The sequence below is a fragment of the Streptomyces sp. 1-11 genome (assembly GCF_007176755.1).
GTDB lineage: Bacteria > Actinomycetota > Actinomycetes > Streptomycetales > Streptomycetaceae > Streptomyces.
The window spans coordinates 1-56099 of the sequence record NZ_BJTV01000020.1 but is presented as its reverse complement, the minus strand read 5'-3'; the positions used below and the strand labels follow the sequence as shown (position 1 = coordinate 56099).

The 56099-nt window shown below is 72.9% G+C and carries 53 protein-coding genes, 1 tRNA gene and 1 pseudogene (1 of these 55 running past the window's edge); 19 read left to right on the top strand and 36 right to left on the bottom strand.

Annotated features, from left to right (window positions below):
- Both TNCT1_RS31425 and TNCT1_RS31420 read left to right on the top strand, forming a co-directional pair.
- On the top strand, positions 1-1327 hold the 3' portion of the coding sequence (locus tag TNCT1_RS31425) for a cellulose binding domain-containing protein (RefSeq protein WP_143638901.1). Its footprint begins 1343 nt before the window's first position; 1327 of the gene's 2670 nt are visible here — the last part of the coding sequence; its start codon lies beyond the left edge, outside the window; the stop codon is at positions 1325-1327.
- A 105-nt stretch (positions 1328-1432) separates the two neighbouring features.
- A complete protein-coding gene (locus TNCT1_RS31420; protein ID WP_143638899.1) occupies positions 1433-2167 on the top strand; it encodes a ferritin-like domain-containing protein in 735 nt (244 codons plus the stop codon).
- 188 nt (positions 2168-2355) lie between these two features.
- On the opposite strand, the gene TNCT1_RS31415 is transcribed toward TNCT1_RS31420, so the two are convergent.
- Together TNCT1_RS31415 and TNCT1_RS31410 are read right to left on the bottom strand one after the other, a co-directional pair.
- Complete coding sequence (locus TNCT1_RS31415) at positions 2356-3105, bottom strand: class I SAM-dependent methyltransferase (RefSeq protein ID WP_143638897.1); 750 nt, start codon at positions 3103-3105, stop codon at positions 2356-2358.
- Positions 3106-3108: 3 nt separating this feature from the next.
- A complete protein-coding gene (locus tag TNCT1_RS31410; RefSeq protein ID WP_143638895.1) occupies positions 3109-3414 on the bottom strand; it encodes a 4a-hydroxytetrahydrobiopterin dehydratase in 306 nt (101 codons plus the stop codon).
- 198 nt (positions 3415-3612) lie between these two features.
- Between TNCT1_RS31410 and TNCT1_RS31405 the strand changes: the two genes are divergently transcribed.
- The 3 genes from TNCT1_RS31405 to TNCT1_RS31395 all read left to right on the top strand — a co-directional run bounded on the left by TNCT1_RS31405 (position 3613) and on the right by TNCT1_RS31395 (position 6519).
- The gene (locus TNCT1_RS31405; protein WP_143638893.1) at positions 3613-4446 is read left to right on the top strand and encodes a helix-turn-helix domain-containing protein; all 834 of its coding nucleotides are present in this window, start codon (positions 3613-3615) and stop codon (positions 4444-4446) included.
- 98 nt (positions 4447-4544) lie between these two features.
- The gene (locus tag TNCT1_RS31400) at positions 4545-5408 is read left to right on the top strand and encodes a helix-turn-helix transcriptional regulator (RefSeq protein WP_143638890.1); all 864 of its coding nucleotides are present in this window, start codon (positions 4545-4547) and stop codon (positions 5406-5408) included.
- Between the two features lie 97 nt (positions 5409-5505).
- Positions 5506-6519, top strand: coding sequence for an AMP-binding protein (locus TNCT1_RS31395; protein WP_143638888.1), 1014 nt, complete (start codon positions 5506-5508; stop codon positions 6517-6519).
- A 109-nt stretch (positions 6520-6628) separates the two neighbouring features.
- Here the strand turns inward: TNCT1_RS31395 and TNCT1_RS31390 are convergent, their stop codons facing one another.
- From TNCT1_RS31390 to TNCT1_RS31355, 9 genes are all read right to left on the bottom strand, one after another.
- The gene (locus TNCT1_RS31390) at positions 6629-8134 is read right to left on the bottom strand and encodes a hypothetical protein (RefSeq protein WP_143638886.1); all 1506 of its coding nucleotides are present in this window, start codon (positions 8132-8134) and stop codon (positions 6629-6631) included.
- A 338-nt stretch (positions 8135-8472) separates the two neighbouring features.
- On the bottom strand, positions 8473-9567 hold the full coding sequence (locus TNCT1_RS31385; protein ID WP_143638883.1) for an NAD(P)/FAD-dependent oxidoreductase: 1095 nt from the start codon (positions 9565-9567) through the stop codon (positions 8473-8475).
- Between the two features lie 118 nt (positions 9568-9685).
- A complete protein-coding gene (locus TNCT1_RS31380) occupies positions 9686-12883 on the bottom strand; it encodes a non-ribosomal peptide synthetase (RefSeq protein ID WP_160160444.1) in 3198 nt (1065 codons plus the stop codon).
- Between the two features lie 82 nt (positions 12884-12965).
- Complete coding sequence (locus TNCT1_RS31375) at positions 12966-14231, bottom strand: cation:proton antiporter (protein WP_143638879.1); 1266 nt, start codon at positions 14229-14231, stop codon at positions 12966-12968.
- A gap of 191 nt (positions 14232-14422) precedes the next feature.
- Entirely contained in the window at positions 14423-14635 is a 213-nt protein-coding gene (locus TNCT1_RS31370) for an MbtH family protein (protein ID WP_143638877.1), read from the bottom strand.
- Positions 14636-14670: 35 nt separating this feature from the next.
- A complete protein-coding gene (locus TNCT1_RS36490) occupies positions 14671-14979 on the bottom strand; it encodes a hypothetical protein (RefSeq protein ID WP_235903005.1) in 309 nt (102 codons plus the stop codon).
- Positions 14946-16178: an FAD-dependent oxidoreductase gene (locus TNCT1_RS31365; protein ID WP_235903003.1), complete on the bottom strand. Its 1233-nt coding sequence runs from the start codon at positions 16176-16178 to the stop codon at positions 14946-14948. The genes TNCT1_RS36490 and TNCT1_RS31365 overlap by 34 nt, the downstream gene beginning before the upstream one ends.
- A gap of 40 nt (positions 16179-16218) precedes the next feature.
- A complete protein-coding gene (locus tag TNCT1_RS31360; RefSeq protein WP_216856692.1) occupies positions 16219-16467 on the bottom strand; it encodes a phosphopantetheine-binding protein in 249 nt (82 codons plus the stop codon).
- A gap of 47 nt (positions 16468-16514) precedes the next feature.
- Complete coding sequence (locus tag TNCT1_RS31355; RefSeq protein WP_143638875.1) at positions 16515-18155, bottom strand: (2,3-dihydroxybenzoyl)adenylate synthase; 1641 nt, start codon at positions 18153-18155, stop codon at positions 16515-16517.
- A gap of 377 nt (positions 18156-18532) precedes the next feature.
- On the opposite strand from TNCT1_RS31355, the gene TNCT1_RS31350 reads away from it, so the two are divergent.
- Entirely contained in the window at positions 18533-19414 is an 882-nt protein-coding gene (locus tag TNCT1_RS31350; protein ID WP_216856691.1) for an isochorismate synthase MenF, read from the top strand.
- Positions 19415-19503: 89 nt separating this feature from the next.
- Here TNCT1_RS31350 and TNCT1_RS31345 read toward each other — a convergent pair whose 3' ends face one another.
- Together TNCT1_RS31345 and TNCT1_RS31340 are read right to left on the bottom strand one after the other, a co-directional pair.
- Positions 19504-20151 (bottom strand): isochorismatase family protein, encoded by a 648-nt coding sequence (locus tag TNCT1_RS31345; protein WP_143638870.1) that lies wholly within the window; start codon positions 20149-20151, stop codon positions 19504-19506.
- Positions 20152-20179: 28 nt separating this feature from the next.
- A complete protein-coding gene (locus tag TNCT1_RS31340) occupies positions 20180-20974 on the bottom strand; it encodes an SDR family oxidoreductase (RefSeq protein ID WP_143638868.1) in 795 nt (264 codons plus the stop codon).
- A 122-nt stretch (positions 20975-21096) separates the two neighbouring features.
- On the opposite strand from TNCT1_RS31340, the gene TNCT1_RS31335 reads away from it, so the two are divergent.
- From TNCT1_RS31335 to TNCT1_RS31320, 5 genes are all read left to right on the top strand, one after another.
- On the top strand, positions 21097-21969 hold the full coding sequence (locus TNCT1_RS31335) for an aspartyl/asparaginyl beta-hydroxylase domain-containing protein (protein WP_143638865.1): 873 nt from the start codon (positions 21097-21099) through the stop codon (positions 21967-21969).
- Positions 21970-22052: 83 nt separating this feature from the next.
- Positions 22053-22124, top strand: a tRNA-OTHER gene (locus TNCT1_RS35655).
- A gap of 104 nt (positions 22125-22228) precedes the next feature.
- Entirely contained in the window at positions 22229-23410 is a 1182-nt protein-coding gene (locus tag TNCT1_RS31330; RefSeq protein ID WP_235903002.1) for an acyltransferase, read from the top strand.
- Positions 23411-23643: 233 nt separating this feature from the next.
- Complete coding sequence (locus TNCT1_RS31325) at positions 23644-25059, top strand: DHA2 family efflux MFS transporter permease subunit (RefSeq protein WP_235903000.1); 1416 nt, start codon at positions 23644-23646, stop codon at positions 25057-25059.
- Positions 25060-25232: 173 nt separating this feature from the next.
- On the top strand, positions 25233-25988 hold the full coding sequence (locus TNCT1_RS31320) for a thioesterase II family protein (protein ID WP_143638858.1): 756 nt from the start codon (positions 25233-25235) through the stop codon (positions 25986-25988).
- Positions 25989-26080: 92 nt separating this feature from the next.
- Here TNCT1_RS31320 and dnaK read toward each other — a convergent pair whose 3' ends face one another.
- From dnaK to TNCT1_RS31300, 4 genes are all read right to left on the bottom strand, one after another.
- Positions 26081-27982 carry a molecular chaperone DnaK gene (gene dnaK, locus TNCT1_RS31315; protein WP_143638855.1) on the bottom strand — a complete coding sequence of 634 codons (1902 nt, stop codon included), beginning with the start codon at positions 27980-27982 and terminating at the stop codon, positions 26081-26083.
- A 178-nt stretch (positions 27983-28160) separates the two neighbouring features.
- Positions 28161-28586, bottom strand: coding sequence for an OsmC family protein (locus TNCT1_RS31310; protein ID WP_143638853.1), 426 nt, complete (start codon positions 28584-28586; stop codon positions 28161-28163).
- A 100-nt stretch (positions 28587-28686) separates the two neighbouring features.
- Positions 28687-30765 carry a phage holin family protein gene (locus TNCT1_RS31305; protein ID WP_143638850.1) on the bottom strand — a complete coding sequence of 693 codons (2079 nt, stop codon included), beginning with the start codon at positions 30763-30765 and terminating at the stop codon, positions 28687-28689.
- Between the two features lie 146 nt (positions 30766-30911).
- Complete coding sequence (locus tag TNCT1_RS31300) at positions 30912-31343, bottom strand: hypothetical protein (RefSeq protein WP_143638848.1); 432 nt, start codon at positions 31341-31343, stop codon at positions 30912-30914.
- An 84-nt stretch (positions 31344-31427) separates the two neighbouring features.
- Between TNCT1_RS31300 and TNCT1_RS31295 the strand changes: the two genes are divergently transcribed.
- Entirely contained in the window at positions 31428-32201 is a 774-nt protein-coding gene (locus TNCT1_RS31295) for an MBL fold metallo-hydrolase (RefSeq protein WP_143639024.1), read from the top strand.
- Positions 32198-32842, top strand: coding sequence for a DedA family protein (locus tag TNCT1_RS31290; RefSeq protein ID WP_373920519.1), 645 nt, complete (start codon positions 32198-32200; stop codon positions 32840-32842). Before TNCT1_RS31295 ends, TNCT1_RS31290 begins: the two co-directional genes overlap by 4 nt.
- Before the next feature lie 49 nt (positions 32843-32891).
- Here TNCT1_RS31290 and TNCT1_RS31285 read toward each other — a convergent pair whose 3' ends face one another.
- The 3 genes from TNCT1_RS31285 to TNCT1_RS36045 form a co-directional block, all read right to left on the bottom strand.
- Positions 32892-33998 (bottom strand): MBL fold metallo-hydrolase, encoded by a 1107-nt coding sequence (locus TNCT1_RS31285; RefSeq protein ID WP_143638846.1) that lies wholly within the window; start codon positions 33996-33998, stop codon positions 32892-32894.
- Positions 33995-35251: an aminotransferase class I/II-fold pyridoxal phosphate-dependent enzyme gene (locus TNCT1_RS31280; RefSeq protein ID WP_143638844.1), complete on the bottom strand. Its 1257-nt coding sequence runs from the start codon at positions 35249-35251 to the stop codon at positions 33995-33997. The genes TNCT1_RS31285 and TNCT1_RS31280 overlap by 4 nt, the downstream gene beginning before the upstream one ends.
- Before the next feature lie 260 nt (positions 35252-35511).
- On the bottom strand, positions 35512-36354 hold the full coding sequence (locus tag TNCT1_RS36045) for a hypothetical protein (RefSeq protein ID WP_216856694.1): 843 nt from the start codon (positions 36352-36354) through the stop codon (positions 35512-35514).
- A 258-nt stretch (positions 36355-36612) separates the two neighbouring features.
- Between TNCT1_RS36045 and TNCT1_RS31270 the strand changes: the two genes are divergently transcribed.
- From TNCT1_RS31270 to TNCT1_RS31260, 3 genes are all read left to right on the top strand, one after another.
- A complete protein-coding gene (locus tag TNCT1_RS31270; protein ID WP_143638842.1) occupies positions 36613-38406 on the top strand; it encodes a thiamine pyrophosphate-requiring protein in 1794 nt (597 codons plus the stop codon).
- Between the two features lie 160 nt (positions 38407-38566).
- A complete protein-coding gene (locus TNCT1_RS31265) occupies positions 38567-38944 on the top strand; it encodes a DUF2795 domain-containing protein (protein ID WP_143638840.1) in 378 nt (125 codons plus the stop codon).
- A gap of 88 nt (positions 38945-39032) precedes the next feature.
- Positions 39033-39575, top strand: coding sequence for a type 1 glutamine amidotransferase domain-containing protein (locus tag TNCT1_RS31260; protein ID WP_143638838.1), 543 nt, complete (start codon positions 39033-39035; stop codon positions 39573-39575).
- Positions 39576-39638: 63 nt separating this feature from the next.
- Here the strand turns inward: TNCT1_RS31260 and TNCT1_RS31255 are convergent.
- From TNCT1_RS31255 to TNCT1_RS31245, 3 genes and pseudogenes are all read right to left on the bottom strand, one after another.
- A pseudogene (locus TNCT1_RS31255) lies at positions 39639-39943 on the bottom strand (DUF6158 family protein).
- Positions 39944-40032: 89 nt separating this feature from the next.
- Complete coding sequence (locus TNCT1_RS31250) at positions 40033-41652, bottom strand: ABC-F family ATP-binding cassette domain-containing protein (protein ID WP_143638834.1); 1620 nt, start codon at positions 41650-41652, stop codon at positions 40033-40035.
- Positions 41653-41694: 42 nt separating this feature from the next.
- Positions 41695-42348: a histidine phosphatase family protein gene (locus TNCT1_RS31245; RefSeq protein ID WP_143638831.1), complete on the bottom strand. Its 654-nt coding sequence runs from the start codon at positions 42346-42348 to the stop codon at positions 41695-41697.
- Between the two features lie 97 nt (positions 42349-42445).
- Between TNCT1_RS31245 and TNCT1_RS31240 the strand changes: the two genes are divergently transcribed.
- Together TNCT1_RS31240 and TNCT1_RS31235 are read left to right on the top strand one after the other, a co-directional pair.
- The gene (locus tag TNCT1_RS31240) at positions 42446-43930 is read left to right on the top strand and encodes a bifunctional phosphatase PAP2/diacylglycerol kinase family protein (protein ID WP_143638830.1); all 1485 of its coding nucleotides are present in this window, start codon (positions 42446-42448) and stop codon (positions 43928-43930) included.
- 154 nt (positions 43931-44084) lie between these two features.
- Positions 44085-44906: a class I SAM-dependent methyltransferase gene (locus tag TNCT1_RS31235; RefSeq protein ID WP_143638829.1), complete on the top strand. Its 822-nt coding sequence runs from the start codon at positions 44085-44087 to the stop codon at positions 44904-44906.
- Positions 44907-44940: 34 nt separating this feature from the next.
- On the opposite strand, the gene TNCT1_RS31230 is transcribed toward TNCT1_RS31235, so the two are convergent.
- The 13 genes from TNCT1_RS31230 to TNCT1_RS31170 all read right to left on the bottom strand — a co-directional run bounded on the left by TNCT1_RS31230 (position 44941) and on the right by TNCT1_RS31170 (position 54763).
- The gene (locus tag TNCT1_RS31230) at positions 44941-45222 is read right to left on the bottom strand and encodes a gas vesicle protein K (RefSeq protein WP_143638827.1); all 282 of its coding nucleotides are present in this window, start codon (positions 45220-45222) and stop codon (positions 44941-44943) included.
- Positions 45219-45407 carry a gas vesicle protein gene (locus TNCT1_RS31225; protein ID WP_143638825.1) on the bottom strand — a complete coding sequence of 63 codons (189 nt, stop codon included), beginning with the start codon at positions 45405-45407 and terminating at the stop codon, positions 45219-45221. Before TNCT1_RS31225 ends, TNCT1_RS31230 begins: the two co-directional genes overlap by 4 nt.
- Complete coding sequence (locus TNCT1_RS31220) at positions 45404-46159, bottom strand: GvpL/GvpF family gas vesicle protein (RefSeq protein ID WP_143638823.1); 756 nt, start codon at positions 46157-46159, stop codon at positions 45404-45406. Before TNCT1_RS31220 ends, TNCT1_RS31225 begins: the two co-directional genes overlap by 4 nt.
- Positions 46156-46506, bottom strand: a complete 351-nt coding sequence (locus TNCT1_RS31215) for a gas vesicle protein (RefSeq protein ID WP_143638820.1) — start codon at positions 46504-46506, stop codon at positions 46156-46158. The genes TNCT1_RS31220 and TNCT1_RS31215 overlap by 4 nt, the downstream gene beginning before the upstream one ends.
- Positions 46503-47741: an SRPBCC family protein gene (locus TNCT1_RS31210; protein WP_143638818.1), complete on the bottom strand. Its 1239-nt coding sequence runs from the start codon at positions 47739-47741 to the stop codon at positions 46503-46505. Before TNCT1_RS31210 ends, TNCT1_RS31215 begins: the two co-directional genes overlap by 4 nt.
- The gene (locus tag TNCT1_RS31205; protein ID WP_143638815.1) at positions 47738-48355 is read right to left on the bottom strand and encodes a DNA primase; all 618 of its coding nucleotides are present in this window, start codon (positions 48353-48355) and stop codon (positions 47738-47740) included. Before TNCT1_RS31205 ends, TNCT1_RS31210 begins: the two co-directional genes overlap by 4 nt.
- Complete coding sequence (locus tag TNCT1_RS31200; RefSeq protein ID WP_143638813.1) at positions 48355-48615, bottom strand: gas vesicle protein GvpG; 261 nt, start codon at positions 48613-48615, stop codon at positions 48355-48357. The genes TNCT1_RS31205 and TNCT1_RS31200 overlap by 1 nt, the downstream gene beginning before the upstream one ends.
- Before the next feature lie 34 nt (positions 48616-48649).
- A complete protein-coding gene (locus TNCT1_RS31195; RefSeq protein WP_143638811.1) occupies positions 48650-49420 on the bottom strand; it encodes a GvpL/GvpF family gas vesicle protein in 771 nt (256 codons plus the stop codon).
- On the bottom strand, positions 49417-49839 hold the full coding sequence (locus TNCT1_RS31190) for a gas vesicle structural protein GvpA (protein ID WP_143638808.1): 423 nt from the start codon (positions 49837-49839) through the stop codon (positions 49417-49419). The genes TNCT1_RS31195 and TNCT1_RS31190 overlap by 4 nt, the downstream gene beginning before the upstream one ends.
- Before the next feature lie 73 nt (positions 49840-49912).
- Positions 49913-50278, bottom strand: coding sequence for a gas vesicle protein (locus TNCT1_RS31185; protein ID WP_143638805.1), 366 nt, complete (start codon positions 50276-50278; stop codon positions 49913-49915).
- Positions 50279-50400: 122 nt separating this feature from the next.
- Positions 50401-51369, bottom strand: coding sequence for a non-homologous end-joining DNA ligase (gene ligD, locus TNCT1_RS31180; RefSeq protein ID WP_143638803.1), 969 nt, complete (start codon positions 51367-51369; stop codon positions 50401-50403).
- Positions 51366-53213, bottom strand: a complete 1848-nt coding sequence (locus TNCT1_RS31175; protein ID WP_143638801.1) for a transketolase — start codon at positions 53211-53213, stop codon at positions 51366-51368. Before TNCT1_RS31175 ends, ligD begins: the two co-directional genes overlap by 4 nt.
- Positions 53210-54763, bottom strand: a complete 1554-nt coding sequence (locus TNCT1_RS31170) for an NAD(P)/FAD-dependent oxidoreductase (RefSeq protein WP_143638798.1) — start codon at positions 54761-54763, stop codon at positions 53210-53212. The genes TNCT1_RS31175 and TNCT1_RS31170 overlap by 4 nt, the downstream gene beginning before the upstream one ends.
- A gap of 197 nt (positions 54764-54960) precedes the next feature.
- Here TNCT1_RS31170 and TNCT1_RS31165 point away from each other — a divergent pair, with 197 nt between their 5' ends.
- Entirely contained in the window at positions 54961-55917 is a 957-nt protein-coding gene (locus TNCT1_RS31165; RefSeq protein WP_143638795.1) for an LLM class F420-dependent oxidoreductase, read from the top strand.
- The last annotated feature ends 182 nt before the right edge of the window (positions 55918-56099 follow it).

The window sequence follows — 56099 nt, the reverse complement described above, 5'->3', positions numbered from 1 at the left end:
CACGGTGAAGCCGATGGTGCGAGGTCTGGAGGAGACGGCGGTCAACGACCTGGCCGCACCGCCCTCCGGCGGCGCCCGGCTCTTCAGCGCGCTCGGCGACATCGGCGGCTTCCGGCACACGGACCTGACCAGGGTGCCGTCGATGATGTACACCTCCCCCACCTTCACCACGACCACCAGCCTGGACTTCGCCGAGACAAACCCGGACACGGTGGTGCGCGTCGGCGACCTGGACTCCGGTCCGCACATCGCCTTCTCCACCGACAACGGGGCCAACTGGTTCGCCGGCACCGACCCCTCGGGCGTGAGCGGCGGCGGAACGGTGGCGGCGGCCGCCGACGGGAGCCGGTTCGTGTGGAGCCCGGGCGGTGCCGGCGTGCAGTACACGACGGGATTCGGGTCTTCCTGGTCGGCGTCGAGCGGCATCCCGGCGGGCGCGGCCGTGGAGTCCGACCGGGCCGACCCGAAGACGTTCTACGGCTTCAAGTCCGGCAGGTTCTACGTGAGCCGGGACGGCGGCGCGACCTTCACCGCCTCCGCCGCGACCGGGCTGCCCGGCGGCGACAGCGTGCGGTTCAAGGCGCTGCCCGGCGCCAAGGGGGACGTGTGGCTGGCGGGCGGGGCGAGCGACGGGGCGTACGGGCTGTGGCACTCCACCGACGGTGGCGCGTCCTTCGCCAAGCTGGCCGGCGTCGACCAGGCCGACACCATCGGCTTCGGCAAGGCGGCGGCCGGGGCGTCGTACCAGACGCTCTACACCAGCGCGCGGATCGGCGGCGTGCGCGGCATCTTCCGCTCCACCGACAAAGGCGCGAGCTGGACCCGGATCAACGACGACGCCCATCAGTGGGGCTGGACAGGTGCGGCGATCACCGGTGACCCGCGGGTGTACGGCCGCGTGTACGTCTCCACCAACGGCAGGGGCGTGATCTACGGCGACACCTCCGACCCCGGGGGCGGAGACGGCGGCGGAGGCGGCGACGGCGGGACGACTCCCCCGCCCGACGGCGCCTGCACGGTCGCCTACCGCGTCACCAACCAGTGGCCGGGCGGCTTCCAGGCGGACGTCACGCTGGCCAACACCGGCCCTTCCTCCTGGAGTGGCTGGTCGCTGGCCTGGTCCTTCGCGGACGGCCAGCGGATCGGCCAGCTGTGGAACGCCGGCTGGACCCAGTCGGGCGCGGCGGTGACCGCGAGGAACGTGGGCTGGAACGGCACGGTGGCGGCGGGCTCCTCGGTGAGCTTCGGGTTCACCGGAAGCTGGTCGGGGAGCAATACCGGGCCGGGGTCGTTCAAGTTGGGCGACCGGAGCTGCACGGTGACCTGACGGGGGCCGGGACCCACGCCCGGGGACGGCGACGCAACGTTTCGCCGCCCCCGGGCGTCGTTGCTGTCCAGGGCACGGCACTCGTGCCCGGGGAGGGAGAGCCGGGTGCCGGTGGACGAGTTCGCCAAGTGGGTGCGGGACTTCGAGGACGAGCGGGAGCGCCGGATCGCCCTGGGCGATCCCGACTGGGGCGGGGGCGCGGTGCTGCCTCCGGCGGTGTGGGCCGGCATCCAGCGCTTCCAGGTCGGGGAGGACGGCGACGGCGCCAACCTCGTGGCGAAGGCGGACCAGGCGGGTGACCCCGACTACGCGCGGGCGGTCCGGCTGTTCGTCGCCGAGGAGCAGAACCACGCCAGGATGCTCGCCCGTCTGCTGGCCGCCGGGGGGATGCCGGTGCTGAGCGGCCACTGGAGCGACACGGTCTTCGTCCGGCTGCGGCGGCTGATGGGCCTGCGGCTCGAACTGCTGGTGCTGATGATCGCGGAGGTGGTGGCCCTGCGCTACTACCGCGCGCTGCGCGACGGCGTGGGCGACCCGCTGGCCTCGGAGGTGGCGGGCCGCGTCCTCGCCGACGAGGAGCGCCATGTGCCCTTCCACTGCGCGCGGCTGCACGCCTCCCTCGCCGAGCTGCCGCGCGCTGCGCGCCGCCCGGTGCTGGCGGGGTGGCGGCTGCTGCTGTTGGTGGTCTGCGCCGTCGTCGCCGTCGACCACGGCGCGGCCCTGCGCCATCTGGGCGTCGGCCGCCGGCGGTTCCTCGCCGACGTCATGGCCTTGTCCGGTCCGGTGGTCAGGGCGGTCCTGGCGCCACGGCCCGACGCCTGGTCGGGCCGCGGGAACTGACGCCCGGCGGGCGCGCCGGACGGTTCAGGGCGGATTCCGGACGGTGCAGGGCGGGTTCCGGACGGTGCAGGGCGTGTGGACGCGGAAGGCGGTGCTCGACGGTCGGCCCGGAGGGAAGTCGCCGCCCTGTTGGGAGTGCCGTTCACGCAAGTGCGGCTGCCTGCACGGGAGTTGCCGGTTGCGTGGTATCAGGTGTCGGTCGGCTTACGGAAGGCGTGGAGCCGGAAGGCCGGGTCCGGGCGGCGGCGGTCCTGGTCCGGCAGGCGGGCCAGCCGGGCGGCGAGCTCCTCGGTGCGGGGGTCGTCCGGGGGCAGCAGCGTGAACCAGCCGCGCCGGAGGTCGGCGACGGTGCTGCGCGGGCTGCGGCCCTGGCCGTGGCCGGGGAAGGCGGCCTGCCCCGCCGGGAGGAGCCCCGCGGCGAGGGCGTGTCCGGCGACGGCGTCCGCGGCGTCCTGGGCGGGGCGGCGCGGGCGCAGGGCGAGGACGGCGTCGATGTCGCTGCCGACGTCGTGCGCCGCGGCCTTGTCGACCGTGGTGACGTAGACCCCGCCGGGTCTGAGCACCCGCGCGCACTCGGCGACGACGGCGCGCACCTCGGCGGGGCCGGGAAGCAGGTGCAGCAGCCACACCCCGGTCACCGCGTCGAAGGAGGCGTCCGCGAAGGGCAGGCGCCGCCCGTCGGCCCGCAGGACCGCGCCGGGCAGACGCCGGGCCGCCCGGCGCGCCATCGCCGCGGCGAGGTCGGCGCCCGTCACCCGCAGCGCGGGCCGGGCGGCGGCCAGGCGCCGGGTGACCAGACCCGTGCCGCAGGCGACGTCCAGCAGCCGGCCCGGCCGGTCGGGTATCAGGCCGAGGACGGCCGCGGCCGCCGCCTCGGCGCGCGGTTCACCGCCGCGGGAGGCGTCGTAGGCGTCCGCTTCCTCGTCGTAGTCGAGCACACCTCAGTGTGTTCCGTGACCGGGGGCGATGTCCTCCACCCTGCGGGCGAGGCCGAAGTCCTTCTCCGTGACGACGCCGCCCGCGCTGTGCGTGTTCACGCTCAGGTGGACGGTGTTGTAGCCGAGGGTGAGGTCGGAGTGGTGGTCGAGCTCGTCCTGGATCGCGGCGATGTGCACGACCAGTGCCGTCGCCGCGACGTGCGAGCGCAGCCGGTAGGAGCGGGTGAGCCGGTCGCCCTCCAGCGACCAGCCGGGCAGCTCGGCCAGCCGGTCCTCGATCTCCTTCTGCGACAGCGGTTCCACGGCCATGGACGGTCTCCCTCCGGAGGGTGCGGATACCCGTTCAGCCTGCCACGCCGGCGCGTACGGGCGCCCGCCCCGGTGCGTCGCGCACTCCGTTCGGCCGTGCGGGCCCTCCGTTCGGCTCCGTGCCCGCTCCGCCCGGGGCGTGGCCCGTTTCGTGCCGCGGCGCCTCACCGGCCGCGCCGCTCGACTACGGTCGACCGCATGACCATTGTCGCGACCGGCTCCTCCGCCTCCGCCGCCACCAGCGCCGACAAGGGCCAGATCGGCCGGCTGCTGCGTTCCTGGCGGGAGCGGCGCCGGGTCTCCCAGCTCGAACTGGCGCTGCGCGCCGACTCCTCGGCCCGGCACATCAGTTTCATCGAGACCGGCCGTTCCCGGCCCAGCGAGGAGATGGTGCTGCGGCTGGCCGAGCACCTCCAGGTGCCGGTGCGCGAGCGCAACGCGCTGCTGCTGGCGGCCGGTTACGCCCCGCACTACCCGGAGACCCCGCTGGACGACCCGGCGCTGGACGCCCTGCGCGACGGCATGGAGCGGCTGATCCAGGGCTACGAGCCCTACCCCGCGCTGGTGGTCGACGCCGGGTACACGGTGGTCGCCTCGAACCGGGGCATCGCCATGCTGCTGGAGGGAGTCGCGGAGGAGCTGATGACGCCGGCGCCCAACGCGATGCGGCTGACCCTGCACCCCGGGGGCCTCGCGCCGCGCATCCGCAACCTGCGTGAGTGGCGCGGGCATCTGCTGGCGCAGATGGAACGGCAGATCGCCCTGGACCGCTCGGACCAGCTCCGGGCCCTGTACGAGGAGGTCGCCGGCTACCCGGTGACCGAGGACGCGCCCGGTGAGGAACCGGCGGGCCCGGTCGCGTACTTCGCGCTGCCGCTGCGCATCGAGCACGCCGGGCGGATCCTGTCGTTCGTGTCGTCGATCTCCACCTTCAACACGCCCATGGACGTGACGGTCGCCGAACTGGCCATCGAGACCTTCCTGCCCGCCGACCCGGCGACCGCCAAGTACCTTCACACACTGGCCGGTTGACGCCCCTGGCCGACCACGGGTCCGCTCGGACGCGTGTGCGACGGGGGCGTCGCGTGGCAGACTGCCCGGGTACTTCGGCGCGTAGGGGAGGACGGGCTGTGAGTGAGCGGCGGGCTGCGCCCACCGTGGGTCAGGTGGTGCTGGGCAAGCGGTTGCAGGAACTGCGGGAGGCGGCCGGGCTCAGCCGTGAGGAGGCCGCCCGGGTGCTGCGGGTCGCGTCGGCGACCGTACGGCGGATGGAGATGGCCGAGGTCGCGCTGAAGATCCCCTACGTGCAGGTGCTGCTGGCCACCTACGGGGCGGCCGGGGAGGAGCAGGCCGCGTTCGTGCGGCTGGCCGAGGAGGCCAACCAGCCTGGCTGGTGGCAGCGGTTCCACGACGTGCTGCCGGAGTGGTTCAGCCTGTACGTGAGTCTGGAGGGCGCGGCCCGGATCGTCCGTTCCTACGAGCCGCACTTCGTGCCCGGCCTGCTGCAGACCGAGGCGTACGCGCGTGCCGTGCTGGAGGCCGGGACGATCGGGCAGAGCGGGCCGGAGTCGATCGAACGGCACGTGTCGCTGCGCATGGCCCGGCAGCGGCTGCTGGAGCGGGACGACCCGCCCCACCTGTGGGTGATCATGGACGAGACGGTGCTGCGGCGTCCGGTGAGCGTGGACGCCGCCGTGATGCGCGACCAGCTCGACCGGCTGCTTGAGTACGCGGACCGGGACCGGGTCACCCTCCAGCTCGCCGAGTTCGCGGCCGGTCCGCACCCGGGGACGTACGCGCCGTTCACGCTGTTCCGGTTCGCCGAGCCGGAGCTGCCGGACATGGTGTTCACCGAGTACCTGACCGGCGCCCTCTACCTGGACTCCCGCCAGGAGGTCTCCACCCATCTGGAGGTGCTGGACCACATGACCGCCCGGGCCTCCTCCGCGCGGCGCACCCGGCAGGTGCTGCGGGAGTACCGCGAGGTCCTGTGACGCCCACCGGCCGACATTTTCCGCCATCCATTTCAAGCCATGACCGGGCAGACTTCGACCACGACTGTCTTGAAAAGGTCTGATAGTATAGGCCGGGATGAGCAATGCGCTCACCACGGGGGGATTTCTCATGCAATGGGAATCATTAGATCAAATCTTCAAGGAAGCGGCGGAGAAAAATCCGGAAAAGTCCGCCGTCCTGAGTGATAGTTTATTCGTCGACTATTCATCATTGGACGACGGAGTGGATTTTCTCGCCGAGGCCGTCGCGGACGCCGGCGTGTCGGCGGGCGACCGCGTGGGCGTGTACATCAGGTCCGGGTACGAGTTCCTGATCACGGTGCTGGCGCTCTCCCGTCTGGGCGCGGTGCCCGCGCTCCTCGACATCCTGGACGATCCGGCGGTCAGCGGACGGATCACCGCGGAAGCGGAACTCGCGTCCGTCATCACCCACGGCCCGGACGCCGCCCTTGCCGCCGAAGTTTTCACCGGCGAGGAGGAGCCCGGCGCCGTTCCCGGAGCACCGGATTTCGCTCTCGTCCTCCGCGAGCCTTCCGCGGCGGCCGAGACCGGTGACGCCGGAATCATCTTCTTCGAATCCGAGGACCGGAAGCCGGTATTCGTCCCGGACGAGACGATTCTGGCGCACATGGAGGACATCGCCGAAAGCCTGGACCTGTCGGCACGGGACATTGTCGCGGTGACCGAGCCTATGATCACGCGGGAATCCCTTTCGCTGGGGTTCAGTGCGTTCCTCGCGGGCGGCGGACTCTCCTTCGGCCGGATACCGCACCTCACCGACTCGACGCGGACGCGCGTGGCCGGTTCGAGTCCGGTGACCGTCCTGGACCTGGCCCGCAGACGGCTCCGCCCGCTCGGCACCTCCGGCACCTCCGGTGCCGCCGTGCCCCCGCGTCCGCGACTGCGCGCGATCGTCGGCGGCGACGAACTCACCCCCGGCGGCTGTGCGCAGGGGCTCGGCACGGCCCGCCACGACCCCAGCCGGCACGCCGCGGACGACACGGCACGGATGCGGATCTACACCATCGACCTCAGTGCCGGACGGACCAGGGCCGACCACGCCGTCAGCCTGTCCAAGAGACTCGACTAGGGTCTTTCGTTTGGGTCGTGCCGGGCCCGCGTGCGCGGCACGACCCGGACGAAGGACCTCTCAGTCCCTCAGCCCGCACCCGTACGCCCACGGCACTCGCGGCCCCGGATCACGACCGGTCCGGGCAGGACCGGCCGGCCACCGGAGCCAGCGCGTCCGCGATCTCCGGTTCTCGCCGGCGGCTCAGCGTCTCGCGTATGTCGTCGAGTGAGGCGCCGGGCTCCAGCCACACGGCATGCGCGAGAGCGGCGATCAGATCACTCTCCGTGAGTTCCGGGTCGCCGGCGTGGGAGTGCCCCGTCAGGGCCAGCGCGGCACGCAGGCCGGAGCCCGCCTCCCGCAACGGCTCCACGGCGAACTCGTCGCCGGGGCGGAACTCCAGGAAGACGATGTCCCCGACCTCGACCCGCAGGTCGTCGATGAACCGTTTGATCGTCCCGGTCCGGGCCTGGACCGAGGCCCAGACGATCTCCTGGGCACCCAGCCGGCTCGCCAGGGACTTCGACGAGCTGGGTCCGACGCCGAGGAGACCGGCCAGTCCGGACGGAAGACTGAACGAGGATCCGCGCTTGTGCTGGTTGTTGATCTTCATGCGGAAGCGCAGCGTGTCGCCCTCGCGGTAGAGCCGCGGTGTTATCCGGGGGCTCCTGCCCGGTTTGCGCACCGGACTCCGGAAGGAGACCACATTGTTGACCTGGCTGAACTCTCCGGCCGAGGCGTAGGTCCGGATGCTGGCCTCGCTCACGTCGTACCGCGACCTGATGGACGCGATCAGCTCGTCCAGCTCGATGCGGCCGTCGTTCTCGGTGATCAGATGGGCGATCTGCTGACGGATCGGAACGTACTCGGGCAGGCCCCAGCGGCCGAGCGCCCATTTGGTCCGGTCCGACTTCATGAACCGGCTGTCCGCGACGAGCACGTTGCGCACCGCCGCGCTCGTCCGCTTCGGCTGGAGCCGGGCGTGGATCTCGTCGAGGGTCATCGGCTCCCCGGCGACTCCGAGGACCCCGGCGACGTGGTCCTCGAGGGTCGAGGCGCGGATGAGGGCGTGGGCGCCGAGCACGGTGTAGCCGCAGTGCGCGAGCCAGCGGGCGGCTTCCTCCTGGGAGAGCGAGAGCTCTCCGGCGACGACGGCGAGCGGCACGACGCCCTCGGGGGAGGCATGGCTGTCCAGGACGTCCGCGGTGGAGCTGATGACGTCGTCCGCGTCGGGCGCCAAAACCCATCCGTCCCGCACCTCGAACTTGGTGCCCACGGCGGCGAGGACCTCGATGGCCGGGACGCCGACGGTCTTCACGACAGCGGCCAGTTCCGGACGCTGCTCCGTCAGGCGGCCGACCTCGGCGACGTAGGGGACGCTGTCGACGATCCAGCGGGCCGTCTCGGCGACGGGCTCGGACGCGAAGAAGGCGATCTTGAGGGTCTTGCGCACCTGGTGGTCGATCTGCCCGGTCCGCTCCCGCGACACACCGATCACCTGCCCGAGACGGGCGAGGGAGACGGGCCGGGAGGAGAAGATCCGTTCACTGCACAGGACGAGTTCCCGGGAACCGAGTGCCTGGAAAATGTCATCGAGGGCCTCGGCCAGCCCGGAGCGGCGCGTTGGCTCAGACACGGTCATCTTCCCTCACCCTAACGAGGAACGCTGCGCTCCAGCGCGTTCCGGACAGCTCGGAAATCCTTCCTCCAGAACCATCATCTATCAGTCGGCGATCCGGTCGGACAACGGACCGGGTCCGTATTCCCCCGGCGATGCCCGTGACACGCCGTGCGGAAACGGGATCGCCGTGCGGGATGACGGTCCGGGTTTCCACGGACGGGAGCGGGAGGCATGTTCGGAGGGAACGACGCGCGGAGCCGGCGCAGCGCTTGATCATCTGCCATGCATACCATGGCACGAACCCGTTGTCGGCTCCGTCCATGGTATTCCACCCAGGAATGGCCAATTCCCGGTCAAATCCTCCCGCGTAGCGGGGCCGCGCCCCCTGGCGTCCGCATGTCCAGGCGGGCCGTCCGCAACGTGCTCCGGTAGGCGGGCAGAAGCGCGTCCAGGCGCTGTACGGCGAACCGCTTGAGGGCGGAGCTCAGCGACTCGGGGTCGTGCAGCCCGTCGCCCACGCAGTCGGCCAGGAGTTGCGCCTGGTAGAGGGCGTCGGTGATGCCCTGGGCGGTGATGGAGTCCTTGTGGTGGCCCGCGTCGCCGACCAGGACCCAGCCCGGGCCCTGGGCCTCGCGGAAGAAGTTGCGCTGGTCCCCGGTGCCGTGCACGTGTTCGAGCCGGCGGCCCGCCGCCATCTCCTCGCGCACTTCCGGCGCGGTCTTCCCGACCTGGTCGAGCAGCGAGTTCAGGGCGTCGCCCCGGACTTCGGCAAATCGCGACTGCGGGAAGTAGGCGGCGACCAGGGTCGCCCCGTCGTTCGTCGGAATGGTGGCCACCCATCGGCCGGGGCCCTCGAAGGTCCGCAGCTGCGTGGGGAGTTCGGACCAGTAGGTGTAGTAGACGCAGGTGTGGTGCGGCTCCTGGAGCAGGAGAGGGGCCGCGGCCCTGGCCGCCACCGTGGAACGCATCCCGTCCGCGCCCACGACGAGACGGGCGCGTTCGGTGTGCTCGGCCTCGCCGCGGATGGACCCGGTCCTGACGCCCACGACCCGGCCGTCCTCGAAAAGCAGGTCGTTGACGCAGGTGTTGGGGCGGAACTCGGCTCCCGCGTCGACGGCCGCGCGTATGAGGACGGCGTCGAGGAGACGACGGCGGGGCGCGTAGGCGGCCCGGACGCCGTCGGCGGGCTCCGGGGTGTCGTTGACCACGGCGTCGCCGGCCGCGTGCCGGATCCGCTCCAAGGGAGGACAACCGGTGGCCAGGACCTCGGGCAGTACGTTCCACCGGCGGAGTGCGGCCACGCCCGACGGGTGGATGTGGAGGGTGGACAGCGTGTCCCTGACGACCCTGTCCCGGTCCACCATGAGTACCCGGTATCCGGCCCGGGCCAGCAGCATCGCGGTGGAGGCTCCGGCGACCCGGGCACCGACCACGATCACGTCATACACGGCGTCCTCCTTGTCGGGAACCGCCCGGACGGGCGGCGGCCGGCGGGCATGCGGCGAGGGGCACGGAGGTGCCCGGCCGGGGCGGCGGGAGCGCCCTTGCGGGCCGCGCGGGTGCGGCTCATGACGGCGTGCCGGAGTCGTCCAGCCGGCCGGCGAGAGAGGCGACGGTGGGGTGGTCGAAGAGGGTCCGCAGCGAGATGTCCGTGCCGAACTCCCGGTTGGTGCGCAGAACGATCCTGGCCGCCAGCAGCGAGTGGCCGCCGAGCTGGAAGAAGTCGTCGTCGGCGCCCACCCGGGACAGGCCGAGGACGTCCTCGAAGATGCGGGCGATCCGGGTCTCGAGGTCACCGGCCGGCGGGCGGCCGGTCTCCACGGCCTCGTAGTCGGGGTCGGGCAGGGCACGCCGGTCGAGCTTGCCGTTCGGGGTCATCGGGACGCGGTCCAGGGTGAGTACGAACGACGGGACCATGTGGTCGGGCAGGTTCTCCCCCGTGGTGTGCACGACCCGTTCCGCGAGGCCCGCCAGGTCCGCGCCGGTGTCCGGGACGACGTAGGCGACGAGGACGAGCGCGCCGCTCGGCGCGGTCTTCGGCACGACCACGCAGTGGGCCACGCCCGGAGTCCTCGCGGCGACTGTCGCGATCTCCGCGAGCTCGACGCGGAACCCGCGGATCTTGATCTGGTCGTCGTTGCGGCCGAGGTAGACGATGGTGCCGTAGTCGGACCACATCGCCAGGTCGCCGGTGCGGTAGAGGCGCTCCCCCGGCTCGCCGCAGGGGTTCGCGACGAACCGGGCGGCGGTGAGGCTGGGCTGGTCGTGGTAGCCGTTGGCCAATTGCGCACCGGCCAGGTACAGCTCACCCGGGACGCCGGGCGGGACGGGCCGCAGGAACCGGTCGAGGATGTAGCAGTCGCAGACGGCGGCCGGCCGGCCGAGGGGTTCGATGCCGCCGTGGACGGCGGAGTCGGAGCGCGGGTCCACCCGGTGGAAGGTGAGTTCCCCGGTCTCGGTGGGACCGTAGGTGTTCCACACGGTGACGCCGAGCCGGTCGGCGAGCTCCAGTGCCAGCCTCCGCGGCAGGGCCTCGCCCGAGCAGACGACGTGCCGCAGGGCGAGATCGGCGGGGTCCGGCTCCGACTCGAGGAACGCCTGCAGCATCGACGGGACGAAGTTCGCCAGCGTGACGGACTCGTCGCGCATCAGCCGGGTCAGGTGGGCCGGGTCCCCGTGCCGTCCGGGCTCGGCCAGTACGACGACGGCGCCCGAGGCGAGCGTCCAGAAGATCTCGGTGACCGACACGTCGAAACTGATGGGAGCCTTCTGCAGTACCCGGTCCCGGTGGGACAGCGCGAACAGCTGGGACTGGCCCCAGCGGATCCGGTTCACGATCGAGCGGTGGGACAGCACCACGCCCTTGGGCCGTCCCGTGGTTCCGGAGGTGTAGATCACGTAGGCCGGGGACCGCGGGTGGAGGCGGCCGCCGCGGTCCGCGTCGGTGACCGCTCCGGCCGGACGGGCGGCGATCGCCGTGGAGGTGGCCGGTTCGTCGACGGTCAGCAGGACGGTGCCGGTCATGCCCTCCAGGATCGGTTCCAGCTTCTTGCGGAACTCGTCCGAGGTGATCACGACCGGCGCCCGGGTGTCCCGCAGCATGTACTCGATGCGGTCGTCGGGATAGGCGGTGTCGACGGGGACGTAGGCCGCGCCGCAGCGCAGCACGGCGACGAGGGCCACCACCAGGTCGTGGGAACGGGGCAGGGCGACGGCGACGCGGTCGCCGGCGCCGATGCCCGTCACGAGCAGGTGCCGGCACAGCCGGTTCGCGGACGCGTCCAGCTCGGCGAAGGTCCGGCTCTCGCCGCGGAAGACGACGGCGGGATCGGCGCCCGCGCGGGTGAACCGGGCGTCGAGGAGGGACAGCAGCGTCTCGTCGTCATCGGGGCGCGGACCCAGGTTCCAGTCGGCCACGACCTGGCGCAGGTCGGCCTCGTCGGCGACGGCGAGGGCGCCGACCCTCTCCTCGCCGGCCGCGAGGAACTTCTCGAAGTAGGCGACGAACCGGTGGAGGTGGCGTTTCACGGAGGGCGGGTCGAACAGCGAGGCATTGGCATCGAGGTCGAAGCGCAGGCCGTGGGTCGAGTCCAGGTACGCGGACAGCGACAGGTCGTCGACCGGCCCCGTGGACAGTCCTTGCTGCACGCCGGTGGCGCCGCCGAAGTCCAGGTGGTAGTCGAACGCCTTGATGTTTATCTGCGATCCCGACAGCCGGCCGTCGGTGCCGATCAGGCCGGCCTCCCGGGCGATGTTCTCCCGGCGGTACCGCTGGTGGGAACGGACCAGGTCGACCTCGCCGGCGAAGTGCCGGACGGTCTCCGCCACGGTGGCGCCGGGGTCGACGTCGATGTGCAGGGGCAGAATGTTGACGCTGACGGCGGGTGTGCTGAGCGCCGTGGGGGTCGTGCGGCACATCATCGGGAGTCCGGGCGCCACGTGATCGCCGGCCATGACCTTGGAGAGGTAGGTTCCCCAGCCCGCGATGACGATGTCGCCCCAGGTGACCCCGTGGGCGTCGGCCGCCTCGCGCAGCCGCCGCTCGGCCGCTTCGCCGAGTTCCGCCGTGACGCGGTGGGGCGGCTTCGCGTAGTCGTCGAGCCCCGAGGACCCGAGCACCCCGGGCACGCGTTGGGCGGAGCGGCCGTCGACCTTGCGGGCCCAGAACGCGCGCTCCGTCTCCCGGGCGGGTTCCGCCTCGGCGCGGATCTCCTCCTCCAGCAGGTCCGCGAACCGCCCGAACCAGCGGGGACGGGGCTCGCGTCCCTCGGCGAGGGCGGTGTAGAGCTCGCCGGCCCGCCGGGACACGAGCATCAGCCCGTAGGCGTCCAGCAGTACGTGGTGCGACCGGAAATACCAGACGCTCTCGTTCTCGCCGAGCAGATAGAAAGCGCTGTGGACGAGGTCGTTCCCCGTCAGATCGCGCGGTACGGCGAGGTCGGCGCGCATGGCGTGCAGTGCGGCCGCCCTCGGTTCGGGACGCTGCGCGAGGTCGTGCACCGCGGTGGCCGGACCGGCGGCGGGTTCGGCGGGGAACGCGATGCGCGCGCCGTCGTCCTGCGCCAGGAGCGAGCCGCCCAGGATGTCCGCCTCCGCGACGGCCCTCCGAACGGCCTCGTCCAGCAGTGCGGGGTCCAGGCGCCGGCCGAACCAGACGGCCTGACCGATGTTGAAGATGGGGCTGTCCGGCACCAGTTGCTGCGCGTACAGGATTCCCTGCTGCGCTCCCAGAAGTGCGAACGTCTCGACTTTGCCGCCGGTCATCGGCGTCCTCCCCGTCACGAGCGGAAACTGGATCATCATGTGAGAAGTGCGGTACGGAACGGCGGGCGCGTCCGGGCCGGGCTCAGGGCACCGCCCCGGCGGGGACCCTCGTGGCCCGGGCCTGCCTCGCTTTCAGCAGCCCCAGGCAGGGGCCGGTCATGGCGGTGGTGGCGAGGGCCATGACGACCATCGCGAGGAACAGCGGCGCGGACAGGATCCCCGCGCTGTACCCGACCTTCAGGACCACCAGCTCGGTCAGGCCCCGGGTGTTCATCAGCACACCGATCGTCAGGGACCGGCCGCGGCCCTGCCGGCCCAGCCGTGCGCCGAGGTATCCGCCGCCGATCTTGCTGACCGCGCCCAGGAGCACGACGGCGACGACGACGCCCCAGGGGGTGCCGCCGAGTCCGGCCGTCAGCACGGTGACGCCGGTGACCACGAAGAACACCGGGACGAGAGCGCGCCCGGCACGGGTCACCAGGGACACGGCGGACTCCCAGGGCGCGGAGTCGGTGACGGGGACGGCGAGCCCCAGCAGTACGGCTCCGAACACCGCCGTCAGGCCCAGCCGTTCGGAAGCGAAGGCCAGTGTGATCGCCAGTGCCCCGACGGCCGCCGCGACGTGCCTGCGGGCCCGGACGACCAGGCCGGTGCCCCACCGGGAAGCCAGTACGCGCCGCGCTCCCAGCGCGAACAGCACTCCGGCGGCCAGCACCTCCATCGAGCGAAGGAAGCCCGCCGGGCTGCCGGAGGCGAAGCCCACCGCGACGGAGAGCAGCACCCACCCGGCGATGTCGATGATGATCGCCCCGAACAGCGCGGCCCGTCCCGTGTCGGAATCCAGCATGCCGCGCTCCTCGAGGATCCTGGCGAGCACGGGCACGGCCGTGATGGACAAGGACACGGCGACCATGAGCACGAACGCCGGGGCGGGGGCGTGCCCGCGCACGTCCGCGCCGCCCCAGCGCACCAGCCACGCGGCGAGCAGCGTCCCGGCGACCAGCGAGGGCACGGACGCGCCCGCCGCCACCCAGCCCGCGGCCCGGCGCACCGGCCCCCGCACGCCGAGGCGGAGCTTGTGAGTGGTTCCCACCAGGAACAGCGCGAGGCCCCCTTCGGAGACGAGCTTCAGGGCGTCGAGCGTTCTGGCGGGCAGCAGGCTGTCGAGGGCACCGCCGCCGAGGACCGCCACCACGAGCGGCCCGGCGAACAGGCCCGCCATGATCTCGCCGACGACCTCCGGCTGACGCAGCAGCCGTGCCGCCCCCCGCCCGAGCACGGCGAGCGCGAGGATGGCCAGGAGGGTGGCCGCCAGTCGCACGATGAAGGACACGTCGGTGACGCCCATGCGCACCGTCCTTTCGGGTTCGGGATGCGGCCGTCCAGGGAGCCGGCCGGTGCCGCCACGTGGGCGCAGCCGCCGTGCGGCGGTGGTGGTCCGGCTCCGCGTTCCGGGCGCACGACGGTGCGGCCGGACAGGGGCACGCCCTGTCCGGCGCGCGTCGTGGATGGCTCACGGCCCCGCCGGGGCCGTCGGGGTCACGCGGTCCGCGTCGCCTCGACGAGGCTCCTGGGACGCATGTCGGTCCAGTTCTCCTCGATGTGCGCCACGGACTCCTGGCGGGTGGCGTCGCTCAGCACGGCGCGCCAGCCCGCCGGGGTCGGCGCGAACGCGGGCCACAGGCAGTACTGGTCCTCGTGGTTCACGAGGACGTGGTAGGTGCCCGCGGGGTCGTCGAACGGGTTGTTCATGATCGCAGTCCCCCAGTGATCGAGTCGGGCGCCGGTCAGCCGGCCACCGTGGCCGGCTCCGTCCAGCCGAGGCCGTCGCCGGTCGGGACCAGCCCGCCGTCGAGCAGTGGCGGCTCCACGACTTCGCGGCTCTCGCCGCTGTTGGCCTGGAGGGCGTTCATCTCCTCCATGACCTCCCGCACCACCGGCGTCGCGAAGAGGTGGTTCATGCGCTGACCGGAATCGCTCTGCATGCCGCCGGTCCGCTCCGCGGCTCGGGCGAGGTCCTCGGACGACCGCGCGAACCGCGCGGCGGCCTGTTCGCCGTCGGTCAGGACGCGCTCCTGGGAGTAGCCGCCGGCCACCAGCGAGACGAACGCCTCGAAGGACGACTCGGACAGATTGGTGACCTTCCTGCCCGCCAGAAGTAGGAGTCCTCGGCCTGGTCCATGTTGTAGAAGGAGGAGAGGAACTCGTAGAAGACGGAGTACTCACGCCGGTAGCGGCCTTCGAACTCGGCGAACGCCCGCTCCTCGGTCACGCTCTTGTCCAGCACGCTGTTGATGGAGCGCGCGGCCAGGACCCCGGCGTAGGTGGCCAGATGGACGCCGGTGGAGAACACCGGGTCGATGAAGCAGGCGGCGTCCCCGATCAGCACGATGCCGGGTGCGTGGAACCGGGTGTTCGCGTAGGAGTAGTCCTTACGGATGCGTACCGTGCCGTACATGCTGTCGTCGTCGACGCGGGTGGCGTCGTTCAGCATGCCCTTGACGTACGTGCTGCGCCCGATGAACTTGAGCAGCGCGGCCTCGCGGTCTCCCTGGACCTGTGACGCGTTCTCCCGGCTGATGACGGCTCCGACACTGGTCAGGTCGTCGCCGAGCGGGATGTACCAGAGCCAGCCCTCGTCGAAGGCCTCGCAGAGGATGTTGCCGCTGTTCGGCGCGGGCAGCCGGCCGCCGCCGTTGAAGTAGCCGAAGACGGCGACGTTCTGGAAGTGCTCGGAGTACGTGCGCTCGCCGCCGGTCGCGCGCCACAGGCTGCTGCGGTTGCCGGAGGCGTCCACCACGTAGGCCGCCGAGATCTCGTGCTCCGCGCCGTCCGCGTCGCGGTAGGTCACCCCCGTGACCCGTCCGCCGGTCTGCACGGCGCCGGTGACGTCGCACTCCTCGCGTACGTCCGCGCCGCAGCGGGCCGCGTTGCGCAGGAGGATCTCGTCGAAGCGGGCCCGCTCCACCTGGTAGGCGTTGGAGGTGGGGCCGGAGAACTCAGGGGATATGGAGAAGAGGAAGTTCCACGGCACGGGGTTGGTCCCCCAGCGGAAGCTGCCGCCGCGCTTGTGCACAAAACCGGCCGCCTCCATCTCGTCGGACACGCCGAGCAGTTTGCACACGCCGTGCACCGTGGCGGGCAGCAGCGACTCACCGATCTGGTACCTGGGGAACTTCTCCTTCTCCAGGAGGACGACCGAGTGGCCCCGGCGCGCCAGCAGCGTGGCGACGGTCGAACCGCCGGGCCCTCCGCCGACGACGACGACATCGACCTGCTCAGTGTGGTTTTCCATGTGCTTGGTCCAATCCTGGGTCGGGTCGGGGCGATGCGGGTCAGGCGGCGTCGGGGGCGTCGGCGGGCGCGAACGCGGCAAGCCATGCGCCGAGAGTGGGGGCCGAGGCCAGGGTCACGAAGTCCGCGCCCTCGACGCCGGCGGCCCGCCACTTCTCGACCAGTGACATCAGCCGGATGGAGTCGAGGCCGGCGTCCCGCAGGTTGGTGGTCTCGCCGATCTCCTCGGGCCTGAGACCGGTCGCCTCGGCGATGTCGGCCGTCACCTGTTCGCGGCTCATGGTGGGCATGCGGTTGTCCCCTTCGTTGGTGGTGTGGGGGTGGTGGAGAGCGCGGTTCAGCCGCGCAGGACGGCGCGGAGTTCCGCCCGGCTGGATTTGCCGACGCCGGTCTTGGGGAACTCCCCTACGACCCTGACCTCGTCGGGCAGTTTCCAGTCGGCCAGACCGTTCCGCCGCGCGAAGGTGCGCAGGTCCGCCAGGGAGGGCGCGGCGTCCGCCGCGCTCGGGACGACGAAGACGCAGGTGCGTTCGCCGAGCATCTCGTCGGCCATGCCGACCGCGATCACGTCGTCGACCAGCGGATGGCGCAGCAGATGCTGTTCCAGCTCCTCCGGGGAGAGCTTCTCGCCGCCGCGGTTGATGAAGTCGCCCGCACGCCCGACGACGACGAGGTTCCCGTCGGGCCGGACACGGACGATGTCACCGGTCCGGTACCAGCCGTCGGCGGTGAAGGAGCGGCGGTCCGCGGCCGGGTTACGGAAGTAGCCGCGGATCGTGTACGGGCCCCGGGTGAGCAGATGGCCGGGTTCACCGGCCGGGACGGGACGGCCGTGGTCGTCGACCACGAGCAGTTCGTCCCGGTCGGACATCGGCCTGCCCTGCGTGGTGACGGCGATGTCCTCGGGATCGTCCAGGCGGGTGTAGCAGACCAGGCCCTCGGCCATCCCGAACACCTGCTGCACGGCGGCCCCGAGAGCGGGCCCGACCCGGGCGGCGAGTTCGGCGGGGCAGCGCGCGCCGCCGATCTGCACGACCTCCAGGGTGCCGAGCCCCGAAGCACCCGACTGCTCGGCCGTGTTGACCCAGACACGGGCCAGCGGCGGCACGAGCGCGGTGAGGGTGGCGCCGGTCTCCTCGATGAAGGCGAAGGCCGAGGAGGGGCTCGGATCCTCCGTCAGCGCCACGGTGCCGCCCGCCCACAGCGCGCCGAGGATGCCGGGGGAACTGAGGGTGAAGTTGTGGGACGCCGGGAGCACCGCCAGGTAGACGGACGACGCGCTCAGCCGGCACACCTCCGCGCTCCGCCTGACGCTGTAGAGGTAGTCGTCGTGCGTGCGCGGGATGAGCTTGGGCAGACCGGTGCTGCCCCCGGACAGCTGGAGCAGGGCCACCGCGCCGGCGGCCGGCGCGGGATGCTCCTGCGCGGGCAGGTAGAGGTCGCCGAGGTCCGTGCCATCGGCCGACAGCGCCCGGGCCGACCCCGGGCCGGCGGCGATCACATGGCGCAGCGAGGGCGCGTCGCGCCGTACCAGCTGCGCCAGGTCCACGTAGGAGAAGCCGGCCCCCTCCCGGGGGACGACGACCGCCACGGCGGCACTCGCCCGGGCGATCGCGGCCAGTTCGGCCTGCCGGTGGGCGGGCAGGCACATGACGGGTACGGCTCCGAGCCGGAACAGGGCGAACAACGCCTCCAGGAACTCAACCCGGTTGGGCATCTGCAGCAGTACCCGGTCGCCGGGACGGATGCCCAGCTTCCGCAGACCGGTGGCGAAGGAGGAGGCGGCCGCGTCCAGCTGACGGTAGGTCAGCGACCGGTCCCGGTCGCGGACCGCGCGGTGTTCGGCCGCCTCGGCCGCCTGTCGCGCGAGCAGCTCGCCGAACGACAGTCCGGCCCAGTACCCCGAGCTCCGGTGCGAGGCGGCCTCTTGCTCCGGCCACGGGACGAAATCACCGCTGGTCAGTCCAGTCTGCGACATGCCTCCCCTTCCGTGGGGGTGGGTGGATCGAGGGTCGGCGAGCTCTCCTCGCCGGTCACCTCAACCTACCGTATGAGGTTGTCACATGGTAGTCTAGTTTTATGACGATCCCAGTGACTGGGACGACGGGGGAAGGCACGGCGCGCCGGCAGGCCACTCCCTTCGTTCTCTCGAGACGGCATCTGTCGATTCACGCACCCGGCTCCCTCGACACGTTCGACGACCCGCACGAGGCCGCGGCTCGACTCAGGGGCGGACGCGTTCCGGCCGTCGTCGGCGCCCTCCCGTTCGACTTACGGGGCCCGGCCGCTCTCACCGTCCCCTCCGGACTCCACCGCCTGCCCGGGCCGTGGTCCACCGCCTCCCCGTCCGGCCCGGTGCCCGAATGCTCCGTCCTGGACCGCCTTCCCTCACCGGACGGTCACCTCCAGGCCGTCGGTTCGGCGCTGCGCCGTCTGCGCTCCCCCGACGACCCGCTGACCAAGGTGGTGCTGGCGCGTTCACTCGTCCTCGGCGCCCGCGGGCCCATCCCGCCGGCGGCTCTGCTGCACCGGCTCGTCGCCAACGATCCGGCGGGCAACGGATTCTGTGTGGACCTGACTCCGGCCGGGGCTCCCCACCTCGGGCGGACCCTGGTCGGGTCCAGTCCGGAGCTCCTGGTGCGCCGCTCCGGACGGGAGGTCTCCTGCTTCCCACTGGCGGGAACGGCCGCCCGCGTACCGGACCCCGAGCAGGACGCCGCCGTCGCGCAGTCTCTCACCCGGTCCGTCAAGGACCTCGGCGAACACGCCATCGTGGTCGAGGGATTGAGGAAATCGCTCGGGACGCTCTGCGAGGACCTCCGGGCCCCGAGCGCACCGCAGCTGGTGCGGGCGCCGGCCCTGTGGCACCTGGGGACACCCGTGACCGGCACCCTCCGCAGCGAGCGGACCACCGCGCTCGACCTGGCTCTCGCCCTCCATCCGACCGCCGCGGTGTGCGGCCATCCACGCGCCCACGCCCGTGACGCCATCGCGGAGATCGAAGGCGATCGCGGCTTCTACGCCGGCGCGGTGGGGTGGTGCGACGCCCAGGGCGACGGCGAGTGGATGGTCGCCATACGCTGCGGGGAGATCGCGGCCGACCGGCGCAGCATCCGTGTCTTCGCCGGCGGCGGCATCGTCGCGCAGTCCGACCCGCAGGCCGAACTGGACGAGACCTCGGCCAAGTTCACCCCCATGCTGACCGCCCTGGGGGCGACGGAGCACGCCCCGGCGTAGGAGCCCCGGCGGGCCGTGGCCGCACCCCGGGGTGCGGCGACGGCCCGCCGGCTGGGCCCACGGCGCGGCGCGCGTCCGGACGGGACGGGTCATGCCGCGGCACGGCGGGACAGCGAGCCGATCACCTGATCGGCGGTCAGCACCGATCCGCACCTCTTGGCGGTGTAGTGGAGCGCCGTCAGATGCTCCTCCCGGCTGAAGTCGGCCGTGGCGTCGGAGACCAGGAACGGCTGGATGTCACTCATGAACGCCTCGGCGGCGCTGAGCATGCACCCCATGTGGGCGTACACCCCGACGACGATGAGCTGGTCCCGCCCGTGATGCCGGAGCAGTTCGGCCAGATCGGTCCGCTGGAAGGCGGAGTAGCGCCACTTGGTGACACGGATGTCCTCCTCGCCGGGCGCCAGCTCGTCGATGATCTCCGTGTCACGGCCGGAGCGGAGCCCGCTGCCCCAGAAGTCGGAGAGCAGCCCGCGCCGCGAGGGATGCTGGTTCCCCGGCTGGGCGGTGTACACCACCGGGACGCCGGCCTCCCGGCACGCCCGCCGGACGGCAGCCATGTTCGCGACCGCCGTGGACACCGGCTCGGCCGCGGGGTCGTAGGCGTCGACGAAGTACTTCTGCATGTCGTGGACGAGCAGCGCGCACCGGGCCGTGTCCAGCTGCCACGGCACCCGGTTGGCGACCAGTTCGCCAGGGGTGGGAAGGTCGTACGCGGGGATGGGGGGAATCGCCATCTGGCGTCCTTTCTCTGATGGTGGGGCGTCACATGTCCAAGGTGGCGCCGCCGTCGACACGCAGGTCGTGCAGTGTGATGTGGCGCGCGGCGGTGGAGGACAGGAAGAGAGCGGCGTCGGCTATGTCCTGCGGCTGTGCGACACGGCGGAGCGGGATGCCCAGCCGGTACGCGGCGGGATCGCCGGAGATCGTGGAGTCGATGTCCGCGGTGCCGGTCCAGCTCCGGCGCAGCATCTCGGTGTCGGTCGAGCCGGGCGAGACAAGGTTGCACCGCACGCCGTGGCCGGCGACCTCCAGGCCCAGACCGCGCACGAAGGCGGCGGCCGCCGCCTTGGACGCGCCGTAGGCACTCATCCCGACGCGGGGGGTCGACGCCGCGTTGGAGGTGATGACGGTGATCGCACCCCGCCCGCGCGGGACCATGCGCCGCGCCGCCTCCGAGGCGACGTGCATGGTGCCGGTCGCGTTCGTCGTCAGACAGCGTTCCCAGGTGTCCGCGGCGGCCCGGAGCGCCGGGCCCATGGCCAGCGTGCCGGCGGCATGGACCACGACGGACACACTGCCCGCAGCGGCCTCGGAGGAGTCGAACGCCTCGCTCACGGCGACGCGGTCGGTGACGTCCACCCGTACCGCCCGCACCGTCGCGGCACCGTGCGCCTGGATCTCCTCGGCGGCGGCGTGGACCCGCTCGCCGGCGTCCCAGAGGACCACACGCGCCTCAGCGCGCGCGAACGCCTCCGCGACCGCCCGACCGATACCTCCTGCGGCGCCCGTCACGATCACGCCGGCATCCGACACGCCCTCGATCCGCTTCTCCGTCATTTTCCTAGACTATCATCTCACGTGTTGTTACGGTAGGTCTCATCGCGGGCGTCGCCGATCCGGCACCACCTGTGCCGATGCCGCCGCGCGTACCGCACCTGTTTCGCGACCTGGAGGGCCGGATGCGCTCGCACATCCTTGGCAGGATCGAACTCGATCGGACCCGGTTGGCACCGGATCTCGCATACCTCGCCGCGGTGCCGACCGTGGAGGAGGAGTACGACGAATTCAGCAACGGCTTCTGGAAGCACGTCCCCCTGTGGAACGCCTCCGGGGACAGCGAGGACCGGCTCTACCGCGACCTCAAGGACACCGCCGCCCGGCCGACCGCGCACGTGGAGCACGTCCCCTACCTGAAGGAGATCGTGACCACGGTCTTCGACGGCACGCACCTGCAGATGGCACGGTCCCGGAACCTGAAGAACGCCATCGTCATCCCGCACCGCGACTTCGTGGAGCTGGACCGCGAAGTCGACCGCTACTTCCGTACGTTCATGGTCCTGGAGGACAGCCCGCTCGCCTTCCACTCGAACGAGGACACCGTCATCCACATGCGCCCGGGTGAAATATGGTTCCTGGACGCGGCGACGGTGCACTCCGCGGTCAACTTCTCCGAGATCAGCCGCCAGTCCCTGTGCGTCGACTTCGCGTTCGACGGTCCCTTCGACGAGAAGGAGATCTTCTCGGACGCCACCGTCTACGCCCCCGGCTCCACGCCCGACCTGCCCGAACGCCGCCCCTTCACCGCGGAGCAACGGCAGCGGATCCTCTCGCTGGGCCAGGTGATCGAGCGGGAGAACTTCCGGGACATCCTGTTCCTGCTGTCCAAGCTGCACTACAAGTACGACGTGCACCCCAGCCACACCTACGACTGGCTGATCGAGATCGCACAGCAGACCCGCGACGAGAAGATGGTCCGGAAGGCGGAGCAGATCAGGGACTTCGCCATGGCGGCCCGCACCCTGAGCGAGCGTTTCTCCCTGACCTCCTGGTGACGGTGCGGCTCCGTCCCCCGTGACCCCGGTTCGGCCCCGGTGGCGCGGCGCGTCGCGGACGCGCGCCGGCCGCTACCGGACACCGGGGCACGTAGGTGGTGTACCGCCTGCCGGTCTCCGGCAGCCAGTTGCTGGTTCGACTCCAGCTGCCCCGACCGCCACGCGCCCGGACGCGACCCCGGGCACCTTTCGCGGGCACCGCGTGCGCCACGCGGACACCCCGCCCACCCCAGCCCGGCCCAGCGAGGAGCGAGTTCACGTGTCCACTGACGACATACGCGCGGTGACGACCGCACCGGAACGGCCGACGGCCGCCGCCTCCGGCGAGGGCGCGCCGCGACGTCGGACGAGCCGGCTTCCGTCCCTGACCGGCCTGCGTTTCCCCGCGGCGTTCATGGTGTTCCTCTTCCACGCCTCGATGCCGTTGCCCACGGTGCGGCTGTTCGCCGACGACGGGGTGGAGCACCGCTACGGCTGGGCCGTCGGCCCGAGCGGCGCCCTGGGCGTGACGTTCTTCTTCGTGCTCAGCGGATTCGTGCTGACCTGGTCGGCCTCCGCCGGCGACACGGCACCGTCCTTCTGGCGCCGGCGCTTCGTCAAGATCATGCCCAACTACGTCGTCGCGTGGGTCCTGGCGATGGTGCTGTACGCGGCCTCGACGCCCGTCCTGCCCGCCCTCGGCGCGCTGTTCATGCTCCAGGTGTGGACGCCGTACTTCACCGAGCACCTGCCGGTGAACCCGCCGAGCTGGTCGCTCGCCGTGGAAGCCGTCTTCTACCTGGCCTTCCCGCTCCTCCTGGCCGGCGTCAAGCGAATACCGGCCGCCCGGCTGAAGTACTGGATCGCCGGCACCGTGGCCGCCGTCTTCGCCACGCCCCTGGTCACCCGGCTCCTCGTGCCGGCCGGGCCCCATGTGATGCCGGGTACGGACGGCACCTCCCCGGTCCACTACTGGTTCGCCTACATCATGCCGGGGCCGCGGGTACTGGACTTCGCGCTCGGAATCCTGGTCGCCCGGGCCGTGATGCTGAATCGCTGGCGCAACATCGGAATGGTCTGGTCCGGCGTCCTGCTGGCCGCCGGATACGCCGCCTGCTACCACGTGCCCTACCTGTACGCCCAGCGGGCGATGTGCCTCGTCCCCGCGGCCACCCTCATCGCCGCGGCCGCCGTGGCGGACGACGAAGGCCGGTTCACGCTGTTCCGCAGCCGGGCCATGACCTGGCTCGGCAACGTGTCCTTCGCCTTCTACCTCCTGCACTTCATCGTGCTCGCCTGGTTCCGCAGGCTGCTCGGCACCGGGCTGTACGGGACCGGGACCGGCGTCGCCCTCATCGCCGCCGAGGCGGGCGCCACCCTGCTGGCCTCCTGGGCCCTGTACTCCCTCGTGGAGAGGCCGCTGACGCGCAGGTTCTCGCGCGCACGGCGCCGCAGCGGCTGACGCCCCCTCGGCACAGGGCGGACACGGTTGCCCACTCGACTCTCACGGTGATAGTTTAGTAGATGTCGACGGTAGGGGCCCTCGCGCCCGCAGCTGAGTCACCGACCCCTGGACGAAGACGGACGGCCGGCATCCCACGGCCACCGCGAGCCGGTCCCTCGTATGCCCCTGGCCACTGTCCGATCAGTGCGCCCGCCATCCCCCCGCGTCGAGAACAAGGAAACCGAGTACGAGTGACGACGTTACCCGAGCAACCACTTGACGATCTCGCAGCTCCGGCTGCAACGAGGAAACCGCGCGACTGGCTCCTGCTGGGCATCTCTCTGGGCTACTTCATGGTGCTGCTCGACACCACCGTCGTCGTGGTCGCACTCCCGGCGATCGCGAAGGAGTTCCACGCCTCGGTCGACTCCCTCCAGTGGATCTCGAACGGCTACACCCTCACGTTCGCCGCGTTCCTGCTCACCGCCGGCGCGCTGTCCGACCGGCTGGGCGCCAAGCAACTCTTCCTCTACAGCTCCGGCGCCTTCGCGCTGGTGTCCGCCCTTTCCGTGGCGGCACCCGGCACGCTGTCCCTGATCGTCCTGCGGGGACTGCTGGGCCTGTTCGGCGCCGGTCTGCTGCCCACGTCGATGGCTCTGTTCGTCAACGCCTACCCGGATCCCGGCAAACGGGCCAAGGCGATGGGCGTCTGGGCCGCGATCACCGGTGTCGCGCTGGCTGCCGGGCCGCTGATCGGCGGACTGCTCACCGACACCCTTGGCTGGCGCGCCATCTTCGCCGTCAACGTCCCGGTGGCCGCCCTCAGCATCGCGATCACCGCGAAGAAGGCGCCTTTCACGGCGCCCAAGCGGGAGCGCGGCCTCGACCTGCCGGGGCAGCTCACCGGCATCGCCTGCCTCGGCCTGCTCACCTACGGGCTGATCGCCGGCGGTGAGCGCGGGTTCGGCGACGCGGTGGTCCTGTCCACCCTGGCCGCCGCGGCGGTGTCGGGCGTCGCGTTCGTCCTCGTCGAGCGCGGCAGGCGCGGCGACGTCATGCTCCCGATGACGCTGTTCGGATCGTCCACCTTCTCGGCGGGCCTGCTGGCCGGACTGCTGGTCAACTTCGGCCTGTCGGGCGCCATGTTCGTGCTCTCGCTGTTCTTCCAGACCGTGCACCACTCCAGCGCGATGCAGACCGGCCTGCTGTTCCTGCCGCTCACCCTGCCGACCGCCTTCAACGGCAGCTACGCCGGCAAGCTCGTCGCCAAGGTCGGGCCGCGGATCCCCGCCACCCTCGGATTCGTCCTCATGGGCGCCGGCACGCTGCTGCAGGTTCCCTTCATGCACGCCTCCGCGTCGAGGGTCGGCAGCATGGCGGGCCTGCTGCTGCTGGGCTTCGGCATCTCCTTCGCGATGCCCTCGCTCATCACCGCCGTCATCGGCTCGGTGCCCAAGCACCACGCCGGCATCGGCGGCGGAGCCCTCAACGCCGCCCGGCAGAGCGGTGCGGTGCTCGGTGTCGCCATCCTGGGCGTGGTCATCGGTTCGGGTGACGGAGCGCAGCACTACGGCCGGGCGATGGGCATCGCCGGAGTCCTGCTGCTGGTGGGCGCCCTGGTGGTCGCCGGCTTCGTGGGCCGGCGCGCCGCGGACACCGCGGGATGACATCGGTCCGTGCGGCCGGGCGGCACTGACCTGGACGGTCACCGCCCGGAGCGCACAGGTGTCCCGCGAAGCGCCCCCACCCCCGGGCGGCGGTTCGCGGGGCACCGCCCGCGTCTCCCCCTTCCTCAGGCCGGCTTCCGGCCGCACACCTCGCCGACGTCGACGGAGTCACCATGCGCCTGTTCGTGTTCCACCACGCCGGTGGTTCGCATCTGATGTACCGCGACTGGGCCGCCCACTTCCCCGAGGACTGGGAGATACGGACACCGGACGCGCCGGGCCGGCTGATGGACGGCCGGGTTCCGCTGCCGAGCGTGGACGACCTCGTGGACCACTTCCTCATCGAGCTCGGCAGCGGACTCGGCGGCGGCTTCGCGCTGTTCGGCCACAGCATGGGCGGACTGCTGGCCTACGCGCTGACCCGCCGGCTGCTGGACGAAGGCCGCACCCCGCCCGTCTGGCTGGGCGTGTCGGCGCGCGTCGCCCCCTTGCCGGCCTCCCCCGGCGGGACGGTGGACGCGGGGTGTGACGCACTGCCCGACGCACCGTCCGACGAGGCGTTGCGAAGCCGGCTCGTCGCCATGGCCGGCACCCCGCGGAGTGTTCTGGACGATCCCGAACTGTGGGCCCTGTTCGAGCCCACCATCCGGGGGGACCTGCGGCTCTCCGAGACCTGGCGCCCTCCCGCCCCGGCACCGCTGCCGGTGCCGGTCTCCGCCTTCGCCGGGAGCCACGATCCCGTGGTCCCCGCCGAGTCGCTCGCCGGCTGGAGTTCGGTGACCCGGCACTTCCTCGGCCTGCACCGCTTCGACGGCGACCACTTCTACTTCCGCGGCGATCCCGGTCCGCTGGCCCGGCGCATCCAGGCCGACATACACCGGGCCACCGCGCTGAGCGCCGTCCCCGCCGCGCCGGGCGAATCCGCCTAGCGACGGTTCGACTGCCGGAGGAACCTCCGCGCCGTCGGCACGCCTGCGCCCGGGGGCCGTGGTGAGCGGTGCGTCCGCCGGGTGGCGGGTGGTCAGGCCGCCCCGCCCTTCGTGTCCCGCTCGTCGTCGACGATCTCCGCGTCCACGACGCCCTCCTCCTCCTCCCCGGCCGGGCCCGGCTGCCCGGCCGAACCGGGCGAACCGGGTGAACCGGGTGAACCGGTGGAGCCGGCCGTACCGCCGGACGCGTCGGCGTACATGGCCTGGCCCATCCGCTGGCTGACCGTGGCGAGCTTCTCCACCCCGGTGCGCAGGGCGGCGGTCTCGGCGTTCTGGCCGAGCAGTGTCTTCAGCTCGGCGACCGCCGCCTCGACCTCGGCACGGGTCTCGGCGGGCACGCGGTCCGGGTTGTCCTGGAGGAACCGCTCGGTCTGATAGACGAGTTGCTCGGCCTGGTTGCGGGTCTCGGCGGTCTCCCGGCGTTTGCGGTCCTCCTCGGCGTACTGCTCGGCCTCGCGCATCATGCGGTCGATGTCGTCCTTGGGCAGGGCGGAGCCGCCGGTGACGGTCATCTTCTGCTCGCGGCCGGTGGCGAGGTCCTTCGCCGAGACGTGCATGATCCCGTTGGCGTCGATGTCGAAGGCGACCTCGATCTGCGGAACGCCGCGCGGCGCCGGCGGCAGTCCCGTGAGGTCGAAGACGCCGAGCTTCTTGTTGTAGGCGGCGATCTCGCGTTCACCCTGGTAGACCTGGATGCCGACCGAGGGCTGGTTGTCGGTGGCGGTGGTGAAGATCTCCGAACGCCGGGTCGGGATCGTGGTGTTGCGCTCGATCATCTTCGTCATGATGCCGCCCTTGGTCTCGATGCCCAGGGACAGCGGGGTGACGTCCAGCAGCAGCACGTCCTTGACGTCGCCGCGCAGCACGCCCGCCTGGAGGGCCGCGCCGACGGCGACGACCTCGTCGGGGTTGACGCCCTTGTGCGGGTCCTTGCCGGTGAGTTCCTTCACCAGGCCGGTGACGGCGGGCATCCGGGTGGAGCCGCCGACCAGGATGACGTGGTCGACCGCGGAGAGTTGCACGCCCGCGTCCTTAACGGCCTGGTGGAAGGGCTTCTTGCAGCGGTCCAGCAGGTCCTCGGTCAGCTCCTGGAACTGGGCCCGTGTCAGCTTCTCCTCCAGGTGCAGCGGTCCCTCGGCGGAGGCGGTGATGTAGGGCAGGTTGATCGACGTCTCCGAGGACGCGGACAGTTCGATCTTGGCCTTCTCCGCGGCCTCCCGGAGCCGCTGCACCGCCATCTTGTCGGCGCCGAGGTCGATGCCGTACTGCCCCTTGAACCGTTTGACCAGGTGATCGACGATGCGCTGGTCCCAGTCGTCGCCGCCGAGGTGGGTGTCGCCGTTGGTGGCCTTCACCTCGATGACGCCGTCGCCGATCTCCAGCAGGGACACGTCGAAGGTGCCGCCGCCGAGGTCGAAGACGAGCACGGTCTGCTCCTCGCCGCGGTCCAGGCCGTAGGCGAGGGCGGCGGCCGTCGGCTCGTTGATGATCCTGAGCACCTTCAGGCCGGCGATCTCCCCGGCCTCCTTGGTCGCCTGCCGCTGGGTGTCGTCGAAGTACGCGGGCACGGTGATCACGGCGTCCGTGACGTCCTCGCCGAGGTAGGCCTCGGCGTCCCGCTTCAGCTTCTGCAGCACCCGCGCCGACAGCTCCTGCGCGCGCAGCCGGCTGCCGTCGATGGAACCCTGCTCCGGGAAGCGCCAGCCGGCGTCCCCCATGTGCCGCTTCACCGACCGGGCGGTGCGCTCCACGTTCGTGACGGCCTGCCGCTTGGCCACCTCGCCGACCAGCACGTCGCCGTTCTTCGCGAACGCCACCACCGAGGGGGTGGTGCGCGCGCCCTCTGCGTTGGCGACGACGGCCGGCTCGCCGCCCTCCAGGACGGCCACCACCGAGTTCGTCGTCCCGAGATCGATCCCGACCGCTCGTGTCATGGTCCGTCCCCTTCCGCCAGGTGGTTCCGCCAGGAGGTTCCGCCGGGGCGCATCCGCGAGGACGCCTGCCGCCCTCCCAGCACAGAACGCGGGTACGCGCTTGTCAATGCACGGGTTCCCAGGAAACGGCGATGCCGCGCACCCGGCGGGCACGCGGCATCGGCGGGACGTACGGGCGTCAGGCCAGCTCGGCCGTCAGCGTGATCGTCGTACCGGTGAGGGCCTGGCTGACCGGGCAGTTCTTCTTGGCGTCCTCGGCCGCCGAGCGGAAGCCCTCCTCGTCCAGGCCCGGCACCTCGCCGCGGACGGTGAGGTGGATGCCGGTGATGCCCTCGCCGGGCTGGAAGGTGACGTCGGCCTTGGTCTCCAGACGGGTGGGCGGAGTGCCGGCGCCGGCCAGGCCGTGCGAGAGTGCCATGGAGAAGCAGCTCGAGTGGGCGGCGGCGATCAGCTCCTCGGGGCTGGTCCTGCCGTTCGCCTGCTCGGCGCGCGACGGCCACGACACCGGCTGCTGGCCGATGCCGGAGGAGTCGAAGGTGACGACGCCGTTGCCCTCGAGCAGGTTGCCTTCCCAGACGGTGTGTGCGGTGCGCGTGGTTGCCACGGCTGTTCCTTTCCCATGGGAGTCCGAGTTGTTCGGGTACCGCGTCCCATCCGATCACACTCGGACGCGGCACACCGCACGGACCGGGCCGCCGCCGTGCTCAGGCGGCCCGCTCCTCCTCGGTCCGCGGGGTGACCGGCACCTGCGGGCCGTCCGCCTCCAGCAGCCAGCGGCGCAGCACCCGGTGCACGTGCTCGGCGCCGGCCGGCTCCTCGCCGTCGGCGGCCGGCGCGGACAGGGCGAGCGGGGAGAGCAGGAACGGCCGGGACTGGGCGCCGCCGAGACCGCCGTGGGAGCCGATCTGCTCCTCGAAGGCGAGGACTTCGCCGTCGGCGGGGTCGTGGAAGGAGTTGACCATGATGTCGGCGGTATGCGGGAAGGAGTGGGTGCGGCGTACGGCGTCCGCGGCGCCGGGCCCGAAGCCGGCCAGCGGTCCGGGCTCCGCGTCCAGACGGGCCAGCGGGATCTCGGTGCCGTACGGACCGAGCACCACGCCGTCGTGCTCCTCGCTGCGCACCAGCAGGAAGCCGATGCCGGGGTGGTTGGCGAGGGTGGTGAGCAGGCCCGGGTGGCGGGCGTCCATCTCCTCCCGGGTCATCCGGTGCGGCACGTCCGGGAAGGACACCAGGCCCAGGTTGCCGGAGGCGAGCACGACGGGTTCGGTGCCGCGGGCGGGGCGGTGCCCGTCGCCGTTCTCCTCCTCGGGCCTGCCCAGGGCGGCGCGGACGGCGGTGCGGGCCTCGGCGCCGCTGCGGGTCCGCTCGGCGCGGCGCGGCACGGGCAGTCCGCAGCCCGCCCGGACCAGGTCGGCGAGGGTGAGCCCGTAGCGGGAGCGGAAGGTCTCGCCCGGGCTCTGGCCGTGGTCGGACAGGACGACGACGTGGTAGGGGCGCGGGGCGTGCTCGGCGGCCTTCTCGACCAGGGCGAGGGAGCGGTCGAGCCGCTGGAGGACCTTCTCGGCGTCCCGGCTGCGCGGCCCGGAGTGGTGGGCGACCTCGTCGTAGGCGACGAGGTCGGCGTAGACGGCGCTCCGGCCGGCGAGCAGGTCGCCGAGCACGGCGGCGACCACGACGTCGCGCTCGACGACGGTGGCGAAGGCGCGCACGAACGGGTAGAGGCCGCCGCGGCCGACCCGGGGCCGCTGCTTGCGCAGACGCGCCCGGGTGGACTGGACGATCTCGCGGACCACCTCGGCGGCGAAGGACAGGGCCGTGCGCACGGCGTTGGCGGGGTCGGAAAAGTAGGCGAAGTAGCCGGCGCGGGAACGGTTGTCCCGGCCGCGGCGACGGATGGCGATGGACAGGACGAGGGCCTGTTCGCCCGCGCCGCCGCTGAACAGGTTGCCCCGGCTGGCGCCGTCCACGGCGAGCAGTCCCCCGTCGCCCGTGCGCCGCACGGCGCGGCGCTGCAGTTCGGCGGCGCTGGTCGGGCGGTTGCACACGATCACCTCGCCGCGGTCCTTCTCGTACCAGCGGAAGGCGGGCACGTCGAAGGTGCTGCCGTGCAGGATGCCGAGCTGGCTGGCGCCGGTCTGGCTGGACCAGTCGGTGCGCCACGGAGTGAGCCGGTGGGTGGGCCGCATGCCGTCGGCGGTCGCCAGCCAGCGGCCGACGGTCGGCATCAGGCCCCTGCGGACGGCGTCGGTGAGTACGTCGTGGCCGACGCCGTCGAGCTGGATGAAGACCAGACCGGGGGTGTCCGCGCAGGGCGGCCCGGCTCTTCGGCGGCGGTCGGCGAGGCGCAGCAGCCGGCTGCGGTAGGCGTCGTCGTCGCGTACGGCGAGGGCCCCGCCGGTGGCCGAGGCGACGGCGGACATCACGGCGGCCACCACGACGGCGGTCTCCGGGGCGGCCTCGGGGCGGCCGGAGGGGTTGAGCCACAGGGCGAGCAGCAGCAGTGAGCCGTTGAGGAAGAAGACCAGCAGGCCGAGGACGAGGGCGGGCACGAGCAGCAGCAGCCGTACCAGCAGCGGCCACACCAGGGCGGACAGCAGACCGAACGCGCCGGCGCCGCAGGCGGCCGTGACGGCTATGTGGGTGGCGCTGTCACCGTCCGTGGACTGGAGCCTGAAGTCGGGCAGCAGTCCGGCGAGCACGAGCATGGTGAGCGTGGAGACCGCCCACACCGTGGCGCTCCGCCCGATCTGACTGGCCACCCGCCGCCACCGCACGTCCCGCACACCTCACGTCCCGCCCGTTCGACCGACCGGGCCCCGGCTCCCACCTTGTCATACCGGGCCGGGCGCACCGGGCCCGGGCGCCCGCACCCCGGACCGGGCCGCCGGCGCCCGAACCCGTGCCGGGGACCGTGCCCGGGCCCGTCGCGTCAGCGTCCGTCGTAGCCGGCCGTCGGCATCGACAGCCTGCGGTGCACCCGTGCCTTCATCTGCGCGTCGTACGACGGCTCGGCCCGCCCCACCGTCTCCACGCGCACCCCGCGCCGCGCGCACTCGGCGGTGAACTCCTCGACCGATGACACGGCGCGCTCCAGCACGCGCCTGCTGGGCGCGACGAATACGTCCACCCCGGGCCGCACACCGTCCCACAATGCGCAATGGTCGAAACGAAGGCCGCCCACGAGGAGTTCCCGCGCGACGACGTAACCGCGCTCCGCCGCCCAGCGGGCGCACATCGCGTGCTGGCTGCGGGAGTCCACCAGGAAGGGGTCCGCCTCCAGTTCCTCCAGCGGCGTGAGGCTCGCGATGGCGGTGACCCGCACCGGCGCGCGCCCGCCGGAGGCACCCCGCGGCTGTCCCATGGCGTCCCCCTCACCTCCGGGTTTCGCCAGCGACCCTACTCCTGCCCGTAGGCTTCGGGGAGTCGCGTGAAGGAGGCGAAGGAGGTGCCGGTGGAGATCACCTGGTGGGGGCATGCCACCTGCACACTCGAGGATGCGAACACACGCGTGATCACCGATCCGCTGTTCGCCTCCCGGCTCGCGCATCTGCGCCGCCGCCGGGGCGCGGTGCCGCCCGCCGAGGCCCGCCGCGCGGACCTGGCGCTGGTGTCCCACCTCCACGCCGACCACCTGCATCCGCCCTCGCTGGCCACGCTCCCCCCGGGCACGCGCCTGCTCGTGCCCCGGGGCGCACCACGGGCGGTACCCGGACTGCGCCGGCTGCGGCAGCTGCGGATCACCGAGGTGGCGCCGGGCGACGAGGTGCGGGTCGGGGACCTGCTGGTCCAGGTGGTGCCCGCGCGGCACGACGGGCGCAGGCTGCCGGTCGGCCCGCACCGCTCGCCGGCGCTCGGATTCGTCGTCACGGGCGAGGCCCGGACCTACTTCGCCGGGGACACCGGCCTGTTCGACGACATGGCGGAGCAGGTGGGGCCGGTGGACATGGCGCTGCTGCCGGTGGGCGGCTGGGGGCCGTTCCTCGGGGCGGGGCACCTGGACGCGGGGCGGGCGGCGCAGGCGCTGGCCCGGCTCGCGCCGCGCGCCGCGGTGCCGGTGCACTACGGGACGTACTGGCCGATCGGCATGGACGCCGTGCGCCCGCACGAGTTCCACGCGCCGGGTGACGAGTTCGTGCGCCTGGCCGCCGCGGCCGCGCCGGAGGTGGCGGTGCACAAGCTGGGGCACGGCGAGCGGGTGCGGCTGGAGGTCGCGCGGTGAGATGGCTGCCGGACGCGGTGACGCTGGCCGCCGCGTCGGTGCGGACCGTGCCCCCGGAATCCACCCAGCAGGCCCTCGGCTACCCGTCGCTGTTCCTGCTCGTGCTGATCGGCGCGCTGGTGCCGGTGGTGCCGACCGGCGCCCTGGTCAGCACGGCGGCGGTGGTGGCGTTCCATCAGACGGCGCCGTTCTCCATGCTGCTGGTGTTCGTCACGGCCTCCCTCGCGGCCTTCCTCGGGGACGCGGCGCTGTACTGGCTCGGGCGGCGCGGGCTGAACTCGAGGAACGGCTCGCGCTGGTTGGAGGCGATCCGGTCGCGGGCGCCGGAGGAACGCCTCGAACAGGCACAGGGGAAGCTGGCCGACCACGGGGTCGCGGTGCTGGTGCTGTCCCGGCTCGTGCCCGCGGGGCGAATACCGGTGATGCTGGCCTGCCTGCTGGCCGAGTGGCCGCTGCGCCGCTTCTCGCGGGGCAACCTGCCCGCCTGCCTGGCGTGGGCGCTGACGTACCAGGTGATCGGGATCCTGGGGGGCTCCCTGTTCCCGGAGCCCTGGGAGGGCGTGGCCGCGGCGGTGGCGCTGACCGTGCTGGTCAGCGCCGCGCCGAGTGCGATGCGACGCCTTCGGGGGGCCGGGCGATAGCCCGGACACGGTTTCCGGCGGTCCCGGCGGTGGCCTCGGGCGGCCCCCTTCACTCCAGCACGCGCGAGCCGCCCACCGGGAGGTCCCACAGGTCCTCGCGTTCCAGGCCCGCCTTCTCCCAGGCCGCGCGGACCCGGGTCAGCGGCTCCAGGACCGGTTCCGCCGACAGCACGAAGGTGCCCCAGTGCATCGGGGCCATCCTGCGCGCCCCCAGGTCCAGGGTGGCCCGTACCGCCTCCTCCGGATCGCAGTGGACGTCGCTGAGCCACCAGCGGGGGTCGTAGGCGCCGATGGGCATCAGGGCGAGGTCGATCCCCGGGTAGCGGCGGCCTATGCGGGCGAACCAGTGGCCGTAGCCGGTGTCGCCGGCGAAGTAGAGGCGCCCGCCGTCGGGGGCGGTGAGGACCCAGCCGCCCCACAGGCTGTGGCAGGTGTCGGTGAGGGTGCGCTTGGACCAGTGGTGGGCCGGCACGAAGTCGAAGCGGACGCCGGACAGTTCGGCGCCCTCCCACCAGTCGAGCTCGGTGACGCGGGTGAACCGGCGCCGCAGGAACCAGCGGCCGAGACCGGCCGGCACGAACACCGGGGTGTCGCGCGGGAGCCGGCTCAGGGTGGGGGCGTCCAGGTGGTCGTAGTGGTTGTGGCTGATGACGACCGCGTCGACGCCCGGCAGGCTCTCCCACGGCACGCCGACGGGGGTGATGCGGGCCGGCGTGCCGAGGATGCGGCGGGACCAGACGGGGTCGGTGAGGACGGTGAGCCCGCCGGCCCGGACGATCCAGCTCGCGTGGCCCGCCCAGGTCACGGCGAGGGTGTCGGTGCCCACGTTCGGCAGCGGGCCGGGGGCGTACGGGACCAGCGGGATGTCGGCGAGTCCCTCCGGGCCGGGGCGTACGGCGCCCTCGCGGGCGAAGCGGGCGAGCGCCTTGAGGCCGGGCAGCGGCGCGGTGAGCCGGTCGTGGAAGGTACGCGGCCACACCCGGTGCTCGCCCAGCGGGCGGGGCTCGGCCAGCGGCGGGAAGGGCGGCGCGAGCGCGGCCCGGGACGCGGGGGCGGCGGGCGCGCGGTCCGCCGGACCGGCCGGGCCGGGCGCGGACGTGGTGGTGGTCGTGGACGTCGTGGCGGTGGACCCGGGCTCATGCGTCTGCTGCGTCATCGAGGAGGCTCCCGTCGCTGAGCGTCGTCGCGGAGGCCGTCGAAGGCCGACCTCAAGGAGATCAACGCGCTGTGCAGGTGTGGCAGTTCCAACGGTGAGGGTGACGTGAGGGATTCCGTGCGTTCCTCGTCCGAGCCGCCCAGCAGGGGGCCGGTGGCGAGCCGCACCCGCAGCTCCCCCAGGCCGTCGCCGAAGCGGTGGCCGCCGGGCGCGGGCATGCCGAGCCGGGCGGTGAGGAAGTCCTCCAGTTCCTGTGCGTCCGTCACGCCTCGCGCGGCCAGCGCCCCGCGCAGCGGCGAGAGGTCGGCGTACAGGTGGCGGCCGGCCTGCGGGGGCCGGGCCAGCGCGCCGGCCGCGACGACCGCGGAGTGCGCGGCCGCGGCCACGCGCGCGTGCAGGCGCACGGCGGCCTCGCGGCGCTCGGCGACGGGCGCGGGCTCGTCGAGGGCGTACCCGGCGGCGGCGGCGACGGGCGTGGCGACCCGGGCGTCCAGGGCGGTGAGGATGTCGAGCACGCGCGCGTGCAGCCGCTCCCCCGCCGCACCGGAGGGCACGCGCACGAGGGCGGCGGGCCAGCCCGGCGGCAGCAGGGCGCCGGCCAGATCGGCGACCACGGTGACCCGGTCGGGCAGCATCTCGGCGGGGCTCAGCAGGACGGTCCCGTGCGGGTCGTGCAGGGTGTCGCGCCAGGTCTCGTCGCTGACCAGGTGCAGGCCCTCGGCGACGGCCGCCTCGACGGCCTCGTGCAGCAGTTCCGGCGGGGCGACGGTGGCGGTGGGGTCGTCGGCGACGGACAGCACCAGCAGCCTGGGGTCGCCGCCCTCGGCGCGGACCCGGCGGACGGTCTCCAGCAGCGCGTACGGGTCGGGGACGCCGCCGCTCTCGGCCGGGGTCGGCACGTGGAACACGGGCCTGCCGAGCAGCCGGGCGTAGGGCGCCCACCAGGCGGCGCACGGGCGCGGCACCAGCACGTCGCCGCCGTCCCCGGCGAGCGCGGCGGTCACGGCGAGCAGCAGCGCGGGCGCGCCGGGACCCGCGGCCACCCGGTCGGGGACGCAGGGCAGCCCGCGCCGGGTCCAGTAGCCGCAGGCCGCCTCCAGCAGGGCGGGGGCGCCGCCGACCGGCTGGGCCGCGGCCCGGCCCGCTGCGGCGGCGAGGACGGCGGAGAGTTCCGGCAGGACGGGCAGGCCGTCGCCGGGCAGCGGGGGCCCGTAGCGGACGGGGCCGTGCCCCTCCGGGTCCGTCCGCCGCATGCCCGCCTCCGCGCTGTCGTGGTGCCGTCCGCCGTCCCGCCCGGTCCGTGCTTCGCTCCGCCGGCCTTCACCGCCGGCCGCCGGCCGCCGCATCCGTCGCGGCCACCGTGTCCGTCACGGCCACCGCGGTGGCGGCGGCCGTGTGACCGGTGCGTCCGGTGTCCACGGGTGGTGCCCTCGGGAGGGTGTGTACCCGCCGGGCGGCCCGCCCAGGCCGGTGATCACGGTCGCGCCCGTCACACCGCCGGTCCGGCCGCGTGTCAGACGGACGCGCTCCGCCGGCGGCCGAGGAGCCGGTAGCCCGCGCCCGCACAGGCGGCGGCGATCAGCAAACCGCCGGCGACCAGGGCCGGGACCGAGTCACCGAAGGAGCCTCCCTGTCCCGCCTGTACCCCGTGCCCCAACTGCGCGGGGGCGCAGTCGTCGTCGCCGTCGGACGCCCGGCAGTCGTCCCAGCCGCCGTCCCCGCCGCCGTCGGTGCCCTGGCTCTGTCCGTGGCCCTGACCCTGGCCCTGACTCTCACCCTGGCCTTGTCCCTGACCTTGGCCCTGGCCTTGTCCCTGACCTTGGCCTTGTCCCTGACCCTGCTGCCCCTGCCATTGACCCTGCCCCTCACCCTGGCCCAACCCCTGCCCCTGGCCCTGACCTTGACCCAGACCTTGCCCCTGACCCAGACCTTGCCCCTGACCCTGTCCTTGCCCCTGCCCTTCCCCCTGCCACGTCTCCTGCCCTTCGCCCTGCTCCGGTTCCGCTCCGAACTGCCCGAGGTACTGCCCCGGCTCCTCTCCCCGCACGATCACATCGGTCCCCGCATCCCCCTCCCCCGCTTCCTGCCCCTGCCCCTGCCCCTGCCCCTGCTGGGGCGTCGGCGCCGGGCGTACCGTTCCCGGGACGCAGGCCCCTCCGGGCACGGCACCCGCACCGGTGCCGCCGGGGCAGGTCGCGGGCGGCGGCAGCGGGCCGGGCACGGTGGTCGGGGCGGCGGACCGGACGGCGCCGGGGCTCTGCCCGGCCCCGGCGTCCGCGGACGCGGCGGGCCCGGTCACGACGAGCGCGGCGCCGGCCAGAACGGCGACGGACAGGGCACGGGCGGTGCGGCGCATGGGGCGGACTCCTCGGCGATACGGCGGTCGGCGGTCGGCGGTCTGCGGGACACGCAGGTGCCCTCGTCTGCCATCACAGCCCGCCCGGCGCCGTACCGCGCGCGGCCGGACCCCATTCGCGGGACCCGTGGGGGCCGGGCGGGTGACACCGCCCCTGCGGCCCGCGTAGCCCGCGCCCCGCAGGTTTTCCGCACCCGCTGCAGGTGACTCGGCACGTACTGACCTGAAGTCCGCCATCGACCGCGGGAGGTCCCCTCCATGAGCAGCAAGGTCTCCGACCACATCCTCGAGCGGCTGCGCGCCTGGGGCGTGGAACAGGTCTTCGGCTATCCCGGAGACGGCATCAACGGGCTGCTCGCCGCCTGGGGCCGGGCCGACGACCAGCCGCGCTTCATCCAGTCCCGGCACGAGGAGATGTCCGCGTTCGAAGCGGTCGGGTACGCCAAGTTCAGCGGCCGGATCGGGGTGTGCGCGGCCACCTCCGGTCCCGGCGCGATCCACCTGCTGAACGGCCTGTACGACGCGAAGCTGGACCACGTCCCGGTGCTGGCGATCGTCGGCCAGACCAACCGGACCGCGATCGGCGGCTCCTACCAGCAGGAAGTCGACCTGCACACGCTGTACAAGGACGTCGCCTCGGAGTTCGTCGAGACGGTGATGGTGCCCGAGCAACTGCCGAACGTGCTGGACCGGGCGATCCGCACGGCCTACGCCCGGCGCTGCCCCACCGCGATCATCGTCCCGGCCGACGTGCAGGAACTGGACTACTCGCCGCCGACGCACGAGTTCAAGATGGTGCCGTCCAGCCTGGGCATGAGCGACTACACCGCGACGCCGACGGACGAGGCGCTGCGCCGAGCCGCGGACGTGCTGAACGCCGGTGACAAGCCCGCCATCCTGATCGGGCAGGGCGCCGCCGGCGCGGTCGCGGAGGTGCGGGAGATCGCCGAACTGCTCGGCGCGGGCGTCGCCAAGGCGCTGCTCGGCAAGGACGTCCTCAGCGACGAGCTGCCGTACGTCACCGGGCCGATCGGGCTGCTGGGCAGCAGGCCGTCGTACGAGCTGATGCGGGACTGCGACACGCTGCTGACCATCGGTTCCTCGTTCCCGTACACCCAGTTCATGCCGGAGTTCGGCAAGGCGCGCGGGGTGCAGATCGACGTCGACCCGCACATGGTCGGGATGCGCTACCCGTACGAGGTGAACCTGATCGGCGACGCGAGGGCCACGCTGCGGCGGCTGATCCCGCTGCTGGAGACCGACCGGGGCGGGCGCGAGTGGCAGGACACCGTGTGCGCCAACGTCAAGCGCTGGCACGACACGATGGAGCGGCGGGCCGGTCTGTCGGCCGACCCGATCAACCCCGAGTACGTGGCCCGGGCGCTCGACCCGCTGCTGCCGGAGAACGCGATCCTCACGTCGGACTCCGGTTCGGTCGCGAACTGGTACGCGCGGCACATCACGATGCGCGGGGACATGCGCGGCTCGCTGTCCGGGACGCTCGCGACGATGGGCCCGGGCGTGCCGTACGCGATCGGCGCCAAGTTCGCGCATCCCGACCGGCCGGTGTTCGCGCTGGTCGGGGACGGTGCGATGCAGATGAACGGGCTGGCGGAGATGATCACGGCGGCCAAGTACCGGGACCGCTGGTCCGATCCCCGGCTGGTGGTGGGCGTGTGGAACAACCGCGACCTGAACCAGGTGACCTGGGAGATGCGCGCGATGGAGGGCGCCCCGTCGTTCGTGCCGTCGCAGGAGCTCCCGGACGTGCAGTACGCGGCCTTCGCCCGCACCCTCGGCCTGACCGGGGTCCGGGTGGAGAAGCCCGAGGAGGTCGAGGCGGGCTGGCGGGCGGCCCTGGAGGCGGACGGTCCGGCCGTGATCGAGTTCGTCACCGACCCCGCCGTACCGCCCATCCCGCCGCACGCCTCCTGGGAGCAGATGGAGGCGACGGCCAAGTCGATCCTCAAGGGCGACGAGGACCGGGGGTCGATGATCAAGCAGGGTCTGAAGGCCAAGGTGCAGGAGTTCCTGCCGGGCGACAGGCATTAGCCGGGACAGGCCCGCCGCCGGGCCCTCTCACCCGGGCCGTTATGCGTCGGCCCCGCCGGGTACGCGTGTGCGCACGGCCGCGGCGCATCCCCTGGGATCCGGTGTCGGCCCCCGGACCCCGGGTACGCGGTGCGGACCTTCGACTCTCTGGAGGGAGAACATGCAGCGAGGCAGTGACCGGCTGAACGTCCACCGGGACGACGAGATGAAACACGAGCTGCAGGGCCTGCTCAGGTCCGGGCACCCGACGCGCACCGAGGAGTGGCACGACCCGGAGCCCGCCGCGGACGACGACCCGGAGGTGTGGGCCGGGCCCGTGGCGCCGGGCCAGGCGGGCGCGTCGCTGGAGAAGGTGCGGCTGGAGCTGGCGCGGCACCTGGGGCGGCACGCGTTCCCGGCGAACGCGGGCGAGCTGGCCCGGGCACTGCGCCGTGGCAACGCCCCCGGAGCCCTGATCGACGCGGTGGCGGGGCTCACCCGCTCGAACCGTTACGAGAACGTGCAGCAGCTGGCCGAGGCGCTGGTGGGCGAGGCCTGAGCCGGGGCCGGGCGGCCGGGACGAGGAACCCGGCGCGCCCGGACCGATGGGGCCGTTGTCCGTGCTGTGGAAGAGAAAGTGAGAGATCATGCGTATCGCGTTTCTGGTGGCCCCCGAGGGTGTCGAGCAGGTCGAGCTGACCGAGCCGTGGAAGGCCGCCTCCGACGGCGGCCACGAACCGGTGCTGGTGTCGACCGCGTCCGGCAAGATCCAGGCGTTCAACCACCTGGACAAGGCGGACACCTTCCCGGTGGACGAGGTCGTGGGTGAGACCTCCGCCGACGGGTTCGGCGCTCTCGTGCTGCCCGGCGGTGTCGCCAACCCCGACTTCCTCCGGATGGACGAGAAGGCCGTCGCCTTCGTGAAGGAGTTCTTCGAGCAGGCCAAGCCGGTCGCCGCGATCTGTCACGCACCGTGGACGCTGGTCGAGGCGGACGTCGTACGCGGCCGGGAGCTGACGTCCTGGCCCAGCCTTCAGACGGACATCCGCAACGCGGGCGGCACCTGGGTGGACGAGCAGGTCAAGATCTGCGACCACGGCTCGAACAAGCTGGTGACCAGCCGCAAGCCGGACGACCTGAAGGCGTTCTGCGACGCGTTCCTGCACGTGTTCGCGGGTGAGGCGGGCTGACCGGGGCCACGCGTGGCTGAGGGCCGGCCCGTACGGGCCGGCCCTCAGCCATGGGCGCCTGGATCAGGTGCCGGACGCGCCCGGGGTCACCGCCTCGCCGCAGCCGCGCTCCCGGGCGCCCTCGCGGGTGCGGCCCGCGCTCACCAGCCGGCGCGGGTTGCGGCGCAGGTACTCGCCCTCCAGCTGCGCCATCCGCTCGTTGTGGGCCCGCAGCGCGTCGTTGGAGCCGTACAGCAGGGTGTCGTGACGCGTGCGGTGGATCGTCTCCAGCTCCTTCATGAGCTGCTGGTCGTCCAGTCGGCTGGGCTCGACTCCGGTCATGGTGTGCCCCGCTCGTCGTGTGGTGTCCGCGGCTCGCGCTCCTGCATCCACTGTACGAACATCCCGGCGCCCGGGCCTGTCTGGGACCTGTCCGACCGTCCCCGCCGGGCCCGCGACGCGCATGGTCGGACCGGCCCTAGCGGGCGCGTTCCACCCGGCGCTCGTCCCAGACCGGCTCGGGCGTCTCGCGGACCCGGCCGTCGCTGCCGAAGACCAGGAAGCGGTCGAAGGAGCGGGCGAACCAGCGGTCGTGGGTGACCGCGAGCACGGTGCCCTCGAACGCCTCGAGGCCCTCCTGGAGAGCCTCGGCGGACTCCAGGTCGAGGTTGTCGGTGGGCTCGTCCAGGAGCAGGGCGGTGACGCCCTCCAGTTCCAGCAGCAGGATCTGGAAGCGTGCCTGCTGGCCGCCGGAGAGCCGGTCGAAGGACTGCTCGGCCTGGCCGGTCAGCTCGTAGCGGCGCAGCCGGGACATGGCGGCGCCCCGGTCCTGGGCGTGCTCCTTCCACAGGATGTCCAGCAGCGTGCGGCCGACGAGTTCGGGGTGGGCGTGGGTCTGGGCGAAGTGGCCGGGCACGACGCGTGCCCCGAGCTTCCACTGCCCCGTGTGCGCCACCTCCCCGCCGGCCAGCAGCCGCAGGAAGTGCGACTTGCCGGAGCCGTTGGAGCCGAGCACGGCGACCCGTTCGCCGTAGAAGACCTCCAGGTCGAACGGTTTCATCAGACCGGTCAGTTCGAGATTCGCGCAGGTGACGGCGCGCACCCCGGTACGGCCGCCCTTGAGGCGCATGGTGATGTCCTGCTCGCGCGGCGGCTCGGGCGGCGGTCCGGCCTCCTCGAACTTGCGCAGCCTGGTCTGGGCGGCCTGGTAGCGCGACGCCATCTCGTGGCTGACGGCGGCGGCCTGGCGGAGGTTGACCACGAGCTTCCTCAGCTGGGCGTGCTTCTCGTCCCAGCGGCGGCGCAGCTCCTCGAAGCGGGCGAAGCGCTCGCGGCGCGCCTCGTGGTAGGTGGCGAAGCCGCCGCCGTGCACCCAGGCGTCGGCGCCGGCCGGGCCCGGCTCCACGGAGACGATCCGTTCGGCGGCGCGGGCGAGCAGTTCCCGGTCGTGGGAGACGAACAGGACCGTCTTGCGGGTCTCCCTGAGCTGCTCCTCAAGCCAGCGCTTGCCGGGCACGTCGAGGTAGTTGTCCGGCTCGTCGAGGAGCAGCACCTCGTCGGTGCCGCGCAGCAGCGCCTCCAGGACGAGGCGTTTCTGCTCGCCGCCGGAGAGGGTGCGCACCTGCCGCCACTGGGCCCGCTCGTAGGGCATGCCGAGGGCCGCGGTGGTGCACATGTCCCACAGGGTCTCGGCCTCGTAGCCGCGTACCTCGGCCCAGTCGGCGAGAGCCTGCGCGTAGCCGAGCTGGGCGGCCTCGTCGTCGACGGTCATGATGGCGTGCTCGGCCCGGTCCACGGCCAGCGCCGCCTCGCGGATACGGGGCGGGGCGACGGAGACGAGCAGGTCGCGCACGGTCGTCTCGTCCCGTACGGAGCCCACGAACTGGCGCATCACACCGAGGCCGCCGCTGACGGTCACCGTGCCGCCGTGCGGCTTCAGCTCGCCGGAGATCAGCCGGAGCAGGGTCGTCTTGCCGGCGCCGTTGGGGCCGACCAGGGCGACGGCCGTGCCCTCGCCGACCCGGAAGGAGACATCGCCGAGCAGCGTCCTGCCGTCGGGTAGGTGGTACTCGAGGTGCGCGGCTTCCAGATGTCCCATGAGGAGGCATTCTGTGTGCCGCCCGCGCGCCGGGGCAAACCGTTATCCGGCTGCGACCGCCTCGCCCGCCGGGCCGCCCTCCCCCGCCGGTTCCACCGTCGCGCCCTCCCAGGCCAGCGCCTTCCAGCCGTCGGCCGGCGAACCCTCCAGGACGACGACGCCGGTGTTGCGCAGCGGGCGGGCCGCGGCGAACCCGACGTCGACGTTCGCGGCCCGGGCCGCGGTCCACAGGCGGATCGCGGCGCCGTGGCTGATCATGGCGACGGTCGCGGCGCCGCTCGCGGCGGCCTCGGCGACCACCGCGTCGTACCGGGCGAGGGTCTCCTCGCCGTTCTCCCCGCCGGGGATGCGGACCCCGGTGTCCCCGGCGGCCCAGGCGAAGACCGTGCGCAGGTAGAGCTCGCCCCGCGGGGAGTCCCCGGGCAGCATCTCCAGGTCGCCCGCGGTCACCTCACGGATGCCGTCCCGGACGACCACCTCCAGGCCCCGGACGGCGGCCAGCGGGGCCGCGGTGAGCCGGGTGCGCAGCAGGGTGGACGCGTAGACGGCCTCGATGTCCTCGCCGGCGAGCGCCCCGGGCAGTTCGGCGGCCTGCCGCTCGCCGAGCGGGGTGAGCCCCGGGCCGGGCACGGCGGTGTCCAGCAGCCGGCCGACGTTGGAGGGGGTCTGGCCGTGGCGGACCAGCAGCAGGCGCATCCGGGGTGTCTCCTCACGCGCCCGTCGGGCGGAGCGCAGGCCGGTGACCGGCGTGTCCGGGCACAAGAAGCGGCCGCTTCAGGGTAACCGGACGTCTATGAGCCCAGACGTCGACCTCACCGTCCCGCGGCCCCGCCTCCGCGTCCTGTCCAAGCTGCTGGAGTACGACTGCCGGCTGTTCGAGCTGGCGGCGGCCCGGCACTGGCCCGGCGCCGAGCGGGCGCTGCCCCGGCTCAGCCGGAGCGCGAACCACGGGGTGCTGTGGTTCGCGACGGCCGCAGCGATCGCGGCCAGCCGTTCGCCGCGGGCCCGCCGGGCCGCCACCCGGGGCGTGGCCTCGCTGAGCGTGGCCTCGCTGGCCATCAACACCCTCGGCAAGCGGTCGGTTCGCCGGGCCCGGCCGGTGCTGGACTCGGTGCCGCTGTCGCGGCAGCTCAAGCGGCAGCCGATCACCACATCCTTCCCCTCCGGTCACGCCGCCTCGGCCGCCGCCTTCGCCACGGGGGTGGCTTTGGAGTCGCCGCGGTGGGGCGCGGCGGTGGCGCCGGTGGCGTTCTCCGTGGCGATGTCCCGCGTCTACACGGGCGTGCACTACCCGAGCGACGTGCTGGCGGGAGCGGCGCTGGGCGCGGGCGCCGCGTTCGCGGTGCGTGGTCTGGTGCCGACCCGCACCCAGGTCGCGCCGCCGCCGCGGCCCCGCACCGAGGCGCCGGCGCTGCTCGACGGCGAGGGCCTGGTGCTGGTCGCCAACCGCGCCTCGGGCACCTCGGACCGGGTGCGGGTGCTGCACGAGGCGCTGCCCGGGGCGGAGCTCGTGGAGTGCGCGCCCGAGGACGTCAAGGAGGAGCTGGAGAAGGCCGCCGCGCGGGCCCGGGTGCTCGGGGTGTGCGGGGGCGACGGGACGGTGAACACGGCCGCCGGGGTGGCCCTGCGGCGCGGTCTGCCGCTGGCGGTGCTGCCCGGCGGCACGCTGAACCACTTCGCCTACGACCTGGGCGTGGAGGACGAGCGGAGCCTGGCCGACGCCGTCCGGGCGGGCGAGGCGGTCCGGGTGGACGTCGGCCGGTTCGTGGCGGGCGACCACGAGGGGCTGTTCCTGAACACCTTCAGCCTGGGCGTGTACCCGGAGCTGGTGCGCGAGCGGGAACGCTGGTCGTCCCGGATCGGCGGCTGGCCGGCCGGGATGCTGGGCGCGATGAAGGTGCTGCGCGCCGACCGGCACCCGCTGACGGTGGAGCTGCGCGGCAAGCGCCACCCCCTGTGGCTGCTGTTCGTGGGCAACGGGATCTACCACCGGATGGGCCTCGCGCCCGGCCGCCGGACCGATCTGGCGGACGGGCTGCTGGACGTGCGGGTGGTGCACGGCAGCCGCCGGCCCGCGCTGCGTCTGCTGGCGGCCGCCGCGGCCGGCCCGCTCACCCGGTCCCCGGCCCACGCGGCGGTCCAGGTGAACCGGCTGCGGCTGACCGGGCTCGCCCCCGGCACGCCGCTGGCGTACGACGGCGAGGTCGTCGAGGTGGGCGGGGACGTGCTGGTGGAGAAGCTGCCCGAGGCGCTGACGGTGTACCGGCCGCTCTCCTGACCGCGCCGCCGGTCCGGCGGCACGACGCGCCCGTCCCAGATGATGAAACACGGGTCTCATCATTCGGCACGGGCGCGTACCGTTCGGCGTACCGCGGGCCGGGCCGCAGGGCCCCGCCGCGGGTGACGTCGACGAGGGGCGAAAGGGCACAGCCATGCCGAGAGCGCAGGACACCGCCGTCTACACGCACGGGCACCACGAGTCGGTGCTGAGGTCGCACACCTGGCGGACCGCCGCCAACTCCGCGGCCTATCTGCTCGGCGTGCTCAAACCGCACATGCGGATCCTGGACATCGGCTGCGGCCCCGGCACCATCACCGCCGATCTGGCCGCGCTGGTCCCGCAGGGGCACGTCACCGGCGCCGACCGCGCCCCCGCTGTCCTGGAGCGGGCCCGGGCGACCGCGGAGGCGCGGGGCCTGGCCAACGTGGACTTCACGGTCGCCGACGTCCACGCCCTGGACTACCCCGACGACACGTTCTGCGTGGTCCACGCCCACCAGGTGCTCCAGCACGTGGGCGACCCGGTGGCGGCGCTGCGCGAGATGCACCGGGTGACGAAGCCCGGCGGGTACATCGCGGTCCGCGACGCCGACTACGCGGCGATGACCTGGTACCCGGCGCTGCCCGGCCTGGAGGACTGGCTGGACCTGTACGAGGCGGTCGCCCGGGCCAACGGCGGCGAGCCGGACGCCGGACGCAGGCTGCGGGCCTGGGCGCTGGCCGCCGGCCTGACGGACATCACGGCCACCTCCAGCACCTGGACGTTCGCCACCGCCGAGGAGCGGGCCTGGTGGAGCGGGCTGTGGGCCGACCGCACGGTCGACTCGGACTACGCCGACCGCGCCGTGCGGGGCGGGCACGCCACACCGGAGCGGCTGCGGGCGGCGTCGGCGGCCTGGCGGGAGTGGGGCCTGCGGGAGGACGCCTGGTTCGGCGTCCTGCACGGCGAGATCCTGTGCCGCAAGGCGGCCTGACCCGAGCCACCGCAGGGCCCCGGCGCCGCCCGGCTCACTGGCGGGGCAGCAGCGGGCCCAGCGGCCCGAGGTCCAGGTTCAGGTCCTCGGGCCGCAGCCCGTAGCGGTCCCTCAGCTCGGCCATCCGCTCCTCCAGGAGCATCAGGGTGAGGCCGATCCGCTCCTCCTGGTCCTCGGTCAGCTCACCGGTGTCGAAGCGGCGCACCGCCTGCCGTTCCATGAGCTGGCGCAGCAGTTCCACCACGGTCAGCACCAGCTTGACCAGATCGCGTTCGACCGTGTCGGGCTCCAGGTCGAGCCGCTTGGGGGCGGTCACAGCAACTCCTCGAAGGGTGAGGGCACCGTCTCGTTCACGGAGCTGATCAGCGCGTTGAGATCGATGCGGACGAGATCGACGTCCGCGATCCGCAGCGTCAGGTCCCCGGTGATGACGACCCCGCCGGCCAGCAGCCGGTCCAGCAGGTCCACGAGCGCTATCTCACGCCGCTCGACGACGGTCACGCTTCCTCCCCACTGAACGAGTACGCGGCCCAGGGACCGGTGAGCTCCACCCGGATGCCGGGCGTCTCGTCCTTGGTGCGGTCCACCAGCTCCACGAACTCCTCACAGCTCGCCCTCGGCACCAGGTAGGCCGCGTTGAGCACGTTCTGTCCCGACGCCCCGGACAGCGCGGGATTCTGCGCCGGGTGCAGCCGGACGTCCTCGGAGTGCCGGGTGAGCCGCTCGTGCAGGTCCCGGGCGAACGCCTCCGCCCGCTGCCACCGCTCCTCGTGCGCCTCGCTGTGCCGCCTGCGGCTGCGCAGGTAGTCCCGGCCGCTGGCCGGTTTGGCCGCAGCGGCCACGGGCTCCGCCGGCTCGGACTCCACGAACACCTTCACGCCCCACTCCACCCGGCCCTCGAGCCGGTCGAGGGCGCGCCGGAAGTCGTCCTCCCGGGCCTCCATCATCGCCCGGATGCCGCTGTCGTCCCGGAACACGGTCGCGAGCCGCAGCGGCAGCGGGGTGGTGACGGTGCTGAGCGCGGCGATCACGCCCTGGTGGGCGCGGGCGGTCGCGCTCAGCCAGTCCAGGTCCTCCAGCCGGGCGCGCAGCGCCTGCTCGCCGAAGTCCGCCTCCGGCACCGTGCTGACCACCGCGACCAGCCCGTGGTGGTGCAGCAGCGCCGGCGGGGCTCCCCCGACGCCGGTCAGCTCGGCCTGCAGGGGCGCGTCGAGGGGGCGGCAGACGGCGTAGACGTACCGCAGTGCGCTCACTTGGCCTCCTCCTCCGGCACGCTGTCCGGCACACTGCCGGGCGCCAGTTCCTGCAGCCTCTCCAGCCGCTCCCTGAGCTCGGCGTTCTCACGCGCGAGCTCGTTGTGCCGGGCGCGGGAGGAGAGGGCCGGGTCGGTCTCCCACCAGTCGATGCCCATCTCCTTGGCCTTGTCGACCGAGGCGACGATCAGCCGGAGCTTGATGGTGAGCAGTTCGATGTCGAGCAGGTTGATCCGGATGTCGCCGGCGATGACGACACCCTTGTCGAGCACCCGTTCCAGGATGTCGGCGAGGTTGGCCCCGCCGCCCTGGCCGTAGGGCTCGGGAAAACGGCTGGGGGTCGTCATCGACGGCTCCCGCCCCCGGCGTGCTCGGGTTCCTCTTCGTCCTCGTACTCTTCTTCGGGCTCCTCCTCAGACCCCTCCTGGGGCTCCTCGTCGGATTCCTCTTCGAGCTCGTCCTCGTACGGGCCCTCTTCCTCGTCCTCGTACTCCTCCGGCTCCTCGGACTCCTCCGGCTCCTCCTCGCCCTCTTCCTCGTCCTCGTAGGCTTCCTCGTCCTCGGCGGCGGGCTCCTCGCCCTCCTCGGGTTCCTCGCCCTCCTCCGGCTCTTCCTCCTCGGACTCCTCCTCGGACCCCTCAGGCTCCTCGCCCTCCTCGGGCTCCTCGCCCTCCTCCTGCTCGGACTCCTCTTCCTCCGCCACCGCGTCCTCGTGGCTGCGGACGACCTCGCCGTCGCGGATCTCCCCGCGCCAGCCGTCCTCCGCCTCTCCCTTGAGGGTGATGTGACGGGCGAAGTTCTTGAAGTCGAGCCGGACCCGGCGGCCCTGGGCGCGCCAGATGTTGCCCGTCTTCTCGAAGAGGCCGCTCGGGTAGTACTCCATGACCAGGAGGATGCGGGTGAGGTTCTCGTCGAGCCGGTGGAAGGTGACGACGCCCTTCGTGGTGCCCTTGGCGCCCTCCGACGACCACTGGATCTTGTAGTCGGGGACCTGCTCGACGGTGTGCGCCTTCCAGCTCCGGCTGGACCAGAAGATCTTGGCCTGCCAGTCGGAGTGCGTGTCGTCGGCGCGGCTCGCGCTCTTGACGCCCTTGGCGAAGGTGCTGAAGTCCTGGTACTGGGTCCACTGGTCGTACGCGGTGCGCACCGGCACGCCGACGTCGACGGACTCGACGATGACGGTCGGCTTGTTGCCCCCGCCCTTCTTGCCCTTGCTCTTGCCGCCCCCGAGGCCCTTCAGCTTGCCCATGACGGTGTCCTTGGCGTGCGAGGCCCCGAGTTCGAGCGCGGAACGCAGCGGGCCCTTGCCCTCGGCGACCTTGCGGCCGGCGTCGAGGGCGAGCTTGGCGAAGCCCGGGCTGTTGCCCTCGGCTATGTCGTTGAGCTTGCCCGTGGTCTCACCGAGCTTGCGGCCGAAGCCGGTCAGCAGCTTCTGCGCCTGGGCGCCCAGGTAGTCCTGCACCTCGGCCTTGAGCCGGTCCGCCGCCTCGCTGTGCGCCAGATCCGTCAGTGGATTGCTCTTGGCCGCTCCGCCCGCGGCCTTGCCGGCGGCGGACGTCGCGGATCCGACGGTCTCGGTCATCGGTCTTCGCCGCCCTTCGACTGCCTGGACCGGCCGGTGCGGTTGCCGCCGCCGGCCGCGGCCGTCTTCTTCGTGGCCGTTCTGCGGGCCGTGCCAGCCGCCTTCTTGGCGGCCGCCCGGCCTGCCGTGCTCTTCGCCGCCGTCTTCTTGGCGGGCGACTTCTTCGCGGGGGCCTTCTTCGCGGCCGCCTCGCGGCGGGGCTTGTCGTCCTTCCGCTCGGCGGAGCCCTCCTGGCCTCCGTCGTCCTCGTCCTCCTGTTCCTCCGGCTCCTCGGACTCGGACTTGCCGCCGGGCACGACGCCGGACAACTGGTCGCGCACCGCGCTGGTGCGGCCGTGCAGCCGGTCGGCGAGCGCGCTCATCTGGCGCTCGGCCATGGCCCCGGTGGCGGCCTTGCCGACGCCGCGCAGGTCCTGGCGGAGCTGGTCCCCGATCTCCTTGAACTGCGGGTTGTCACGGAGCTGCTGGTTGAGCAGCTCGGCGAGGCCCCGCGGGCCGAGGTTCAGCTTCTTGCCGGCCACCAGGGAGCCGACCGCCAGGGCCATCTTCAGTTTCTTCGTACGTCCCAGGAGGTATCCGGCCCCGATGGCGAGACCTAGTCCCGTTCGATTCATCACGTCGTCCCGTTGGCTGTGGTTTCGCCGGAGCGCAGGGCGGTCTCCAGCCGGTCGAGCAGTTCGTCCTCGCGGCGGTCGAACTCCTCCTCGCTGATCTCGCCTGCCTCCAGTTGCTCTTCGAGGCGGGCGAGTTCGGCCCGTACGGTGGCGGGGTCGTAGTAGATGCGCTCCGCCTCTTGGTACACCTGTTTGATCGCCCATCCGGCGCCGCGGACCGGTGCGAACGGCAGCAGCAGCACCTCGCTGATCAGTCCCACGATGTCCCTCCTTTCCGTTCGGGCCGGGCCGCTGCTACTGCGCTCCGGCGTCGGCGCCGGCCGTGCTGCCCGCGGGCTCGGCGGGACCGGGCTCCACGAAGCTGTAGGGCGGGAGCGGCCCGTTGAGCCGCAGGTCGAGGTGGGGGTGGCTGGTGCGGACCTGCTCGACGGCGGCCAGGAACTCCTCGGCGGTGTCCCGGGCCACCAGGAACGACAGGTTGACCAGCCAGCCGGTCGACTCGGGGCCCACGCTCAGCGCGGAGCCGGCCGACTCCAGCGCGCTGCGCACCTCGGCCGAATCCTCGGCCTCCTTGTCCTTGACGGCGGCCGCGACCATCTCACCGAGACGGATCTTGTCGTCGTAACTACCGCCGCCGGACGTGCGGTTGGCCTCGGCCAGGGAACGCAGCTCGGCGTTCTCGGCCATCACCCGGTGCAGTACGGCCTCTTCGACGTGCGTGGCCTTGACGTTGTACTCGACCTTGCCGTCCAGCTCCCGCAGCCGCTCCTGGTAGTGCTGGGCGCGCTCGCCGAGCACCTGGGTCACGGAGTCGTCGTCGGGGGCGACGCTGCCGAACCGCATGGGCAGCACGCAGCCGCCCGCGCCGGCCTCGGCGAGCACGTTCTGGTGCGCGAGCAGATCCCGGCGCTTGGGCCGCAGTCCCTCGGGCGCGTCACTGACCACGGCCGCCAGTTCACCGGCCGTCAGCACGCGCACCGGCAGCGGCGGCTCGCCCACGCCGGTCATGCCCTCGGGCAGGGCCGGGTGCGAACGGGCGGTGATCCCGTAGACGTAGGTGCTCACTCCGACTCCTCCTTACGCCGGGCCGCGGTCTTGCGGGCACGCGGCCGGGACTCGCTCTGCCCCTCGTCACGCGCCTGCTTGAAAGCGCCGGATATCGTCTCCGCGGCGCCCGACAGGGCGCCCTTGGACTTGCCGCGGGCACCGGACTCGGTGACCTCGCCGACGATCTCGGGCAGGCCCGGGCTCTTGTTCGGGCCCGATTCCAGGTCGAGGCGGTTGCACGCCTCGGCGAAGCGCAGATACGTGTCGACACTGGCCACGACGACGCGTACGTCGATCTTGAGGATCTCGATGCCGACCAGGGAGACACGGACGAACGCGTCGATCACGAGCCCCCTGTCCAGAACCAGTTCCAGTACGTCGTAGAGGCCGCTGCTGCCGCCTCCGCCGCCGGTCTGCTGTGCCGGTACAACGGTCATGCCGGCCGATCCTCCTTCTCGGTTGTCGGAAACGCGGTGCTCCGGTGGATGCCGGGCGCTCGGTACGGGCGGCCTAGCGGCCGCGCGCGTCGGCCCGTCCGCGTTCGTAGCGGCGGACGCGGCGGTAGCCCGTGAGCTGCCCCTCGTCGTCCAGCTCCACCTGGTAAGTCGCCATCAGGCTCATGGTGTCCGGGACCCGCTCGAGTTCGAGTACCTCCACCTCGAGCGACCAGCCCTCCGCGGTCTGCTCGAAGGAGGACACCGACTCCGGCTCGAGACCGGTCAGCTCGGCGAGCTGGGCGCGGGCCTCGCGCAGGACCTCCATGGGACGCGGCCGCCGGCTGGTGGCCGCGCCCTGCGGCGCGTCGTCCTCCGCCTTGGACGATTTCTGCGTTTCCTGTGAATCCTGTGACTGATGCGTGTTCTTTGTGTTCGTCATGGCCACCTCTCCCCTGCGTGTGGCCGCTCATCCCTTGGCCAAACATTCCGGGGGACGGGTTCTCGACGCCGCTGGTCACAGACGGTGGACGTGCGACCGGGGCCGGCCAGGACCGGCCGTCGTCAGCCCTTCAGTCCCGTGAGGCGGCGCCTTGCGGGTCCGAGGGCGCGCCCCCGGCCCGGCAGCGTGGCCCACGGGTCGGTGCGGGCCTGGTCGACGGCGTCGGCGATGGTCCAGCTGCGAGCGTGGACGCCTGGATCGGCCACCTGTTCCCAGCTTAGGGGCACAGCGACGGGCGCGCCGGGCAGAGCGCGGACGGTGTAGGGGGCCACGGCCGTCTGCGCGTAGCCGTTGCGCTGTACGTCGAGGTAGAGGCGGTCGCCGCGGTCGCGCCTGCGGGCGGCGGTGGTGAGCCGGTCGGGGTGCGCGGCCGCGGCGAACTCGGCCACGTCGTGGGCGAACCGGCGCACCTCGTCGAAGTCGTGGCGCCCGTCCAGCGGGACGACCAGGTGCAGTCCGCGCGACCCGGTGGTCATCGGCGCGGCGGGCAGGCCCAGCTCGTCCAGCAGCTCGTGCAGGACGCCGGCCGCCTCGCGGACGGCGGCGAAGCCGTCCTGCGGGGTCCCACGGGCCGCGTCGGGCGCCGGGGCCGGGTCGAGGTCGAAGACCAGCCGGTCGGGGTGGTTCGGGCCGCCTGCCCGGTCGGTGCGGGACAGCCACCGGTGCAGGGTCAGGCAGGCCTGGTCGGCCAGGTGGAGCAGGGTGGCGGTGTCGTCGCAGACGACGTGCGTCACCGTGCCGCCCTCTTTGGCGACCTCGGCCCGGGTGATCCAGTCCGGGTAGTGGTCCGGGGTGTTCTTCTGCATGAAGCGGGGGCCGTCGAGGCCGTCCGGATACCGTTCGAGCATCAGCGGACGGCCCCTCAGGTGCGGCAGCAGATACGGCGCGACGGACCGGTAGTAGTCGGCGAGATCGCCCTTGGTCCACCCCTCGACGCCCTCCTCGCGGCCCGGGATGAGGACCTTCCCCGGCCGCCGGACGCACACCGTGCGGCGGCCCGCCCGTATGGCCCGCCCGCCGTCGCCGCTCATCCCACGACCGCCTCCTCCACCAGCAGCTTCGCCGCGGCCGCGATGCCCACGGCGTCGATTCCGGCGGCGTGGAGCTGCTCGTCGGGCGCGGCCGACCCGGGCATGGTGCGCACCGCGAGCCGGACCAGGCGGGGCACGGGCCCACCGTCGCAGAACGCCTCCGCGACGGCGTCCCCGAGGCCGCCCTCCTCGTGGTGGTCCTCGACGGTGAGCAGGCAGCCCGTCTCCTCGGCGGCCCGGCGCAGCGTCTCGGTGTCGACGGGCTTGACGGAGTACAGGTCGATCACCCGGACCTGGATGCCGTCCTGGGCGAGCCGTTCGGCGGCCACGAGCGCCTCGTGCACCGTGACCCCGGCCGCGACCACGGTCAGCCGGTCCTGCTCGCCGGAGCGCAGCACCTTGCTGCCGCCGACCGGGAACTCCTCGTCGGGGCCGTAGATCACCGGGCTCTCGCCGCGCGAGGTGCGCAGGTAGCGGACGCCGTCCAGGCCGGCCATGGTGGCGACCAGCCGGGCCGTCTGGTTGGCGTCGCACGGGTACAGCACCGTCGAGCCGTACACGGACCGGAACATCGCCAGGTCCTCCAGGCCCATCTGCGAGGGCCCGTCCTGCCCGATCGCCACGCCGGCGTGCGAGCCGACCAGGTTGATCCCGCTGCCGCTGATCGAGGCCATGCGCACGAAGTCGTGGGCGCGGCTGAGGAAGGCCGCGAACGTCGAGGCGTACGGCAGCCAGCCGCGGGCCGCCATGCCGACGGCGGTGGCGACGAGCTGCTGCTCGGCGATGTAGCACTCGAAGAAGCGGTCGGGGTGCTCCTTGCCGAACATCTCGGTACGGGTGGAGTCGCCGACCTCGCCGTCCAGCGCGACGACGTCGCCCCGGGCGCCGCCGAGCGCGGCCAGGGCCTTGCCGAAGGCGTCCCGGGTGGCCACCTCCTCGCCCTTGTCGTACCGCGGCAGCCGCACCACCTCGGTGTTCAGCGAGCGGAGCGCCGCGGCGGCGGCCGGCTCGCTCACCCGGACGCGCAGGTCACGCGGCCCGCCGAGCTCGGCGATGGCCTCCTCGGCCTCCGGCAGCGGCTTGCCGTGCAGGCCCTCGCGATCCTCGACGGCGGCGACGCCCTTGCCCTTGAGCGTGCGGGCGAGGATCACGGTGGGCTGTCCGGTCGTCGACAGGGCCTCGCCGTAGGCCCGGTCGATCGCGTCGACATCGTGGCCGTCGATCTCGATGGTGTGCCAGCCGAAGGCCTGGAAGCGGCGGGCGTAGGCGTCCAGGTCGTGTCCGTGCCGGGTCGGGCCGCGCTGGCCGAGCCGGTTGACGTCCACGACGGCGACGAGGTTGTCCAGGTTCTCGTACGCGGCGTGCTCGGCCGCCTCCCAGACGGAGCCCTCGGCCAGTTCGCTGTCGCCGCACAGCACCCACACCCGGTAGCCGGTGCGGTCCAGCCGCTGCCCGGCGAGCGCGATGCCGACGCCGACCGGCAGGCCCTGGCCGAGCGAGCCGGTGGCGGTCTCCACCCACGGCAGCCGGCGCGGGGTCGGGTGCCCCTCCAGGCGGCTGCCGAGCTTGCGGAAGGTCAGCAGCTCGCCGTCCTCGATGGCGCCGGCCGCCTTGTACGCAGCGTACAGCAGCGGCGAGGCGTGGCCCTTGGAGAGCACGAAGCGGTCGTTGGCGGGGTGTTCGGGGCGCTCGAAGTCATAGCGCAGGTGGTTGGCGATCAGGACGGCCATCAGGTCGGCGGCGGACATCGACGAGGTGGGATGCCCGGAGCCCGCCGCTGCGGCGGCCCGCACGCTGTCCACGCGCAACTGCTGCCCGAGTTCGGCGAGTTCGGCGGTGTTCATGAATCTCCTTCTGCTGGGTCGGGCGGGTCCGGGCGGTCCGCGGGGCCGGTGCGCCGGACGGGGCCGGGTGCGGGGTGGTCGTCGGGCGGCGCGGGCGCGGGCCGGCCGTCGGCGGGTGCGTCCGCCGGCCGGCTCCCGGCGGGCGCACTCGCCGCGGATCCGCCGCCGGGCGCACTCGCCGCGGATCCGCCGCCGCTGCCGTCGTGCCCGCCGCCGTCGTGCCCGCTCCCGCCGGACCGGCCGGCGGCGCCGGGTACCCGGACCAGCTCCGGGGATGCCGTGTCCAGCGGGACCGACCAGGACCGCACCAGCCCCAACTGCACGCTCTGCCGCGGGAGTACGGCGTCCAGCAGCCAGTCGGCGGCGACGCGCAGGCGGTTGCCGGGCAGGGCGGCCAGGTGGTAGCCGCGGGTGACCGCACCGGCCGGCGGGCCGGACAGCGGGACGCCGAACGGGTTGGCGGCGGCCCGCACCCCGCCGAGGTCCACGGCGAAACCGAGATCGCGGTGGCGGTAGGCGCGCCGGCGCCGGCCGAGGCCGAGCGAGGCGGCCACGTTCTCGCCGGCCACCCTGCCCTGCCGCCAGGCGTGCTGGGCGGTCATCGGGGTGAACTCGCCGGGCCGCTCCAGGTCCGGCACGGCCGCCGCGTCCCCGCAGGCGAACACCTCCGTGCGGCCCGGCACCTGGAGGTACGGGTCGACGATGAGCCGGCCCCGCTCCAGCGGCTGTCCGACGGCCTCGATCAGCGGGTCGGGCCGGACCCCGACGCACCAGACCAGGGTCCGCGACGCCACGAAGTCGCCGTCGCTGAGCAGGACGCCGTCCGGGGTGGCCTCCTTCACCGAGGTGCCCGTGCGAACCTCGACGCCGCGCGCCCGCAGCACCCGGCCCGCGGTGCGGGAGAGCCGTTCGTCCATCTCCGGCAGCACACGGGGGGCCACGTCCAGCAGTATCCACCGGGGCCGGGCCACGCCGGGCAGGTCCCGGCGGGCCAGGTGGTCGGTGAGCATCCGCATGTGCGCGGCCACCTCGGTGCCGGTGTAGCCGGCGCCGACCACCACGAAGGTGCACCGGGCGGCGCGGGCCTCCGGGTCGGCCTCCGTGGCGGCCAGCTCCACCTGCCGGGTGACGTGGTCGCGCAGGTACAGCGCCTCGGGCAGCCCGCGGAACCCGTGCGCGTGCTCGGCGACGCCGGGCACCGGCAGCAGCTTGTTGACGCTGCCCACGGCCAGCACCAGCCGGTCGTAGCCGACGGCGCCGGCGCCGTCCTCGGGGTCCCGGTAGTGCACGGTGCGCCGGTCGAAGTCGACCCCGGTGGCCTCCCCCAGGACCAGGCGCACCCCGCGCAGGGTGCCGGGCAGGGAGACGGTGACCCGGCGGGCCTCCAGGATCCCGGCGGCCACCTGGGGCAGCAGCGGCAGGTACAGGAAGTAGTCGGTCGGGTTGAGCAGGGTGATCCGGGCACGGCCGCGGGTGAGCCGGGCGAGGGTGCGGGCAGCCCGGTACCCGGCGAAGCCGGCGCCGACGATCACCACACGTGGTCGACTCACGGGTGTCCCTCCGGCGGTGTGGCTCCCTCAGGCCTTCCGCGTAACCGGGGCCGCCGCACCCAAACGCCGCCCGGCTCACCCGGACGCCCCTCGAAGCCGCGTTTCGCCCGGTCGGCGGCGGTTACCCGGCCCGGGTTCCCGGATCCCCACCAGCGGCGGGCCCGGCCGTCCGGCCGCGTCGCGCGGAGGTGCCTGTCATGCCTGAGTACGGTTATTTCCTGGCCTGCGAGGAGCACGGCCCGGCCGAGCTGATCGAACAGGCCCGCATGGCCGAACAGGCCGGTTTCCAGTCGCTGTGGATCTCCGACCACTACCACCCGTGGAACGACGCGCAGGGGCAGAGCCCGTTCGTCTGGTCGGTGATCGGCGCGCTGTCCGAGGCGGTCTCACTGCCCATCGAGACGGCGGTGACCTGCCCGACGGTGCGCATCCACCCGGCGGTGCTGGCGCAGGCCGCGGCGACCAGCGCGGTGCTGACCGGCGGCCGGTTCCGGCTCGGGGTGGGCACCGGGGAGGCGCTGAACGAGCACATCCTCGGCGACCGCTGGCCCCCGCTGCACATCCGGCTGGAGATGCTGGAGGAGTCCATCCAGGTGATGCGCCGGCTGTTCACCGGCGAGGAGGTCAACCACCACGGCACGCACTACACGGTGGAGAACGCCCGGCTCTACACGGTTCCCGACGAGCCCGTGCCGATCGACATCTCGGGCTTCGGCCCGAAGGCGACCTCGCTGGCCGCCCGGGTGGGCGACGGCTACATCACGATGATGCCGGACGAGGACATGGTCACCCAGTACCGCAAGGGCGGCGGCGGGGCCAAGCCGGTCAGCGGCGGTACGAAGGTCTGTTACGGGGCCGACCGGGACAGTTGCGTGCGGACGGTGCGGGAGCTCTGGTACAACGAGCTGCTGCCCGGTGAGATGGGCCAGGTGCTGCCCTCGCCACGGCACTTCGAGCAGCTCGCGGAGCTCGTCACCGAGGACATGGTGCGGGACAAGACGGTGTGTGGGGACGACGTCGACGAGCATGTCTCGGCGTTGCGGGCGTTCGGTGACGCGGGGTTCGACCGGGTGTACGTGAATCAGATCGGGCCGGATCAGCGGGGGTTCTTCGACTTCTACCGTACGAAGGTGCTGCCGCGGCTTGTGGAGTGAGGGGGGCTCCGCCGGAGGGTGGGTGAGGTGCGGGGTGTGGGGCGCGCGGGTGGGGGTGTGGGTGCGGGGTGTGGGTGCGTGCGGGTCGGATGTGGCTGGGCGCGCGGTTCCCCGCGCCCCTTCCACGGGTGCCGCGGGCTTGTGGGTGTGGGGCCAACTAGGGTCGTGGGTATGGAGATTCT

Excerpts from the sequence above, each read along its gene's own strand:
- TNCT1_RS31185 (WP_143638805.1), bottom strand. The coding sequence starts at position 50,278 with ATGACGAACACAAAGAACACGCATCAGTCACAGGATTCACAGGAAACG.
- TNCT1_RS31345 (WP_143638870.1), bottom strand. The coding sequence starts at position 20,151 with ATGGCGATTCCCCCCATCCCCGCGTACGACCTTCCCACCCCTGGCGAA.
- TNCT1_RS31270 (WP_143638842.1), top strand. The coding sequence starts at position 36,613 with ATGAGCAGCAAGGTCTCCGACCACATCCTCGAGCGGCTGCGCGCCTGG.
- TNCT1_RS31210 (WP_143638818.1), bottom strand. The coding sequence starts at position 47,741 with ATGACCGAGACCGTCGGATCCGCGACGTCCGCCGCCGGCAAGGCCGCG.
- TNCT1_RS36045 (WP_216856694.1), bottom strand. The coding sequence starts at position 36,354 with ATGCGCCGCACCGCCCGTGCCCTGTCCGTCGCCGTTCTGGCCGGCGCC.
- dnaK (WP_143638855.1), bottom strand. The coding sequence starts at position 27,982 with ATGACACGAGCGGTCGGGATCGATCTCGGGACGACGAACTCGGTGGTG.
- TNCT1_RS31370 (WP_143638877.1), bottom strand. The coding sequence starts at position 14,635 with ATGAACAACCCGTTCGACGACCCCGCGGGCACCTACCACGTCCTCGTG.
- TNCT1_RS31395 (WP_143638888.1), top strand. The coding sequence starts at position 5,506 with ATGAGCAATGCGCTCACCACGGGGGGATTTCTCATGCAATGGGAATCA.
- TNCT1_RS31175 (WP_143638801.1), bottom strand. The coding sequence starts at position 53,213 with ATGAACACCGCCGAACTCGCCGAACTCGGGCAGCAGTTGCGCGTGGAC.
- TNCT1_RS31410 (WP_143638895.1), bottom strand. The coding sequence starts at position 3,414 with ATGGCCGTGGAACCGCTGTCGCAGAAGGAGATCGAGGACCGGCTGGCC.
- TNCT1_RS31280 (WP_143638844.1), bottom strand. The coding sequence starts at position 35,251 with ATGCGGCGGACGGACCCGGAGGGGCACGGCCCCGTCCGCTACGGGCCC.
- TNCT1_RS31205 (WP_143638815.1), bottom strand. The coding sequence starts at position 48,355 with ATGAATCGAACGGGACTAGGTCTCGCCATCGGGGCCGGATACCTCCTG.
- TNCT1_RS31300 (WP_143638848.1), bottom strand. The coding sequence starts at position 31,343 with ATGGGACAGCCGCGGGGTGCCTCCGGCGGGCGCGCGCCGGTGCGGGTC.
- TNCT1_RS31260 (WP_143638838.1), top strand. The coding sequence starts at position 39,033 with ATGCGTATCGCGTTTCTGGTGGCCCCCGAGGGTGTCGAGCAGGTCGAG.
- TNCT1_RS31360 (WP_216856692.1), bottom strand. The coding sequence starts at position 16,467 with ATGCCCACCATGAGCCGCGAACAGGTGACGGCCGACATCGCCGAGGCG.
- TNCT1_RS31335 (WP_143638865.1), top strand. The coding sequence starts at position 21,097 with ATGCGCTCGCACATCCTTGGCAGGATCGAACTCGATCGGACCCGGTTG.
- TNCT1_RS31240 (WP_143638830.1), top strand. The coding sequence starts at position 42,446 with ATGAGCCCAGACGTCGACCTCACCGTCCCGCGGCCCCGCCTCCGCGTC.
- TNCT1_RS31250 (WP_143638834.1), bottom strand. The coding sequence starts at position 41,652 with ATGGGACATCTGGAAGCCGCGCACCTCGAGTACCACCTACCCGACGGC.
- TNCT1_RS31265 (WP_143638840.1), top strand. The coding sequence starts at position 38,567 with ATGCAGCGAGGCAGTGACCGGCTGAACGTCCACCGGGACGACGAGATG.
- ligD (WP_143638803.1), bottom strand. The coding sequence starts at position 51,369 with ATGAGCGGCGACGGCGGGCGGGCCATACGGGCGGGCCGCCGCACGGTG.
- TNCT1_RS31285 (WP_143638846.1), bottom strand. The coding sequence starts at position 33,998 with ATGACGCAGCAGACGCATGAGCCCGGGTCCACCGCCACGACGTCCACG.
- TNCT1_RS31215 (WP_143638820.1), bottom strand. The coding sequence starts at position 46,506 with ATGACGACCCCCAGCCGTTTTCCCGAGCCCTACGGCCAGGGCGGCGGG.
- TNCT1_RS31375 (WP_143638879.1), bottom strand. The coding sequence starts at position 14,231 with ATGGGCGTCACCGACGTGTCCTTCATCGTGCGACTGGCGGCCACCCTC.
- TNCT1_RS31340 (WP_143638868.1), bottom strand. The coding sequence starts at position 20,974 with ATGACGGAGAAGCGGATCGAGGGCGTGTCGGATGCCGGCGTGATCGTG.
- TNCT1_RS31245 (WP_143638831.1), bottom strand. The coding sequence starts at position 42,348 with ATGCGCCTGCTGCTGGTCCGCCACGGCCAGACCCCCTCCAACGTCGGC.
- TNCT1_RS31320 (WP_143638858.1), top strand. The coding sequence starts at position 25,233 with ATGCGCCTGTTCGTGTTCCACCACGCCGGTGGTTCGCATCTGATGTAC.
- TNCT1_RS31165 (WP_143638795.1), top strand. The coding sequence starts at position 54,961 with ATGCCTGAGTACGGTTATTTCCTGGCCTGCGAGGAGCACGGCCCGGCC.
- TNCT1_RS31235 (WP_143638829.1), top strand. The coding sequence starts at position 44,085 with ATGCCGAGAGCGCAGGACACCGCCGTCTACACGCACGGGCACCACGAG.
- TNCT1_RS31190 (WP_143638808.1), bottom strand. The coding sequence starts at position 49,839 with ATGACCGTTGTACCGGCACAGCAGACCGGCGGCGGAGGCGGCAGCAGC.
- TNCT1_RS31380 (WP_160160444.1), bottom strand. The coding sequence starts at position 12,883 with ATGACCGGCGGCAAAGTCGAGACGTTCGCACTTCTGGGAGCGCAGCAG.
- TNCT1_RS31405 (WP_143638893.1), top strand. The coding sequence starts at position 3,613 with ATGACCATTGTCGCGACCGGCTCCTCCGCCTCCGCCGCCACCAGCGCC.
- TNCT1_RS31365 (WP_235903003.1), bottom strand. The coding sequence starts at position 16,178 with ATGGAAAACCACACTGAGCAGGTCGATGTCGTCGTCGTCGGCGGAGGG.
- TNCT1_RS31355 (WP_143638875.1), bottom strand. The coding sequence starts at position 18,155 with ATGTCGCAGACTGGACTGACCAGCGGTGATTTCGTCCCGTGGCCGGAG.